Raw genomic sequence first — 52,008 nt, 5'->3', positions numbered from 1 at the left:
CGGTCCCATTCCGAACCCGGAAGCTAAGGCCACCTGCGCCGATGGTACTGCACTCGACAGGGTGTGGGAGAGTAGGACACCGCCGGAACATCCTTCACGATAGGGGACCCATACACTGGGTCCCCTATCGTCGTTTATATGCCAACGGTGCTCGGCAAATGCTTGGCACACACCGCAGAATTCGTGGCCGAGCCACCCATGCGCGCAACTCAGAAAGGGACCACCGTGCCGGAACAGAACGACGGTCGGAAACCTTTCCGCCGTAACGACCCCGAGCGCGGAGGCCGCAGCGACAACCGGGGCGACCGCGGCAGCTCGAGCGACCGCGGCGGTCGGGACCGGGGCGGATACGGCGAGCGTGGAGCCAGTCGGCGCGATGATCGCCCGGACCGGGGAAGTGGCGATCGGAACCGCGGCACGGGCTCCGGCGACCGCGGCGGATGGAACGACCGCGGTAGCTCCCGCGATCGCGGGGATTCCTCGCGAGGCAGTGGGGAACGCGGTGGTTTCCAGCGCGGTGGACGCGACAGTGGGGAACCGCGTGAAGGCGGCCCGGCTCGGCGCGGACCGCGCAACGACAGCGGCGATCGTCCCCAGCGCGGCAACTGGAACCGCAGCGGTGAGGACCGCGGCGGATACCGGGACCGGCGCGACTCGGACAGGCGAGACTCCGATCGACGCGGATCTTCCGAGGGCCGGCCGCAGTGGCGAGATCGGCGCGATGACACACCCCGGCGCGACTCGGGCGATCGGTCCTGGAGCGATCGCGGAGCAGACAGTCGGCGCGGAGGGGACCGCCGCGACAGTGGATCTTCGGGATACCAGGATCGCCGCGGATACAGCCGGTCCGGCGATCGCGACGACCGACGTGGATTCGATGATCGCCGTCGGCGCGACGACAACGCTGGTTCACCGGCGGGTAGTGGGACCCGTGGCGGTGGGTTCCGTGGTGACCGCGACCGGGGCTCGCGCCCCGAATCCGGACAGGGCGGAAACTTCGGCGACCGGCCGGGCGGGTTCCGACGCTCCGACGATGAGGCACGCGGTGGACGGGACGACCGTTCGCGCGGCCGCGACGACCGCAACCGTGATCGCGATGATCGTTACCGCGGCGGGGACGACCGTTATCGCGATCGTGACGATCGCCATCGTGGCGGGGACGACCGCCATCGCAGTGCTGACCAGGGCGGCTTCCGTCGCCGCGACAGCGACAGCGGACGGCCGGGCAAGTCGGGTGATCGTCCCGGTGGATTCCGGCGCTCGGGGGATGAACCCCGTGGCGAACGTGGCGCGAGTGAGGGTGGCTTCCGTCGGCGTGCAAGCGAGGGCGGGCGGCCCGAAGGCGGATACCGTTCGAAGCGCGAGGACTCCGGGAGCCAGGGTCGGCGTGAGGGTGGCTTCGGTCGGCGTGAGAACGAAGGCGGACGGCCAGGGCAGTCCGAAGGCGGATACCGTTCGAAACGCGACGACTCCGGGAATCAGGGTCGGCGTGAGGGTGGCTTCCGGCGGCGCGATAGCGATTCTGGGCCGGACAAAGCCGCGGGTACTCCGGACGAGAGCGACCGCAACCTGGGCGTGAGGCCCGAGGCGGCGGATTCCGGTCAGCTGCGTGAAGGTGTGCCGCGACTTGGTTCAGCGGGTGCTGCGCAAGCTGCAGACGAGCCGCGACCCGAGTCGTCGGGTGCCGCGCAGGCTGCGGGCGAGCCGGGGCCGGACTCGTCGGGTGCTGCGCAGGCTCGTGAAGCTGAGTCGCATCCGAGGTCGGCGGGTACCGCGCACCCTCATGAAGATGAGCTCCGACCCGAAAAGGCCGATTCGACTGAACCGCGCCGAGATCAGCCGCGAGGCGTGTCGGCGGATTCGACGAAGTCCGACGCGGCTGAGCTGATGCGGCCCGACGAAACGGATTCGGCACATGCGGGTGACGCCGCAGAGTCGCGCTTTGACGCCGATGCGGGAACCGCAGTCTCCGCGTCGGGGAATATTGCCGCCACCGACGCGCAGTCGGATCGGCGTGGCGATTCGATTCGCGAGGATCGACCGGCAGACTTGACCAGCGACGGTGGCGACGCCGACCGGGACACGAACCAAGAAACCGACGCCACCGCGGGCGACCGCGACAACGCCGCCGCCAAGCGGTTCCCGGTAGCCGCACAGACCGGAGAGCGGGGCGATGTGACCGATAATGGTGACCGTAACCGGCGCGAAGGGGAACGCGGCTGGAACGACCGCGGACCGAAGCGGCGCGACGAAGGACATCGTGGTGAAGACCGCGGTGGCGATCGGCGACGCGGTGGAGACGGTGGGCGCACGCCCGGTGGGCGGTCGATGGATCGACGCCCACCTCGTCCCGAAGAACCGGACCTGCCCGACGATGTTCAGGCCTCCGACTTGGACCTCACGATCCGGCGCGACCTGCTGAGCCTGGACAAGGGCAATGCCGAAACCGTCGCCAGGCATCTGGTGATGGCCGCGCGCCTGCTCGACGACGACCCGGGCCTGGCGCTTGCCCACGCTCGCGCCGCCCGGCAGCGGGCCGGGCGCATCGCCGTCGTCCGCGAAACCGCCGGCGTGGTGGCATACCACGCCGGTGAATGGGCCGAAGCTCTTTCCGAGTTGCGTACCGCGCGGCGCATGTCCGGTGGTTCCGGCCTGCTCGCGGTGATGGCCGACTGTGAACGCGGCCTCGGCCGCCCCGAACGAGCCATCGAACTTGGGCGCAGCGAGGAAGCCCGGGCGTTGCGCGGCGACGAGGCCACCGAGCTGCGCATCGTGGTGGCGGGCGCCCGCATGGACCTCGGTCAGTACGACCAGGCCGTGGTCACCCTGCAAACCAACGACCTCGATCCGGCCCGCACAGGCTCGGCGGCCGCGCGCTTGTTCTACGCCTATGCCGACGCTCTCGTCGCGGCAGGTCGCACCGATGAGGGCCTGACCTGGTTCCTCAACGCGGCGGCGGCCGACCTCGATGGCGATACCGATGCTGAGGAACGCGCCGCGGAACTCACCGGCGACGCCTGAACCGCTGCCCGGTCGCGCCGCGGCATGATGCCCGCTGAAGGGTGATCTCGACTCGCTGCTCACGCGTTTCGCGGTCACCGTCGACCGACATGACCGGCACCGGTCGTTCCTGCGACGTCGGCCAATGGGAGGATCGGGCGGTGCGAGGGAGTGAAATGACGCGGGTGCGGGACCGGTATGGCGCGCTGCTGCTCGACCTGGACGGGACGCTGTATCGCGGGCAGGTCGTCATCGACGGTGCGCCGCAGGCGTTGGCCGGCGGGTCGCAGCGGCTGGTGTATGTCACCAACAATGCGAGCCGTGGGCCCGGCGTCGTGGCCGAGCACTTGGCCGAACTGGGATTTCAGGCCGGAACTGAGGACGTCGTCACCAGTGCGCAGGCCGCGGCGCGGCTGTTGGCCGAACAGCTGGCACCGCAGGCGCAGGTCCTCGTCGTCGGGACCGATGATCTTGCTGCCGAGGTGACTGCCGTCGGGTTGAGCCCGGTGCGCCGGTTCAACGGTTCGACGCCGGCGGCCGTCGTGCAGGGCCATTCGCCCGAGACCGGCTGGCCGGATCTGGCCGAGGCCGCCTACGCGCTGCGTGCGGATGCGGTGTGGGTCGCCGCCAATACCGATAAGACGCTGCCGAACGAGCGTGGCCTGGCGCCGGGCAACGGCGCGATGGTCGCGGCGTTGCGCGCTGCCTCCGATCGCGAACCCATCGTCGCGGGCAAGCCGTACGCGCCGCTGCTCGAGGATGCCCTGGTGCGTGCGGGCACGCGCAATGCGCTGGTCGTCGGCGACCGGCTCGACACCGATATCGAAGGGGCCCAGCGCGTCGATCTGGATTCGCTGCTGGTGCTCACCGGTGTCAGCACATTGGCCGAGCTGTCGGATCTGCCCGAGGAGCTGCTGCCCACCTACGTGGCGGAGAGCCTGGATGCGCTGAACCAGCCGCCTGTGCCCGCCTCGGGCGGTGTCGGTGATCTCGCCGACAGGTTGCGCGACAATCCAGGTCGTGCCGTGACGGTACGCGCGTCTCGTTCCGAAATCCGATAGCGTTGTCGCCACGATGAGTACTCCCACGCCCCGCCCGCATATCCCAGGCCCTCGACCGGGCGCGCCGCTGCCCGGTCAGCACCTGCCGGGTGCGCAGGGACGTCCGGAACCGGCCGACCCGGCCCGCATCCGCACCGAGATCGATGCGCTGCTCGGCGAACTCACCGTCCGCACCGGCACGGTCGACGCCGATACGGACAGCGGCACCGACATCACCCGGCGGGCGCACATCCTGGAACAGGCACATGAGGTCCTGGTGCAGGCGCTGGCGACGGTGGACAAGATCTGAGGTGGCAAGGCGCGCACGAGTGGACGCCGAGCTGGTACGTCGCGGATTGGCCAGATCGCGAGAGCACGCGGTCGAACTGATCGGCGCGGGCCGCGTCCTGATCAATGGAACCGTCGCCGTGAAGCCGGCGACGGCGATCGAAGCCGGAACACCGCTGCTGGTGCGGGAACAACCCGACGAGGTGTCGTGGGCCTCGCGGGGTGCGCACAAGCTGCTCGGGGCGTTGGAGGCGTTCGAGCCGGGCGGATTGACCGTCGCGGGTAAACGCTGCCTCGATGCGGGTGCGTCGACCGGCGGATTCACCGATGTGCTGCTCTCTCGCGAGGCACGCGAAGTGGTCGCTGCCGATGTCGGCTACGGCCAACTGGTGTGGCGGCTGCAAAACGACGACCGCGTCCGGGTGCTGGACCGCACCAACGTCCGCACTCTGACCGCCGAGGCGATCGGTGGCCCGGTGGAGTTGGTGGTCACCGACCTGTCGTTCATCTCTCTTGCGCTTGTGCTGCCCGCGCTGGCCGCCTGCGCGGCACCCGGCGCGGACCTGCTGCCTATGGTGAAGCCGCAGTTCGAGGTGGGCAAGGAAAGAGTAGGCTCCGGCGGTGTGGTGCGCGATCCGGCGTTGCGTGCCGAAGCGGTGCGCACGGTGGCGGCGGCCGCGGCGGAACTCGGACTGCGCACCTTGGCGGCGGTGGCCAGCCCACTGCCCGGTCCGTCGGGCAACGTCGAGTATTTCTTGTGGCTGCGCAACGACGGACCGTTCGACTACGACGATGCGGCGGTCGCGGCGCTGGTCGAGCGTGCGGTTGAGGAGGGTCCACAGTGAACGCGCTGACGGGCGAGGCCGGCGGGCGGGAAATCGTGCTGGTGTCGCATCCGGGGCGGGCCGAGATCATCGAAACCGCCCATCGGGTGGCGAAGATCCTCGCCGACGCAGGCATCGGTCTGCGGGTGCTCGCCGATGAGGCCTACAGCACCAAGTTCGAGGTGGATTCGGGCGTCACCGATCGCACCGGCGGCTACCCGGTGCGGGTCGTCGAACACAAACCTGACGCTGCGGTCGGCTGTGAAATGGTGCTCGCGCTCGGCGGCGACGGCACCTTCCTGCGTGCCGCCGAACTGGCGCGCACCGCGTCGGTACCGGTGCTGGGAATCAACCTGGGCCGCATCGGTTTCCTCACCGAAGCCGAGGCCGAGCATCTCGACGAGGCGCTGGCGCAGGTGGTGCGCCGCGACTACCGCGTCGAACAGCGGATGACCATCGACGTGTCGGTCGGGGTGGACGACGAGGTGGTCGAAAGCGGTTGGGCGCTCAACGAAGCCAGCATCGAGAACGCCGCTCGCATGGGTGTGCTGGAAGTGGTGCTCGAGGTCGACGGCAGGCCGGTATCGGCATTCGGGTGCGACGGCATTCTCATCGCGACACCCACCGGATCGACCGCCTACGCGTTCTCCGCGGGCGGGCCGGTGGTGTGGCCGGAACTGGAAGCGCTGCTGGTCATCCCCAGTAATGCCCATGCCCTGTTCGCGCGTCCGCTGGTGACGAGCCCGGATTCCCGCATCGCGGTCGAATCCGTTGCGACGGGCCACGATGCGATAGTTTTCCTGGATGGCAGGCGCACCCTCGCCCTGCCGAGGGGTGGTCGAGTGGAAGCGGTCCGCGGCGCCGAACCGGTGCAGTGGGTGCGGTTGGATTCCGCGCCGTTCGCCGACCGGATGGTGCGCAAATTCCAATTGCCCGTGACAGGCTGGCGTGGCCGACGGCGAACGGAGAGCACACGTGCTGACAGAGATCAGGATTGACGGACTCGGGGTCATCTCCACGGCGACCGCGCAATTCCATGAGGGTCTGACGGTCCTGACCGGCGAGACCGGTGCCGGAAAGACGATGGTCGTCACCAGTTTGCATCTGCTGAGCGGAGCCCGCGCCGATGCCGGGCGGGTCCGGTTGGGCGCCTCGCGGGCGGTGGTGGAGGGCCGGTTCACCGTCGATGAGGTGAACGAGGCGGCGCGCGCCGAGGTGGGGGAGGTGCTCGAGGCGGCCGCCGCCGAACGCGACGACGACGGCAGCGTGATCGCGATCCGCACCGTCGGCAGTGACGGACGCTCCCGGGCCCATCTGGGCGGGCGTGGTGTGCCGGCGTCGGTGCTGTCGGATTTCACGGCGCCGCTGCTGACGGTGCACGGCCAGAACGATCAGCTGCGGTTGCAGCGTCCGGATCAGCAGCTGAATGCGCTGGACCAATTCGCCGCCGACACCGTCGGCCCGCTGCTGCGCAAATATCAGCAGCACCGCCGAGCGTGGCTGGATGCCCGCACCGAACTGCTCGAACGCACTGCGCGCAGCCGCGAGCTAGCGTTGGAAGCCGATCGGCTCAAGCATTCGCTGGCCGAGATCGACGGCATCGCCCCGGAACCGGGGGAGGACGAACGGCTCGTCGCTGAGATCCGTCGACTCAGCGATCTGGATTCACTACGCGAAGCCGCGTCGACCGCGCATGATGCGCTCGCAGGCCCGGCCGATACACCCGAGGCGAACTCCGGCGCACTGGATGCGTTGGGTACGGCCAGGTCTCGGCTCGAATCGGCTGAGGATCCGGAGCTGGCGGCGTTGGCGCCGCGGCTGGGTGAGGCGATCGCGGTCGTGGTGGATCTGACCACCGACCTGAGCGGTTATCTGTCGGATCTGCCGTCCGATCCAGGGGCCCTGGATTCGATGCTGACCCGGCAGGCCGAACTCAAAACGCTCACCCGCAAGTACGCCCCCGATATCGACGGTGTCATCGCCTGGGCCGACGAATCGCGGACCCGGCTGGAATCGCTGGACGTCTCCGAGGAGACACTGGCCTCGCTGGCGAAAGAGGTCGAGGTGGCCGCGGACAAGGTGCGGTCCGCGGCGAGCAAGCTCTCCGCGGCGCGGACCAAAGCGGCGGGCAAGCTCGCTGCGGCGGTGAGCGCGGAGCTGGGTGGCCTGGCCATGGGTAAAGCGCGGCTCGAGGTGCAGGTGAGCCAGATGCCCGCGGCTCCGCAGGATTCGGCGCCGCTGACCATCGGCGACACCGAGCTGCATGCCGGGTCCTCGGGCGTGGACGAGGTGGAGTTCCGGTTGTCCGCACATTCGGGTGCGCAATCGCTGCCGTTGGCCAAGAGCGCCTCCGGCGGTGAGCTGTCGCGGGTGATGCTGGCGCTGGAAGTGGTGCTGGCCGGCGGTGAGCACGGCGCGACGATGGTGTTCGACGAGGTCGACGCCGGTGTCGGTGGCCGGGCTGCGGTGGAAATCGGGCGCAGGCTGGCCCGGTTGGCGCGGACTCATCAGGTGATCGTGGTGACCCACTTGCCGCAGGTGGCGGCATTCGCGGATACGCATCTGGTGGTCAACAAATCCGACGATGGCGACGGCGCGGTCAATTCTGGTGTGCGGGCGTTGACCAATGACGAGCGGGTGATCGAGCTGGCGCGCATGCTCGCGGGTCTGGACGATACCGAGACCGGGCGCGCGCACGCGGAGGAGCTGTTGCAGATCGCGCGGTCCGAGCGCGCAGCGGCGCACTGAGCACATCTGCGCAGGCAAGCGGCTGACTGCGTCGCATTGATCCCGTGGTCGCGGTGCGTGGGCGACCGCTGCTCATGCTCGGCGGCTGTGGTGCGCTGCCAAGCGAGCGCTGTGACCGCGGCGCCCAACGCAGCCGCGTGGTCGGCTGTCGACGTGCACCGCCGACCGCTACCCGCGTTGCCGAAGCCGCTCCTGGCGCTTCTACGTTTCGGAAACGAGAAATGGTCGCGCCCGGGCGAATCCGGACGCGACCATTGTCGTCTGCGGTCAGCTCAGCGCACAGCTTTCTTGGCGCCGTTGAGGAACTGCGAGATGAGTACCTTCAGACCCGCCTCCAGCGCTTTGGCCGGAACGGGCAGCGATGGGTCGGATTCCATGGTGTAGGAGACCCGGGTGCTGTTGTTGTCGGCGTCGGCGAAGGTGACGATGCCGACGTGCCGCTTGACCGGCGCACCCTTGACGATCTTGTACTCCATCCGCTCACCCGGCACCAGTTTGGTGATCTCCTCGGTGGGGCCGACCGGTCCGACGCCGATCTGATGTTGCGCGCCGACGCCCTCGCGTTCGGTGGTGCCCGGCTTGACCAACTTGATATTGACGGGCAGGTAGGGGCTCATGCTCTCGCGGTCGGCGAACAGCCGGTACACGACCTCCCGCGGTGCGGCGATGACGGTATCGACGGTGGTGCTGGCCATGACGTCTCCTCTTCGGATATCTGTGACCCGGAGAATACGGGTACAAGGGTGCGGTGCGAAAGGCGCACCCTGCATAAGTGCGGGCGGGTGGTGTCAGTTCCGGTTCGGCAACTGTGCGATCACCTCGGCGACCTCTTCCTCTGGCGGGCGGCCGATTTCGACAACGATGCCATTTTCGTCGGGTTCCAGTGGCTCCAATGTGTCGACTTGGGATCGGAGCAGCGAGGTGGGCATGAAATGTCCCGCGCGATGGCCGATCCGGTCGCGGATCTGGTCGGTGCTGCCGGTGAGGTGGACGAAGATGACGCCCTCGCGGCGCAACACATCGCGGTAGCTGCGTTTGAGTGCCGAACAGGTGACGATGCCAGGTCGCCGGGCCGCCTGACGGGTATCGATCCAGGCGGCGATGCTACGCAGCCACGGCCAGCGGTCCTCGTCGGTGAGCGGGGTGCCCGAGGCCATCTTGGCCACATTGGCTTCGGGATGCTTATCGTCGCCCTCGAGCATGTCCCAGCCGAGTTTCTCCGCGAGCAGACGCGCCACCGTCGACTTGCCCGACCCGGACACGCCCATCACCACGAGCACGGTCGTACTCATACGACCACGCTCAACGCCAGCACCCCGGCCAGACCGCATACCGATATCAGGCATTCCATCACCGTCCACGTTTTGAGGTTTTGCGCCACCGTCAAGCCGAGATACTCCTTCACCATCCAGAATCCCGCATCGTTGACGTGCGAGAGGAACAGCGAGCCGGATCCGATCGCCAGCACCATCAGCGAGACATGGGTGTTGGACAGGTCGGCGGCCACCGGCGCGAGAATTCCGGACGCGGTGACCGTGGCGACGGTAGCCGATCCGGTCGCGACGCGGATCAATACCGCGACCAGCCAGGCCAGGAACAACACGGGAAGGCTGCTGTCCTGGATGGCGTCGGCGATCAGGCCTGCGATGCCGGTGTCGACCAGCACCTGTTTGAATCCGCCACCGGCGCCGACGATCAGCAGGATGCCCGCGATCGGCGGCAACGAGCTGTTCATGGTCTCGGCGATGGCGTCGCGGCTCATCCTTGCGGTGTAGCCGAGCAGCACGATCCCGGCCAGCAAGCCGATGCCGAGCGCGACGACAGGGGTGCCGAGGAAGTCGAGGGTGGACTTCAGGGCGGAGGTCGAGTCGGGCGCGATGACATCGGCGAGGGTCTTACCGAGCATGAGGACAACCGGCAGCAGAATCGTGCCGATGGCGACCAGGAACGGCGGTTTCGGCTTCTTGTCGGCGGATTCGTCGTCCTCGTCGTTCTCGCTGAACAGCTCCGGTACCGGGACGTCGACCCAGCGGGCGGCCAGTATGCCGAACAGCGGGCCCGCGATGATGATACTCGGGATCGCGACAAGCACGCCGAAGGCGAGGGTGAGGCCCAGATTGGCGTCGAGGGCGTCGACGGCCACCAGCGGGCCGGGATGAGGCGGCACCAGACCGTGCATCGCCGACAGGCCCGCCAGCGTGGGGATGGCGATGCGCATCAGCGGAAGCCCGGAGTGGCGGGCCACGATGATGATCACCGGCATCAGCAGTACGACGCCGATCTCGAAGAACATCGGCAGGCCGATCACCGCGCCGACCAGGCCCATCGTCCACGGCATCAGTTTCGGGCCGGACAGATTGAGTAGCGTGTCGACCACCCGGGTGGCGCCGCCGGAGTCTGCCAGCAGTTTGCCGAACATCGCGCCGAAGCCGATCAGGATGCCGACGCTGCCCATGGTGGCGCCGAAACCGACGACGAAACTGGCGACCGTATCGGATGCGCCGGAACCGGCCCCGATGCCGACGCCGATGGCGCCGACGGTCAGTGCGATGAATGGGTGAATCTTCAGCCAGGTGATCGCGGCGACGATGACGACGATTCCCGCGACCGCGGCGATAACCAGGTGCGCGGTGTTCACGCCGGTACCCTACGGTGACGTCGGTGATATACGCGGGACGGACACGCTTTTCGATTGCGGGCAGGTTGCGCGGCGACTCACCGGTAGCGGGAGGCTTGCGTTGGTATCACAGTGACGAATGTGGTAGGTGGCCCGGCGCGCCTCCATCAATGGTTGAGGGTTTGCGGCCATCATCGGCGTCATGAAGATGCTGGCGCTGTTGTCGAAGAACACCGAGACGCTGCCCGGTCGCACCGGAATAGCCCGCGTGGACCGCAACACCCGGCGTCTGCTCAAACGTGTCGGCCCCGGCGACGTCGTGGTGCTCGACGAGATGGATCTGGACCGGCTCACCGCCGACCGGCTCGTCGAGGCCGGTGTTGTCGCGGTGATCAACACCTCGCCGTCGATCTCGGGGCGCTACCCCAACCTCGGCCCGGAAGTGCTGGTGGCCAACGACATCCTGCTGCTGGACACGGTGAGTTCGGATGCGTTCTCCAAGATCAAAGACGGAGCCAAGATCCGCATAGACGAGGGCGTCGTCTATGCCGACAAGCTCACCAAGAAAGAACCTGAGGCCCTCGTCGAGGGCATCGAGCTCACCGAGGCCGCCATCGCCGAGCGGATGATCGAGGCCCGCAACGGGCTCGCCGACCATCTGGAAGCTTTCGCAGGTAACACGATCGAATTCGTTCGCACCGAATCGGCGCTGCTCATCGACGGAATCGGCGTGCCTGATCTGGATCTGGACATGCGTGGACGGCATGTGGTCGTGGTGGGTGACGGGCCAGGGCATGCCGAGGATCTGAAGAAACTCAAGCCGTTCATCAAGGAGTACGCACCGATCATGGTCGGCGTCGGGCGCGGCGCCGACACCCTGACCAGGGGCGGATACCGCCCGGACCTGATCGTCGGCGACCCGGACGAGATCACCACCGCGACATTGAAATCCGGTGCAGAAGTGATCCTGCCTGCCGATACCGACGGGCACGCCAAAGGTTTGGAACGCATCCAGGATCTCGGGATCGGGGCGACGACGTTTCCGTCGTCCGGTGCGCCAACGGATCTGGCGTTGCTGCTGGCCCACCACCATGGTGCCGCGCTGATCGTCACCGCTGGTGCGGCCGCCTCTCTCGACGAATTCTTCGACCGCGGCCGCCGCGACAGTAATCCGGCGACGTTCCTCACTCGGCTCAAGGTCGGTTCGACGCTGATGGATGCCACCGCGGTGTCCACGCTCTACCGCAACCGGGTGTCCGGTACCGCGATCGCGTTGGTGGTGCTGGCCGCGCTCATCGCGGTGATCGTGGTGGTGCTCGCGTCGAGTTCCGGCAGTGAGGTGCTGGATTGGGGCGTCGATACCTGGAACCGCTTCGCGCTGTGGGTGCAGGGCCTATGGGGTGGGGGAGGGGAGTGATCTCGTTTCGCCAGCACGCGATTTCGATCGCGGCGATTTTTCTCGCGCTCGCCCTCGGCGTGGTGCTCGGTTCCCAGACTCTCGCCTCGGATCTGCTGTCCGGTCTGCGTAGCGACAAGGACGATCTGCGCAGCCAAGTAGACACCCTCACCGAGCAGAATCAACGGTTGACCGGCCAGATGAACGGCGCCGACGCCTTCATCGCCGGATCCGCACAGCGAATCCTCGGCGGCACCCTCGCCGACCGTAGCGTCCTCGTGTTCACCACCCCCGACGCCGATCCCGCCGACGTCGACGGCGCCGTGGCCGCCCTGCAGACCGCCGGCGCCGCGATCACCGGCCGGATCGCGTTCACCGACGCATTCGTCGACGCCACCGAGGGCGACCGGATGCGTTCCACACTCACCAACATCATCCCGGCGGGCGCCGAACTGCGAACCGGCGCCGTCGACCAGGGCAGCCTGGCCGGTGATCTGCTCGGCCTGGTGCTACTGGTCGATCCGGCCACCGGGCAGCCGCGAAGCACCCCGCAGGAACTCGGCCTGGCCCTCGAAACGCTGCGCGGCGGAGGTTTCCTCGCCTACGGCGATACGCCTGTGCAGCCGGCCCAGCTGGCCGTCGTCGTCACCGGTGACGGTGCCGAGGCCGATGAGAACAGCCGCGGTGCGAACACCGCCCGCTTCGCCGGAGCCCTGCGGGCCCGTGGGGCGGGGGTCGTGCTCGCAGGGCGAGCCGGCGCCGCCGAAGGTTCCGGCCCACTCGCCGTGGTCCGCAGCGAAGCCCCCCTCGCAGCCTCCGTCACCACCGTCGACAACCTCGACCGCGAACTGGGCCGCATCACCACCGCCCTGGCCCTGTCGGAGCAGCTCGAAGGCCGCACCGGCCGCTACGGCACCGGCCCAACCGCCACCTCCCTAACTCTCGCCGCCATGCCGGGCTGAGTCCCACCCGGTCATGGCTTCGACGAGGGGACATGAGGCAGGCCCTTCCGGCGTGTCGCCTGCGTCATGTTCCCCTCGTGCCCGGGTCGCGCGGACGAGGCGGGCTAGTTGTCACGTGCTCCGGGGATTGAGATAGGGCAGTGGTGGCGACGTGCCGAATCCGGTGTGATGCGACCGGCCGCAACCAGTGTGGCGAACGCGGCCCGTTTGCGGGCGCAGTCGTGCTCGGGGTGGTGTCGCGTGGCTTGGTGGGCGTCGTCGAGTGTCAGTGGTTCAAAGAGCAGCCAGAGCAGCGGCCAGACCGAGTGCGTTGAGGTGGCTTGGCTCGGGAGTGGCCGAGTCGGCGTGCGCGACTCGAAGAACCCGTCCTGACCGGCGTTGGTCTTCGCGCCGAACCAGTGGGATGCGTTCGCAGTCGCGCTGCGGGCCGGTGGCTTCACCCGCAACGCGATCGCGCGGTTCTGGTCGAGCAGAATCCATTGATCCCGCTCTTCCTGTTGATCGCCCCCGGCTGGTTCCCGATCGGCATCTTCCTTGCCGGACTGGCGTTCGTCGCGGCAAGAACCTACGCCCGCTGCGAACCCCTCGTCGACAGCTCAACGGTGCGGATCCGCGCCTACCCCGATTTCGCTGCCGCGGTGTGTGGAGTGCGGCAATAATGAGATTGTCGCACCAGCAGCGATTTCGACATCGCGCCCAGCCTGGATGTCTGCTGGGGAGGGGAGTCGCTTCAACTCCCACGTTTCGACTGGTAGTCAGTACGCTGGCTTGGTGGAATCAATCCTGCGCTTCCGCTCGCAGACGTTTATCAATTTCAGAGACTTCGAGTTCGAAAGTTCGAGTACACACGGATTCAGATGGGTTGATCTCAAGGAGTTCGAGCTCCTGGATGCTGCAGCGAGTCCGCCGGACATACTGAAATCTTTGATCGGGGAAGATGCGTTCCGTGATGATTATTCCGGTGGCGGGATCGATCCAGTTGGGGACCGCCATGGCCCGTATTGGCTGAGCATGGTTCGACCTTCATCGTACGAGCCGGTGGATGTCCAGGGTGCAATTGAGGTATTGAGTAAGTGGTATCTCCAATACGGGAATGTTCCGTCCGCCCTTCGGGAGGATCTCGAGCGAATAGTTGATGGTCCGATCAGGTCGTCCGACTCCTGCTTTCTGCTGAGAGAGCTCGGCGATTCCGCGGTTCATGACTACGGCCGCATCCAGATCGACTTTCATGAGGTTGTGGCAATGCGAGCTGGTCTCAGATCGGTTCGTCTAATCGTCGCCGCCGATGATTGATGGAGTATCGGACTTCCGCTCGGTAACGGGCAATAGTGGCCGATTGCCAATTGATCAGCCGCTCGAATGTCCGTCCCCAGATTTCCGGCTTTCGCCTCCATGGCTCCGCCGAGGCGGCGACCACCGAGGTGCGGGCGTGATGTTGTCCACCGGGCCTGCGCCCACCAGCAGGGATGCTCGCGGCCCGCTGCGGCCGTGGGTGTTGTTGGCCGCGCCGGCCTGTCGGCGTATCGGCAGCATTCGGGCAATGCCGGTGGGTGGTGGTGCGTGAGCTGGGTCGCAGGCGGTTCGACGGTGGATGACCACCCCGTGGCGATCGGGTGGCAAACCGGGCGTGGCGTGCGGATGGGCGGGGGTTTCGTGTTACCGTGAAGACCCGTGGGTCAAACACGGATTCAGTCGCGAACTGCCACCAAACACATCTTCGTCAGTGGTGGTGTCGCCTCCTCACTCGGTAAGGGTCTTACCGCCTCCAGCCTCGGTCAATTGCTGACTGCGCGGGGACTTCGGGTCACGATGCAGAAGCTCGACCCGTACTTGAACGTCGATCCGGGCACCATGAATCCGTTCCAGCACGGAGAGGTGTTCGTGACCGAGGACGGTGCCGAAACCGACCTCGACGTCGGCCACTACGAGCGCTTCCTGGACCGGGACCTGTCCCGGGATGCGAATGTGACGACCGGGCAGGTCTACTCGTCGGTCATCGCCAAGGAGCGTCGCGGTGAGTACCTCGGTGACACGGTGCAGGTCATCCCGCACATCACCGACGAGATCAAGGCCCGCGTCCTGGCCATGCGCGGCCCGGACCTAGAGGGCCATGAGCCTGATGTGGTGATCACCGAGATCGGTGGCACTGTCGGCGATATCGAATCGCAGCCCTTCCTCGAGGCCGCGCGCCAGATCCGGCACGACGTCGGCCGCGACAACGTCTTCTTCCTGCACGTCTCGCTGGTGCCGTACCTGGCGCCGTCGGGCGAGCTCAAGACCAAGCCGACCCAGCATTCGGTGGCGGCGCTGCGCAATATCGGTATCCAGCCCGACGCGCTGATCCTGCGCTGCGACCGTGAGGTGCCGCAATCGCTGAAGAGCAAGATCGCGCTCATGTGCGACGTCGAGGTCGACGCCTGCATCTCCACCCCGGACGCCCCGTCGATCTACGACATCCCCAAGGTCCTGCACCGCGAGGGCCTGGATGCCTACGTGGTGCGCAAGCTGGGGCTGCCGTTCCGTGACGTGGACTGGACGGTGTGGGGCGATCTGCTCGACCGCGTGCATTCCCCCCGCGAGACCGTCGAGGTCGCGCTGGTCGGCAAGTACGTCGACCTGCCCGACGCCTACCTGTCGGTCACCGAGGCGCTGCGCGCGGGCGGGTTCGCGTCCAGGGCGAAGGTGCAGATCCGCTGGGTGCAGTCCGATGACTGCGAGACCCCGGCCGGCGCCCAGGCCGCGCTGCGCGATGTGGACGCGGTGCTGATCCCCGGTGGGTTCGGTATCCGCGGCATCGAGGGCAAGGTCGGCGCCATCCATTACGCCCGCACCAGGGGCCTGCCGCTGCTCGGGATCTGCCTCGGCCTGCAGTGCATGGTGATCGAAGCGGCCCGCTCGGTGGGCCTCACCGACGCCAACTCGGCCGAGTTCGAGCCCGACACCACCCACCCGGTGATCTCCACGATGGCCGACCAGGAGCAGGCGGTGGCCGGTGAAGCCGATCTCGGCGGCACCATGCGCCTGGGCGCCTACCCGGCGGTGCTGACCAAGGGTTCGGTGGTGGCACACGCTTACGGCGCCACCGAGGTGTCGGAGCGGCATCGTCATCGCTTCGAGGTGAACAACGCCTACCGCGACAAGATCGCCAAGAGTGGGCTGGCCTTCAGCGGCACCTCGCCCGACGGGCATCTGGTCGAATTCGTCGAGCTGCCCGCCGACAAGCATCCGTTCTTCGTCGCCACCCAGGCGCATCCGGAGCTCAAGTCCCGCCCGACGCGTCCGCACCCGTTGTTCGCGGCGCTGATCGCGGCGGCGTTGAAATACAAGGCGGCCGAACGGCTTCCGGTCGACATCCCCGGCGAGGAGCTGGCAAACGCGGGTGATCAGGCCTCGTAGATGAGCGACAATCCCACCATGCCGGGCAGTCACGACTTCGAGACCGTGTCCAGCCGGACGGTGTACTCGGGTGCCATCCTCGCGCTGCGGCTGGACGAGGTGGCGATGCCCGGTGGGCGGATCGCCGAACGTGAGGTGGTCGAGCACCATGGTGCCGTCGCCGTCGCCGCCCTGGACGACGACGACAACATCGTGCTGATTCGCCAGTACCGCCACCCACTGGGCACCCGCCTGCTGGAACTGCCTGCCGGACTGCTCGATATCGACGGCGAGGATCCGCTGGACGCGGCCAAACGTGAGCTGGCCGAGGAAACCGGACTGGCGGCGACGGAGTGGTCGGTGCTGGTGGATGTCGCGTTGTCGCCGGGTTTCACCGACGAGGCGCTGCGGGTCTACCTGGCGCGCGGGCTGCACGACACCGACCGGCCCGAGCCCGAGCACGAGGAAGCCGATCTGGAGCTGGTGCGAATGCCGCTGGCCGAGGCGGTGCGGGCCGCGCTCGCAGGCGAGATCGTCAACGCCACCGCCGTCGCCGGTGTCCTCGCGGTATCGGCGGCACGGGCCGAGGGGTTGACGCCGCGCGCGGCCGACGCGCCCTGGGCCGGGCAGCCGAGGGCACTGTTGCGCAGGCAAGCGCGCCGGGCGCGGGACTGACGGGCCGCGACGGTGCGGGAGGTGGACGCCTACCTCGACCATCTGGCAGTCGAGCGGGGCGCCGCACGCAACACCCTCACCGCCTACCGGCGTGACCTCGGCCGGTATCGCGACTTCCTGGCCGGGCGCGGCATCGGCGAACTCGACGCCGTCGCGGAAGGCGACGTCGCCGAGTTCACCATGGCGCTGCGCTCGGGCGGGGCCGGGCATCCGCCGCTGGCTGCCGGTTCGGTGGCGCGAGCGCTGATCGCGGTACGCGGTCTGCACCGGTTCGCGACCGCGGAGGGCATGACGAGCACCGATGTCGCGCATGCGGTGAAACCGCCGGCACCAGGACGTCGACTGCCGAAGGCGCTGCCCTTCGACGACGTGCTGAAGCTGCTGGAGGCCGCGGGCGGTGACTGCGGCACCAGCGGTGACGGCGTGGCACGCAGCCTGCGTGACCGGGCCCTGCTGGAGCTGCTGTATTCGACCGGCGCGCGGATCTCGGAAATGGTCGGACTAGATGTCGACGATCTCGATATGACCGACCGTGCGGTGGTGCTGCGCGGTAAGGGTGGTAAACAGCGGATCGTGCCGATCGGTCGTCCGGCGTTGGCGGCGGTGGACGCCTATCTGGTGCGTGGCCGTCCGGTGCTGGCGGTCCGTGGACGCGGCAACGCCGGCGCGCTGTTCCTGAACGCGCGCGGCGGGCGCCTGTCGCGGCAGAGCGCCTGGCAGGTGTTGCAGAGTGCGGCCGAACGGGCGGGGATCGGTGCCAGCGTCTCACCTCACACGTTGCGGCATTCGTTCGCGACGCATCTGCTCGACGGCGGCGCCGATGTGCGGGTGGTGCAGGAATTGCTCGGCCACGCCTCGGTCACCACCACGCAGATCTACACGTTGGTGACGGTCTCGACGCTGCGTGAGGTGTGGGCGACGGCCCATCCGCGCGCGAAATAAACCGAGACGGCAACCCGCGGAACAAATGGGACCATGGTCCGGTTGCGTCAGGAGCGGGGTTCGTGTGATGCGGACACCGTGCGTTCCTATTCGCATGCCGACACGAGGTGAGTTGCATGGCAAGGCCTTTCATCGTTCATGAAGCCGATGTCGAAGAGGTGGTGCTGCCTGGCGGTGGATCCTTCCGTTTGCTCGAGGACAGCGTGAACTCCGACGGCCTACTCGGTGCCAACCGTCTGGTCTTGGCTGCCGGTGCGGACGGAACCAGGCCGCATCACCACAAGCTGTCCACGGAAATCTTCTATGTCCTCGACGGCACGATGGAGTTCCTCGTCGACGGCGCACACAGCTCGGTCGGCAAGGGCGGTCTGGTGGTCGTGCCGCCCGGAACGGTGCACGCCTTCGGTGCGTCCTCCAGAGCGTCCGCGGAGTTCTTCGCGGTCCTGACTCCCGGCATCGCCCGCTTCGACTACTTCCGTCAGCTCGGCCGGATCGCGCGCGGTGAGGCCGATTGGGACAGCATGGACGGCCTACATGAGCGGTTCGATGTGCACTTCGATGGTGCTCCGGAATGGCGTTGACCCCGAACGGGTAGCGTTTTGTTATCCGTGACGCGGCGTGGCGTTGCGAACACGCCGGTCGGACTCGCGGCACTCGAGTACGAACAAGCGGTAGCGTCTACCGAGAGCTGGACCATCCGAAAGTGAGGTCGTGCACTGATCGGCCTCGCTACGCTCGGCGGGGAACGAGCAGGAACGTCAAAGGAGCAGCGGATCGTGACGACAGCCGGAGCGGCAGAGCCGCCGATGGGTGCTGGGACGGAGCCGCTTACGGACGCGGGCACGGGACTCGACGCCGACACCGGCACCCCCTCGGTGTGGGGCAACGCCGCGGAGGCGGCGTCCGTCCCCGACGATGTCGAGCTCGGACCCACCGGGCGTCCGTTGCGACTGGTTCCCGAACCACCCGAGGCAGCGCCCAATGGCGATGCCCTGATCATCGCCATGTGCAACCAGAAGGGCGGCGTCGGAAAGACCACCTCCACCATCAACCTCGGCGCCGCACTGGCCGAATACGGCCGCAAGGTGCTGCTGGTCGATCTCGACCCACAGGGCGCGCTCTCGGCGGGACTCGGTGTGGCACACCACGACCTCGAGCTCACCGTGCACAACCTGCTGGTCGGTTCCAAGGTCGCCATCGACGACGTCCTGATGGAAACCAGGGTCGAGAACATGGACCTGCTGCCCAGCAATATCGATCTGTCGGCGGCGGAGATCCAGCTGGTCAACGAGGTCGGCCGGGAACATACCCTCGGGCGGACACTGGAATCGGTGCGCTCGCGCTACGACTACATCCTCATCGACTGCCAGCCCTCGCTCGGGCTGCTCACGGTGAACGCGCTGGCCTGCTCGGACGGCGTGATCATCCCGATGGAATGTGAATACTTCTCGCTGCGCGGGCTCGCCCTGCTCAACGACACCGTGGAGAAGGTGCGCGACAGACTCAATCCGCGGCTGAGCCTCTACGGCATCGTCGTCACCATGTTCGACGCGCGGCTACTGCATTCGCGTCAGGTCATGTCGCGAGTGGTCGAGGTGTTCGGTGATCTGGTGTACGACACCGCGATCTCGCGTACCGTCCGGTTCCCCGATGCCAGTGTCGCGGGCGAGCCGATCACCACGTGGGCACCGAAATCCGGTGGTGCCGAGGCGTATCGGGCGATGGCCAAGGAAGTCATCCACCGGTCCGGCCGGTGACCGGAGCGTCCGAGCCAGCACTGTCGACCAGCACCGATACGCCCGGCTCCACCGATTCGAGCACGGGCACCGAACCCGAACGCGCGTCCGGATTCCATTTGCGGCTGAGCAATTTCGAGGGTCCGTTCGATCTGCTGCTGACCCTGATCAGTCAGCGCCGCCTCGACGTCACCGAGGTGGCGCTGCACAAGGTCACCGACGAGTTCATCGCCTACACCAAGGCGCTGACCGCGGATCTGGCCCAGCAGTCGGCGCTGCGCGCGGACAAGATCCTGGATCAGACCACTGAATTCCTGGTGGTGGCCGCGACCCTGCTCGACCTGAAGGCGGCGCGGCTGCTGCCCTCGGGCGAGATGACCGACGCCGAAGACCTGGAACTGCTGGACGCGCGCGATCTGCTGTTCGCCCGGCTGCTGCAGTACCGGGCGTTCAAGCAGGTCGCCGAACTGCTCGGTGAGCTGGAGGCGGCGGCGCTGCGCCGGTATCCCCGGGCCGTCGGACTCGAAGACCGCTTCACCGAGCTGCTGCCCGAAGTGACGCTCGGAGTGGACGCCGCCGGATTCGCCGAGATCGCGGCCGCGGCGTTCCGGCCGCGGCCGGTGCCGACGGTCGGCCTCGACCACCTGCACGCGCACGCCGTCTCGGTCGCCGAACAGGCCGCGATCGTGCTGGAGCGGCTCAAAGAGCGTGGTCCGGGCGGGTGGACCACCTTTGCCGAGTTGGTCGCCGACTGCGGCGCCCCGATCGAGATCGTGGCCCGGTTCCTCGCCTTGCTCGAGCTCTATCGCGGCAAGACCATCGAGTTCGATCAGCCCGATCCACTAGGCCCGCTGGCGGTGAGCTGGATCGGCGAACAGCACGACGACGCGCACCCCGCGGACGCGGTGACCATCGAAGAGGACTACGGATGACCGAGGCAGTGGCAGAGTTCACCCCCGAACCGCTCGGCGACGACGAATTCCGCTCGGCGCTCGAGGCGGTATTGCTCATCGTCGACACTCCCGCCCCGGTAGAACAGCTGGCAGCGGCCCTGGACGACACCACCGAGCGGGTGGAGCGCACCCTGCGGGAAATGTCGGCGGAACTGTCCGCGCGGGGCAGCGGGATCGATCTGCGTTTCGCCGGTGACGGGTGGCGCTTCTATACTCGCAGCGAGTACGCACCGTATGTGGAACGGCTGCTGCTCGATGGCGCCCGGTCGAAACTGACCAGGGCCGCCTTGGAAACGCTGGCGGTGGTGGCATACCGCCAGCCGGTGACCCGGACCAGGGTCAGCGCGGTGCGCGGCGTGAACGTCGACGGCGTGATGCGCACCCTGCTGGCCAGAGGGTTGATCGCCGAAGCAGGCGTCGACCCGGAGACCAACGGGACGCTCTACCGCACGACCGAACTGTTCCTGGAACGAGTCGGGCTGGCGTCACTGAGCGATCTGCCTGCACTGGCGCCCCTGCTACCGGGCGTCGACCTGATCGATGAGATCAACGAGAGCCTGGATACGGACCCCCGCTACACCAGGCTGAGGAAACCCGCCGAGGACGACATAAACCTCGGCACCGAGGATTGACAGGACAACGTGAATACTCCCGCTCGCCGAGATGGCACACCGGACCGTAGGAAACGTAACGACCAGCAGCCCAGAAGCGGGCGCCCGGTCGGCACCCGCGACGCGCGCGCGGCCCAGCGGGGCGTTACCCCGCGCGGCGCCTCGACAGGCGGGGCAGGCCAGCGCGGCACCGGCGGATCGGCCGGATCCCAGCGCGGCGGCTCCCCGGCCGCATCGCAGCGCAGTGGCTCGCCGGCCGCATCCCAGCGCGGCGGTCAGGGTGGCGGCGCCGGTGCCCGCAAGCCCGACCGCACCCAACCGCAGGCGCGCAAGAACAAGTCGGCCAAGCCGCAGCGTCAGACGGCGTCATCGCCGCAGCTGAGCAATGCGAAGCCGGCCAAGCGTCAGCACGTCGAGACGACCGAAACCCACACCAAACTGCCGTGGGGCGAAGGTGAGCGCCTGCAGAAGGTGCTGGCCAAGGCCGGTGTCGCCTCCCGGCGTGCCGCCGAGGACATGATCGCGCAGGGCCGCGTCGAGGTCGACGGCCTCATCGTGCGCGAACAGGGCCTGCGCATCGACCCGCAGCACGCGGTGATCCGGGTGGACGGCACTCGGGTGATGGTGCGCGAGGAGCTGGTGCATCTGGCGCTGAACAAGCCCAAGGGCTGGCAGTCGACCATGTCCGACGATCTGGGCCGCCCCTGCGTCGGCGATATCGTCGCCGAACGCATCGCGGCCGGGCAGCGGTTGTTCCATGTCGGTCGCCTCGACGCCGATACCGAAGGCTTGCTGCTGCTCACCAATGACGGTGATCTGGCGCATCGGCTCATGCACCCCTCGTTCGAGGTGTCCAAGACTTACCTGGCGACCGTCAACGGTGAAGTGCACCGTGCGGTCGGCAAGCAGCTGCGCGACGGTGTCGAACTGGAGGACGGTCCCGCCAAGGTCGACCGCTTCCAGGTGCTCGATATCGGCGAGGGACGTTCTCTGGTGAAGATCGTGTTGCACGAGGGGCGCAAGCACATCGTGCGCCGGTTGCTGGACGCGGTCGGCCATCCGGTGACCCGGCTGGTGCGCACCGATATCGGCCCGGTGGCGCTGGGCGATCAACGGCCGGGCACCTTGCGGGTGCTCGGTCGCGATGAAATCGGCAAACTCTACGAGGCGGTGGCGTTGTGAACGGTGTGGAGAGCGCGATCGAGGTGCTCGAGCAGCTCTCGGGTACGTCGTCGCTGGTCGTGGCGATGGACGGGCCGTCGGGGACCGGCAAGTCCAGCGTGTCGCGTCGGCTCGCCGCACGTCTGGGCGCGCGCTACCTCGACACCGGCGCCATGTACCGCGTGGCGACGCTGCGGGTGCTGCGCGAGGGCGTCGACCTGAGCGATCCGGCCGCCATCACGGCCTCGGTGGAGGATCTGCCGCTGACCATCGGCACCGATCCCAGCCATGAGGTGATCCAGCTCGACGGCGCGGACGTGTCCGATGAGATCCGTGGCGCTGCGGTCACCAAGGCCGTCTCGGCCGTGTCCGCGGTTGCCGAGGTGCGTGCGGCGCTGGTGGCGTTGCAGCGGGAGATCGCGGTGTCGGCGGGACGGATCGTGGTCGAGGGGCGCGATATCGGCACCGTCGTGCTGACCGACGCCGACGCCAAGATCTACCTGACCGCGTCCGCTGAGGCGCGGGCCCAGCGGCGCAATCAGCAGAACATCGCCGAGGGCCGGGGTGACGACTATGCCGCGGTACTGGCCGATGTGCAGCGCCGCGACACCCTCGATTCCACCCGCGCGGTGTCCCCGCTGCGTCCCGCCGAGGACGCGGTGCTGGTCGACACCAGCGAACTGACCATGGACGAGGTCATCGACGAGCTGTATCGCGTGGTCGCGCAGCAGGTTTCGGTGCGCACGACGGGAGAGACCAAATGACCGAGGACGTGCTCGCGGGCGACGGCGTCTGGAGTGACGAATCCGAATGGGAGATCACCGATCTCGAGGGTGATCTGGAGGCGGGCGAGCATATCGCGATGCCGACGCTCGCCGTCGTCGGGCGGCCGAATGTCGGCAAGTCGACGTTGGTGAACCGGATCCTCGGCCGCCGTGAGGCCGTCGTGGAGGACGTTCCCGGTGTCACCCGGGACCGCGTCTCCTACGAGGCGAACTGGTCGGGTCGGCGATTCCTGGTGCAGGACACCGGTGGCTGGGAGCCCGACGCCAAGGGGTTGCAGCAGTCGGTGGCGCGTCAGGCCGAACTGGCGATGAACACCGCCGACGCGATCCTGCTGGTCGTCGACGCCACCGTCGGCGCGACCGCGACCGACGAGGCTGCGGTGAAGGTGCTGCGCCGGTCCAAGACGCCGGTCATCCTGGTCGCCAACAAGGTCGACGATCAGCGGGTCGAGGCCGATGCCGCCACCCTGTGGTCGCTGGGTCTCGGCGAGCCGCGCATGGTGTCGGCCGCACACGGCCGCGGCACCGGTGATCTGCTCGACGACATCCTCGAGGCGCTGCCCGAAACCCCGCGTGAAGGCACCGGCGGAACCGGTCCACGCCGCGTCGCGCTGGTCGGCAAGCCGAACGTCGGCAAGTCGAGCCTGCTGAACAAGCTGTCCGGCGACGAGCGTTCGGTGGTGCACGATGTCGCCGGAACCACAGTCGACCCGGTCGACACCCTGGTCGAACTGGGCGACAAGATCTGGAAGTTCGTCGACACAGCCGGCCTGCGCCGCAAGGTGTCGACCGCGAGCGGCACCGAGTTCTACGCCTCGCTACGCACCAAGGCGGCTCTGGAGGCTTCCGAGGTGGCGATCATGCTGATCGATGCCTCGCAGCCGATCACCGAACAGGATCTGCGGGTGATCAGCCTGGTCGCCGATTCCGGGCGTGCGCTGGTACTGGCGTTCAACAAATGGGATCTGGTCGACGAGGACCGTCGCCTGCAGCTGGAGAAGGAAATCGACCGCGAGTTGGTCCGGGTGCCGTGGGCGCAGCGGGTCAACATCTCCGCGCACACCGGCCGGGCCGTGCAGAAGCTGGTGCCCGCCATGGAGACCGCGCTCGAATCCTGGGACAAGCGGATCTCGACGGGCAAGTTGAACAACTGGCTCAAGGAAGTCGTCGCCGCGACCCCGCCGCCGATGCGCGGTGGCAGGCTGCCCCGCGTGATGTTCGCCACCCAGGCGACCACACGGCCGCCGACGTTCGTCCTGTTCACCACCGGATTCCTGGAGGCGGGCTACCGCCGCTTCCTGGAGCGCAAACTTCGCGAGGAGTTCGGTTTCGACGGTTCACCCGTGCGGATCTCGGTGCGGGTGCGCGAGAAGCGTCCGCGTAAGTAGGGAACGACCCAGTGCACCGCACCGATGAACTGCATCTTCGACGGGCTGTCGAGCTCGCCGACAGTGCGGGGCGGGAAGGAAACCATCCCTTCGGTGCGGTGATCGCCACGGGCACCCGGGTCATCGCCGAGGGCCGCAACGGCGTCGTCACGACCGGCAATGTGCTCACCCATGCCGAGACCGCCGCCATCGAGGTGGCGGTGTCGGCGGGCGAGGCCGCCGCGCTGATCGGGGCAACCATCTACGCCAGTGGTGAGCCGTGCCCTATGTGTGCGGGGGCGATCGTGTGGGCCGGGATCACCCGAGTGGTTTTCGCCGCCGCCGAACCCGATTTCGCGCCCATCATCGGCCGCAGGCCGCGCTTCGGCGAACTGCGCTGCGTGGACGTCGTCCGGGCCGCCGACTCCTCGATCGCGGTCGACGGCCCTGCGCTCGGCGAGGACGGGCTGGCACCATTCCGCGGATACGTCCGCGGGTACGGTGCGGCCTCAGGCGTCGAGATCGCTGACGACCATACCGGCGATCTTGTCCAGGGTCGGCTGATCGTCGCTGGTGACGACGACCTCGGTGCCGAAGGTGGCGCCGAGGGTCATGATCATCAGTGACGAGCCCGCGTCGACGGGCTCACCGCCGGGCAGTGCCAGGGTGACCGGCACACCGGCGGCTCCGACCGCCTCGGCGATGAGTGCGGCGGGGCGGGCGTGCAGCCCGATCGAGGAACCGACGGTGACGGTGATGCTCGGCATTTCTACTCCCTGTTTCGTTGGATACCAGATGCTGTGAGAGATGAGATCGGTCAGGTGATGCTGGACTCGCCTGCCCCGGAGGGCTTGCGTGGTGACGCTTCGCTACCCCCTCCAGCCCTCGACCGGGTCAGGCGGCGACCAGTGCGGCGTCGGTGCGGGCGCGCGGCCTGCCGAAGGATTTGGCGGCGGTGACGCAGACGGCGGCGGTGACGGTGCCAGCGGCGATCGCGATGAGATACCAGGCGATCTGGCCGACCGCGAAGAAGACGAAGATGCCGCCGTGCGGGGCGCTGAGCGTCACGCCGGTCGCCATCACGAGCGCGCCGGTGACAGCACCACCGGCCATCATCGACGGGATCACCCGCAGCGGGTCGGCGGCGGCGAACGGGATGGCGCCCTCGGAGATGAACGAGGCGCCCAGTAACCATGCCGCCTTACCGTTTTCGCGTTCGGCAGTGGTGAACAGGCCCGGCCGCAGGACCGTCGACGCCAATGCCATGGCCAGCGGCGGCACCATCCCCGCGGCCATCACCGCGGCCATGATCTTCAGGGTCGCTGGATCGTCGACCGACAGGCCGGCCGCGGCGAATGAATAGGCGGCCTTGTTGACCGGGCCACCCAGGTCGAAGCACATCATCAGGCCGAGAATGATGCCGAGCGCCACCGCTGAGGTGCCCGAGAGCCCGTTGAGCCAATCGGTGAGGCTTTCGGTCACCACCGCCAGCGGTTTGCCGAGCACCGTCAGCATGAGCACCCCGACGATGAGCGAGGCGAACAGCGGGATCATCACCACCGGCATCAGCCCACGCGCCCACTGCGGCACCGGAATCCGGCTCACCCACAGTGCCGCGAACCCGGCAATCAGACCACCGACGAGACCGCCGAGGAACCCGGCGCCGACGAACACGGCCACCGCGCCCGCGGTGAAACCCGGTGCCAGACCGGGCCGGTCGGCGATGGCGAAGGCGATATAGCCGGCCAGCGCGGGAACCAGGAAGCTGAACGCGAGCGAACCCAGCTGATAGAGCACTGCGCCCAGATAAGTGGCAAGGCCGCCCGGAGGCAGCGACGTCAGCGAATTGTCGAGCACGATCGATCCGGCGTTGTCGGCGATCTCGTAGCCGCCGACCAGGAAACCGAGTGCGATCAGCAGCCCGCCCGCGGCGACGAACGGGATCATGTAACTGACACCGGTGAGCAGGATCTGGCGCAGCCGGGTGCCCCAGCCGAGCGTGGCGGTCGCCGGTTCTTCGGGCGCCGTGGTGGGTTCGGGTGCGGCTGCGGGATCGCGCGCTACGCGGAGCGCGTCGGCGATCATCACGTCCGGCTCGTTGATCGCCCGCTTCACTCCGGATTCGATGACAGGCTTACCCGTGAACCGTTCCCGGCCCTTCACCCCGACATCGGTGGCGAGGATGACGGCATCCGCGGCGGCGATGGCGGCGGCCGACAGCGCGGTGGTGCCGCTCGAGCCCTGAGTTTCCACCAGGACCCGAACGCCGGCTCGTTCACCTGCGGCGACGAGTGCGTCGGCGGCCATGTAGGTGTGGGCGATACCGGTGGGGCAAGCGGTGACGGCGACGATGGAGCGGGCGGGTGTGTGTTGCGGCGTTGTCGGCTGGACGACCGGAATTGATTTGGCGGCACCGGAGTTCGTGGTGTCCGCCGTCGCGGTCGCAGTGCCCGCTGCGATAGCACCCGCGGCGGATGTGCCGACGACGTCGCCGTCGGCAGGTTGGACCGGCTCGGAATCTTCTGCCGATGCCGATGCCGATGCCGACGCCGACGCCGACGCCGACGGTGCGGGTGCTATCGCAGCGGGCACTGCGACGGCCGAGGTGGCCGCTGAAGGTGCGGCGGCCCGAGCAGCTCCCGAGGGTGCCGCGGATGGCGGGGGTGCCGGTGCGAGGACCGAATCAACCAGCGCGACGACCGCATCCGGTGATTCCGCCTCGCGGAGACTGCCGACGAACTCCGGCTTCACCAGCGCCCGCGCCAGACTCGACAGCAGCTTCATGTGCTCGGCGCCCGCTCCCTCCGGCGCCGCGATGAGGAAGACGAGATCGGCGGGGCCATCCGGGGCGCCGAAGTCGACCGCGGGCGCCAGGCGCGCGAAGCCGAGAGAGGCTTCGGTGATGGTGGCGGCCCGGCAGTGCGGGATGGCGAGACCGCCGGGTAGGCCGGTCGCCGACTGCTCCTCCCTGGCCAAGGCCGCCGCAGTGAGCGCCGAGGCATCCTCGGCGCGTTCGGCGTCGGTGAGCCGTTGCGCGAGGGCGGCGATCACGGCGTCCTTCGACGTGCCGAGATCGGCGTCGAGACTGATCGTGTCGGGGGTGATGATCGAATCGGCCATCGCGATGCGTCCTTCAGGAATGGGGGAGGAGGTCGATCGCCGTGACGGATACGGCGTCGGGGTCGGTGTGGTGGGGGCCGGGCAGGCCGGTGCCGGGCAGGGCGGTGGCGGCGCTGCCGTAGGCGACCGCGTGGCGCAACCTGTCGGCGGGTTCGGCGCCGGCCAGATCGGCGAGCAGGTAGCCCGCCAGCGCGGAATCGCCCGCCCCAACAGTGCTGCGTGGGCGGATGGTGGGTGCGCCCGCATGCCAGGCGCCGTCCGGGGTGACGAGTACTGCGCCCGCTGCGCCGAGTGTTGCCAGGACCGCACCGAAGCCGCGGTCGACGAGCCCGGCGGCGGCGCGTGCGGCGGCGAGGGGATCTTCCAGCGTGGCAGCGGCGGAACCGGTCAGTTGAGCGAGTTCGTCGGTATTGGGTTTGATCAATTGCGGTGCTGCTGAGGAGGTTCCGTGGGCGAGCGCCAGCAGTGGAGCTTCGGAGGTGTCCACCGCGACCCGCGTCCCAGACAGCTGCCGGATCAGCTCGACATACCAGTCCGTGGGCACTGCCGGTGGCAGCGATCCCGACAACACCACCCACTCGGCCTCGGCGGCGAGCTCGCCGAGCACGGCCGCGAGCGCATCCAGCGCGGCCGCGGTGAGCGGATGCCCGGGCTCGTTGATCTTGGTCGTGGTGCCGTCGGATTCGGCGACGGTGAGGTTGATTCGAGCCGAACCCGCGGTCGGCACGGTTCGATGTTCGATGCCGGCGTCGGTGAGTGCCCGCAGCAGCGGATCATCGACATTGCCCGGCAGAACTGCGACGGTCCGAACGCCTGCGGCAGCGACCACCCGAGAGACGTTGACGCCCTTGCCGCCGGGATGAGTGGCGACGCTGCGCGCCCGGTGCACGGCACCACGCACCAGCGGTTCGGTCAGGGTGACAGTCCGGTCGATGCTGGGATTCGCGGTCAGCGTGACGATCATGCCGCCACCACCTCGATGCCGCTGTTGCTCAGCTCATTTCGCACCGACGCGGGAATATCGGCGTCGGTCACCAAGACGTCGATCTCGTCGATTCCGGCGAACCGAACGAAATCCTCCCGGCCGACCTTGGACGAATCGGCGACCACCACCACGCGATGCGCGCTGGCGACCATCGCCCGCTTCACCGCCGCCTCGTCCACGTCCGGAGTGGACAGCCCGTGGGCGGGTGTCAGGGCATTGGTGCCGATGAACGCGGTATCGACGCGCAGTCCGGCGAGGACGCGCAACGTGTCGGCACCGACGGCGGCCTGGGTGACCCCACGCACCCGGCCGCCGAGTAGATGCAGCTGCACGCCCGCGTGGCCGCTGAGCCGGGTCGCCACCGGCAGCGAATTCGTGACACCCACCAATTCGCGGTCCGCGGGCAGCAGGGCGGCGACGCGCGCGGTGGTGGTACCCGCATCGAAGAGCACGCTGCCACCGGTCGGTGGCAGGAAGTCCACCGCGGCCTTGGCGATGCGCTCTTTCTCGGCGGTGCGCGAGGTTTCGCGTTCGGAGGTGCCCAGTTCGATCGCGGTGAGTGCGGCGGCCGGGACGGCGCCGCCGTGGACCCGGCGCACCAGGCCCATCCGGTCCAGCACCGCGAGATCGCGGCGCACGGTCTCGCTGGTGACGCCGTACTGCTCCGATAGATCGGTCACCGATACGCGACCGCGCTGCCCGACCAGGGTGGCGATGGCCTGCTGCCGCTCCTCTGCGTACATCCCGATCCTCCTGCAAATGTTGGTTTATGTTGTTTTACGTCTGGGTGTGTTGCTTTGTCAATGGTTTGGAGTAGTCTGGATCACATCCACTCAGGCGTTGATATGAACGACACAGTTCGACTTCGGTGCGAAGGAGACCGCAAATGACCCGATCGCAGCAGGTAAAAGCCGTTGAATCGGTTTTGCGCGGAACTCCGGCCGTGCCGGGAGTGGCCGCTGCACCCGCGATTCGGCCCAACCCGCGAGGCCAGATCGATGCCCGATCGGGCGTCGTTGCCGAGTCCGATCGGGCATCCGAACTCTCCGCGCTGCGGGACGCCGCGGAGATCGTCGCGGGCAGGCTGCGCGCACGCGCCGAAGCGTCGACGGGTGCCGCGGCCGAGGTGCTGGCGGCCAACGCCGCGATGGCCGCCGACCGCGGCTGGGTCGGCGCCGCCGAGAAGCTGATCGCTGCGGGCGCCGCGGCACCTGCGGCCGCTACCGCCGCCACCGAGCAGTTTGCCGAGATGTTCAGCAAGCTCGGCGGTCTGATGGCCGAACGGGTGACAGATCTGCGCGATGTGTGCGACCGCGTGGTGGCCGAGCTGCTCGGGCTGCCCGAACCGGGTGTGCCCACCCCGGAGCGTCCCTCCATCCTGATTGCTCGCGATCTGGCGCCGGCCGACACCGCAGGCCTGGACCCCACACGCATCCTCGGGCTGGCGACCACGCTCGGTGGTGCCACCAGCCACACCGCGATCATCGCCCGTCAGCTCGGAATCCCGTGCGTCGTCGCGGTGTCGGGCCTCGATGATGTGCCTGCGGGTGCCGATCTCCTGGTGGATGGAGCATCGGGCACGGTTACCGTCGATCCGGATCCCGTCGTGGCCGAAGCCGCCGTCGCAGACTCCCGCGCGACCGCGGCCAGGAACGCGAGCTGGATCGGCCCCGGCGCCACCAGCGACGGTCATCGTGTCGGCATCCTCGCCAATGTTCAGGACGGCGCCGGCGCACGGGCTGCCGCCGCGACGCCCGCCGAGGGCATCGGGCTGTTCCGGACCGAACTGTGTTTCCTCGACCGCGATACCGAACCGTCGGCGCAGGAACAGGCCCGCATCTACCGGGAAGTGCTCGACGCCTATCCCGCCGCGAAAGTGGTGGTCCGGACCTTGGACGCGGGTTCGGACAAGCCGTTGCGGTTCGCCGACCATCCCGACGAAGCCAATCCCGCTCTCGGCGTGCGCGGTATCCGGATCGCCGCCCGCGACAGCGGCATCCTGGAACGTCAATTGGACGCCATCGCCACAGCGGCCGAGGGCCGGGAAACTCCGCCCATGGTGATGGCGCCGATGATCGCGACGGTCGGCGAAGCACGGTCGTTCGCGACGCAGGTTCGGGCCAGAGGGCTGATTGCCGGGGTGATGATCGAGGTCCCCGCTGCGGCGCTGCTGGCCGAGGCGCTGCTGGCCGAGGTCGATTTCGTATCGATCGGCACCAATGATCTCGCGCAGTACACGATGGCGGCCGACCGGATGTCACCCGATCTGGCCGCGCTCACCGACCCGTGGCAGCCCGCAGTGCTGACCCTGGTGGCCCGCACCGCGGCAGCGGGCAGGCAGGCAGGGAAGCCGGTCGGTGTCTGTGGTGAGGCGGCGGCCGATCCGCTGCTGGCGTGCGTGCTGGCCGGCCTCGGAGTCACCTCGTTGTCGGCGGCATCTCCCGCCGTCGCTGGAGTCGGCGCCCAGCTGTCGGCGGTCAGCCTGGCCGATTGTGAAGCGGCGGCTGCTTCGGTACTCGCCGCCACCGACCCCGACGACGCGCGAGCGCGAGCGCGTCGAATCCTGCGCTGAGTGGCCGGAACACGCCTGTTCGGACTGACGTTGCGCGCCTACATCGATCGAAGATGACGCACATGCCATGCGGGTCTGCCTACGGGCAGCCCTCGAGCGTGGCGTCCTGCAGGACAGCGAGCACGTCGCCGATCTCATGGCGCACCCGGAAGGCGTCGCGTTGCCGGCAGGCGCCGTTGCCGCGGTCGAGCACCCCGGCGACCGCGTCGCTGACGAAGTCCTCGGCCTCCAGCGCCGCGAGCGCCGGTGCGATGCGGTCGAGCAGCTCGACCAGCAATGTGCTGGTGGGGGCGATCCGGCCGTCGACCGGATCGACGCCGTCGCCGTCCAGTCCCGACCGTGCCGCCTTCCAGTACGCGGTCCGCAGCACCTCTGCCGACACCATCGGCGCGGCGCGCCCCCGGTCGAGTTCGGCGCGCGCCGTCATCACGGTCGCCCGGACGAGGGTCGCCAGCAGGGCCGTCTCTCGCACCGTCGCGGGCACGTCACTGACTCGGATCTCGACGGTGGGGAAGGTGATCGAGGGCCGGATGTCCCAATAGACCATCTTCTTGTCCAGGATGCTGCCGCTGGACAACATCATCTCCACCATCGTGTCGTAGGCATCGGCGTCGGCGAAGTACGGCGGCGGACCGGCACTGGGCCAGCGCCGCCACAGCACGCTGCGCCAACTGGCGTAACCGGTTTCGGCGGCTCGGTAGATCGAGGAATTGGCGGTGAGCGCGAGGAAGACCGGCAACGACGGCCGCAGGAAATTGCTGATCTGCACGGCGGTTTCTCGATCGGGGATGCCCACATGGATATGGCAGCCGCACAGCCCCTGCTCATGGGCGAGCATGCCGAAATTGCGGGCGATGCGCTGATACCGCGGGGTATCGGTGACCGGGAATTGCTCCGGCACCGTCGGCGGTATCGCCACCGCGAGCAGCCGGGTGCCGTGCTCATGGGCGCAGCCGGCGACGCTGCTGCGCAATTCACGCAATTCGGTGAGAAGTTCGGCGGTTTCGGTGTGCACGCCGGTGCAGGTTTCCACTTGGCACCGGGTCAATTCGAGCTGCAGATCTATCCCGATATCTTTCGCGGACTCGGCCACCTCGACATTCTTCGCCGCGGGTGCGCCGGTATCCGGATCCACAAGGAGAAATTCCTCTTCAACGCCGACTGTCGATGAGGCCGCGTCCATTCTCGTTAGGCTACTCGTCGCGGGTGGTCCTGACGCCGACATATCTGCGCTCCGGAATGGCAGCGGACATGAACGTGCCCGCCGCCGCCGACCCCTCGCTGGACACCATTCGCGTCGTCGCGCGGCGATGATCGGTCACCGGCGCTACGCGTGATCGACCAGCGAGTCGTGGCCCGCCCGGCGCGCGCAGTGCGCGCAGCAGAACACCTGCTGGGCGGCTTCCACCCCGTGGCCGAGCACCCGGCACCCGCAATGGGCGCAGGCCGGCGCCAATTCGCTCGCGGCGCATTCGAAACTGTCGAACGTCCACGACTGGCCGTTCTTGCTGACGGTGAATGTCTTGTCGTAGTCGTTGCCGCAGGTATCGCAGATCGCCATTACCCCGCACCTCCTGGGCGGTGTTGATCGGTGACGGCGGGTTCGCCGTCACCGAGGCGCTACCCGCCGTCCTGCGGAACAAACACCGGGATATGGGCCGCCGGTTTCGATTGAGCCCGCCGTGACCGGGTATGCGCCGACTGTCCAGCAGGAACCGATCACACGGAGGTGACTATCGTGCCGGAGTCCAACAGCGGTCCCCGCGAGGGCGTCGAAGGCGTCGTCGAAGGCGTCAAGGGGAAGGTCAAGGAGACGGCCGGAACGGTGCTCGGTAACGATGAGCTGCGCGATGAAGGTCGTGCGCAGCAGAACAAGGCCGATTCTCAACGCGAAGCCGCGAAGAAAGAGGCCGAAGCCGAAAAGCAGCGCCGTGAAGCCGATCTCGATGAAGCACGACAGAAGTCGCATCAGAGCGACGAGGCTCGCTGACCCGAGTCGGTGGTAACGCACAGCGGTTGCCGTGGCATTGTGCCCGGCAACCGCTGTCGTGTGCCGACGTCAGTTGAAGCCGGCCAGGCCCGAGGCGAGATCGCTGAGGTCGAGCGCGTCCAGCGCCTGGTCACGGACCTCGGGGCAGTTCTGGATCGTCACCGTGTCGACGATGGAGCGGTCCCGGATGATGACCACGTTGATGCCTTCGTTCTGCGCGGCCCAGTTGTGCACGGTGCCGTTGAAGGTCACCCGGGCCACGGTCGAGCCCTGGTCCTGCCAGGTGCCGATATCAGCACGCATCATGTCGCAGAGCTGGTCGGCGGCCGCGGGGCTCACCTCGTCGACGGCGGGGGCTTCCTCAGGGGATCGGTCGTCGGCGTCGGGTGTTCGATCGTCGCGATCGGGGTAGTCGCGATCGGTCGGTGCCGTCGTCGGTACCGGCGGCTGCATCGGTGGCGTGGTCGCGGGGTCGTCGCCGGAATCATCGGTGCATGCGCCCAACAGCGCGGCAGCGAGGATGACTCCGACTGCGAGGCGGGCGCGCGAGGATCGGCGACCGGGATGGGAAGTTCTCATGGCGACACTCCTTTCGTGCTGTGCGCGTACCCGCCCTATCGCAGGTGAATCGAGAATCCGGGTGGAGTCGACGCCCCCGGATTACCGCGTGGTCCTGCGGGAAGCCACCCCGGGACAGGATGTGGCCTGCCGGCGAGGGGGAGACCGAGTTCCGCGTCGAACCGCAGGTGCGCACGCCGGTGTTCGTCCGGATCTGGCGGCGGGTCACCGATCGAGTTCGGGTCTGAGCGGGTGACAGGGGCTGGTTCGCGTGCCAGAATGGTTCCAGGTTGAGACCCCAGCCGACCCCGGTTCCGCAGTCGGAACGCCGATGCCAGGTAGCCGTCTCACTCGCTTCGCCTCCTGAGTTCGTCGTTTCGCCCTTTGCTCCGTAGCACGGCTCGTGGCACCGAAACCGAATCGCCAAGCCCCTGTCGCACAGGAGGTTCGATGTCGTTGGTGACCGAACATCACATCGCCGAACAGCTGCACCAGCTGGCGAGACCCCAGCACGGGCGCGATATCCGCCGGTTGAGCCGGCAAGGCAGCGTGCACGGTGGTTGCGCAGTCGCGCGGGTGGAGGGCGAACTGGACGCCGCGCTGTATGACGACTTCTACGATCTGCTGCGCGAATGCTTGCACGCCGATCGTCCGATTGTCGTCCTCGACCTGCGTGCCGCCACTTTCATGAGTATCCGATCCGCCACCCTGCTCGTGGCCGCGAAAGCCGACGCGGCCGCCCGCGGACTGGATCTGCGGCTGGTGTGCGGACGCAAGGACGTCGAACGAGTGCTCGAGGTGGCCGGGGTGCGGCCTCTGTTCCGCCATTACCCGACCATGCGGGAGGCTCTCGGCACCTGACGACGAGCCGAGCTGTCCACTGTGCCGCGAGCCGGCATCGCCGCCGACGCGGTGCGCCGCTGGTATGTCTCGGCCGTGGGGTCGATAATTGTGCGGTGACGGACGATGGATCGTTCTCCGCATACCGAACCGAGGTCGACGGCGCCCTGGCTTTCGACGAGGTGCTCGGCCCCGGTAGCGCACAGAATGTCGGTGGATTCCGCTTCTGGTTCGCCGATGAACGCTGGGAATGGTCCGACGAGGTCGCCAGGATGCACGGATATCAGCCCGGCACGGTCACCCCGACGACCGAGCTGCTGCTCGGGCATAAACACCCCGACGACCGCGACCATGTCGCCGACGTCTTGGCCCACGCCATCGCCGCCGCCGAACCGTTCTCCAGTCGGCACCGCATCATCGACACCGACGGCAACACCCACCACGTGATCGTCGTCGCCGACACCATGGCCGATGCCACCGGTGCGGTCATCGGCACGGCCGGCTACTACATCGATGTCACCGACACCCTGGCCGAGCACCGCCAGGAAACCCTCGACGACGCGCTGCCCGAGCTGCTCACCGCGCGCGCGGTCATCGAACAGGCCAAAGGCGTGCTGATGCTGGTGTACGGCCTCACCTCCGATCAGGCCTTCCGGGTGCTCACCTGGCGGTCACAGGAGACCAACGTCAAGCTCCGATCGCTGGCCGCGCAATTGGTCGCGGAGCTGCCCACCTTGCGCAACGCTGCGCCGCGCATGCGTTCGGAGTTCGATCACCTGCTGCTGACGGTGCATCTACGCGTTCGCGAGTAGCCTGCGCGAGGGCGGCCGACGAGCGTTTCGCGCGGGTCAGGCCGGGTAAGCGAGCACATGACACCTGATCAGCGCGGACAAGGTGGTGGGCATGACCGAGAACATTTCCCGCATATCCGCGGACACCACGACTGTGGGGGTCCGGGTACCCGCGGACCTCGAACAGCTGCTGATGCTGCGCGCGCTGGCCGAAACCGTCTCACTGATCGCCGACTTCGCGCTCGACGAGGTCACCGATATCCGCCTCGCTCTCGACGAGGTGGCAACGTCGCTGATCCTGGACGCGGTTCCCGGCTCCGAACTCACCTGCGACTTCAGCTACGGAGACAACCGCATGAGCGTCGTCGTGACCTCTGTCGCGACCACCGCATCGCTCGGCGAACGGCACAGCTTCGGCTGGCATATCGTGCGTACCCTGACCGAATCCATTTCGACCGAGCAGCGGCCATTCGACGAGGTCGCGGGCGGATACCCGACCCGCGCCCGGTTCACCTGGGTCCGCGGCGGATCCGATGGCAGCTGAGCGGCCGCGGTCGCGTCCGCGACCCGTACGCCGCCATCCGGGCGAGGACAGCTACGACCACATCGAGCCGGTGCTGGAGAAACTCGCCGTCCTCCCCGCAGGCGACCCTCATCGCGCCGCGATGCGCGAGGAGGTGATCGAACGCTGCCTGCCGCTCGCCGAGCACATTGCCCGCAAATTCGCCGGGCGCGGTGAGATGTTCGAGGATCTGCTGCAAGTTGCGCGGGTGGGTCTGTTGCACGCGGTCGACCGCTTCGACGTGGCCCGCGGGACGTCGTTCCTGTCGTTCGCGGTGCCGACCATCATGGGTGAGGTCCGTCGGTACTTCCGCGACAACACCTGGTCGGTGCGGGTGCCGCGGCGGGTCAAAGAGATTCAGCTCAGCGTGGGGCCTGCCACCGACAAGCTGTCACAGCAACTGGGCCGGATGCCCCGCGCCAGAGAGCTGGCGGCCGAACTTCAGGTGGATCTTGTCGAGGTCACCCAGGCGTTGATCGCGGGCAACGCCTACCACAGCTCCTCGATCGACACGGTGGTCGGTGACGACGCCGAGAATGCGCCGCTGCCGGTGACCGAATCGCTGGGAGCCGAGGAACCTTCGTACAGCTACATCGAGGACTATTTGGCCGTGCAGCCGTATATCGCCGAGCTACCCGAACGGGAGCAGCAGGTGCTTCGACTGCGATTCTTCGAGTCCCTCACTCAGCACCAGATCGCCGAGCGGCTCGGCGTCTCGCAGATGCACGTCTCGCGGATCCTGTCCCGCACCCTCGACCAATTGCGGGAACAAGCAATGCGGGACTGAGCGCCGGCTCAGACCGGGGTCGGTGGAATCGGGTCCGGTGACGGGCCCGGGTCCGGCGGCGGTGGAATCGGCGGTGTCGTCGGGTCGCCCGGCTGCGGGGCAGGTGGTAGCGGATCGGGTTCGGGCACCGGATGCGGTGGCGGGGGCTGCGGCACCGGATCGGGTTCGGGTGGGCGATCCGGGTAGGTCAGCTGGTCGGTTCGCATGGCAGGCTCCTTACGACCGGCCGAGTGCCCGGGCCAGCTGCGCCTTGTTCATCTTCGAGCGGCCCTCGATATTGCGCTGACGTGCCTCGTTGTACAGCTGGTCGCGGGTGGGTCCCTTCGACCCGCTGTGCGAACGCTTGCCGCCGCGATGTTGCGGCGAGACGTCATGGGTGGAGGAGCGGCTCGCGGTCTTGGACTGGCCGGACTGGGCGCGATTCTTGTTGACGGTGCGCGCGGCGATTTCCTTCGCCCGCTTGGTATTCGTCCCGCGGTCCTCGGCCGAATCCTTGATGTGCTCGTACTGCCGTTCCTGTTTGCCGGTCCATTCCTTCGGCATGACACACACCTCCTGTCTGCGGGACGGATACCCGCCTCGCGCGTACGCAATCAGTGGTTCAGACGATCGGGTCGGGGTGGAGCGACACCCGGCACGGCGACGCCGACGCAGAACGCCGCGCCAGGACGGGCGCCTGTGGTGGTCTCACGGCTGCGCGACGAGCTCGCGCATCGGTTTGTCGAGTTCGCGCTGGTAGAAGTCGAGGAAGCCATCGGGGTCGGGGCCGGCGTTCTGCATGACGAGATGGTCGTAGCCGGCGTCGACGTAGTTCTGGGCGGTGTCCAGATAGCGCGCGGGATCGGGGCCGCAGGCCATGGCCTCGCGGATGTCGTCGACGCGCACGGTGGTGGTGGCGGCTGCGAAGTTCACCGGATTCGGCAGCTCGCTCATCACTTTCCAGCCGGTCACTGCCCACCGCGTGGTCTCGTGCGCGGCCTCGGCGGCGGAATGCTCATCCGGTGCCCACGCCATGCCGACTTCGGCGTAGCGCGGGCCGGTGCCGCCCGCCGCGCGATAATCGTCGACCAGGTGCGCCTCGGGTCCGGTGGCGAACAGGCCATCGCCAAGCTCGCCCGCGATCCGCGCCGCGTCGGGACCGCCCGCGGCTACCGCGATGGGCGGTGGGCTCTCGGGCAGGTCGAAGACACGGGCGTCGGATATCGAGAGATACCTGCCGTCATAGGACTGGTATCCGCCCCGCCACAGCAACCGGATGATCTCCAGCGCCTCACGCAACATCGCTTGCCGCACCGCGATCGGCGGGAACTCGCGGGCCACGACGTGCTCGTTGAGTCGTTCACCGGAACCGACGCCGAGGGTGAAGCGCCCGTCCGAGATCAGTGCGAGGGTCGCGGCGGCCTGTGCCACGATCGCCGGGTGATACCGCAGGGTCGGGCAGGTGACACCGGTGGCGAGCCCGATCCGTTCGGTGCGGGCGGCGATGGCGCCGAGGGCGGTCCAGGCGAAACAGGAATGGCCCTGGTTGTCCAGCCACGGATGAAAGTGGTCACTCATCTCCACGAAATCGAAGCCCGCGGCCTCCGCGCGGACCGCTTGGCGGATCAACTCGTTCGGCCCGAACGATTCCGCCGCCAGCTTGTAGCCGATCTGCATCGTTGCTTTCCTCCTGGGTCGTGGTGATCGCGTCGAGCGGTCAGTTGGCCGTGCCCGAGCGGGCGACCTCGGTCGGCGCACTCTTGGGTCGCCGCAGGTCGTACACCGTGTACGCCGCTCGGATCACCGGTTGGGCGACATTGCGGACCCGGATGCCGCCGGGGGTCGTGCCGTGTTCGCATCCGGCGTGCGCATGCCCGTGTACGGCCAGATCGGCGCCCGCGTCATCGATCGCCTCGCCGAGTAGGTACGAGCCGAGGAATGGATAGATCTCCGGCGGTTCGCCGTGCAAAGTGTCGGTGACAGGGGAGTAGTGCGTCATGGCCACGGTCACGTCGGCATTGCTTCCGGCCAGCGCTGTGCGCAGGGAATCGGCGAGTGCGACCGTGCGTCCGGCGAATTCGCGCATCACCCGCTCACCGAACACGCTGGCGCATTTGCCGGCGAAGCCGCCGCCGAAGCCGATCGTGCCCGCGACAGCGAGCGTCGACCCGTCGACTTCGACCGTCGTGGCGCCACCCTCCAGCACGGTGATTCCGCTGGCGCACAGCAGGTCCGTGATCTCGTCTTGCGCGTCGCTGTGATAGTCGTGATTGCCGAGTACGGCGATCACCGGTACCGGTAGATCCGCGAATTCCTCGGCTACCACGCGGGCCTCGTCCACGGTGCCGTGTTTGGTCAGATCCCCGGCCAGCAGCAGCACGTCGGCGCGGGTGGGCAGCTCGTTCAGCGCCGGGCGCAGCAATCCGCGCGAATCGGTGCCCAGATGGATATCTCCTACCGCCGCGATCCGCATGCCGGGCAACTCCTTCCGCTCGATGTCATCGCAGTTCCTCACTCGGGCCCGGCTGCGCGGACGAGCCGACGCGGACCTCGTTGTGGATGCGCGCGTCCGGCACGAGTTCCCGCACCGTGTTCTCCAGCTGCTGTTTGCGTTCGGCGCTGGTCACCTCGCCGTCGAGGACGACGACCCCGCCGCGGATATGGACCTGCACACCGAGTTCGGCGGTGCGTGGATCCTCGGCCAGCGCGCGGTGCAGCCGGGCGGCCAGATACTGCGGCGGGATGGATTCGGGTTCGTCGGCGGTGCCCGACATCAGTTCCCCCTTCCGGTGTCGGCGATTCCGAGGTCGTCGATCAGCCCGAGAAATGCCTTCGCGTAGGGCGAGTGCTCGGTCTGCGCGCGCACCGACGGCCAGTCCACCTGCTCGCGCAGATCACGCGCGATGCCGAGCAGCGGGCTGAGATCCAGTCGGTGGGCGCCGAAGACGAGCAGCTTGTCCACCATCAGATCGGTGCCGTCGACGACGGGCGCTCTGGTCGAGCCCACTGCCATCATCTGCGCCCGCGCCAGCAGTTCGTCGGTGACCGCACGGTCGTTGGGTCGATGGATGACATCGACGAGGGTGTCGCCGTCGTAGGCCTTGGTCAGCCAATCTTCGGCGGCATCGGCCACCCGCAGGCCCGCACGCGCCAGCACACTGCGCACCCTGCCGATGTCGGCAGGGCGGACGAACAGGTCGACGTCGTGGTCGGAGGCAGGCCCGCCGCGTGCATACACCGCGCAGCCACCTGCGACCGCGAACGGAATCCCGTCCTCGGTCAGGGCGTTGGCCGCGCGGGTGAGTGCGTGCAGCAACTGGTCGATTGTCGGTGCCATGCGGCTACCCGAGCGATATGAGCAGCGCCATCGCCACCACGATGAACAACCCGACAATGATCGCGGTCACGACGATCGCCGCGATACCGGTCATCGGGAAACGGTGGCGAGTGTCGGGCTCGGGCGCCGACAGCCCGGAGGTCTGCGCGGTATCCGGCGGTGTCGCGCCGGGCGGGACTCCGCCGCCGGGCTCGAGGTCGGGTGTGCGGGACGGGTCGGGATCCATGGATGTCATGACAGGCCTACTCACCGTCGTTGTGCGGCGTCAACGGTTCGTTCGGACGTTTTCCGGTCGCCTTGCGGTAGATGATGACCGCCGCGACCAGCACTGGGATTGCGAGGATCACGAGTAGCTCCATGCTGGGCGCGTACCCGGTTCGAGGTAGGTCAATCGGCGCGGATCAGCTGCATGGACATCGGCGGATGTGGTGACTCGCACCGATCCGGTAGTTGAGCGGCTACCGCGCGGGAGCCGGCTTTCCGCTGGTCGGCGAGGTGGGTGCTAGTTATACCCTGGATGGGTACCATCCGGGTATGGGCTCCGAGCATGGATCGCATCAGGACCATCACAGCGCACGTGGGGTCGAACCGGGTCCGGCTGATCAGACCAGCCACGGTGGGCACGCGGCGCGCGGTGAGCACGCAACGCAGGATGAGCATGCAGCTCACGACGAGCACACGGCCCGCGATGGGCACAGCGGACATGGTGGGCACGATGCACACGGTGGGCACGGTGGCCATGGTGATCACGTCGCACAATTCCGGCGCTTGTTCTGGATCATGCTCGTGCTGGCGGTTCCGGTGGTCGCTGCCAACGCCATGTTCGCGGATCTGATCGGCTACGAGCTGCCGCACAGCGGGCCGGTCACCTGGGTATCGCCGCTGCTGGGGACGGTCATGTACCTGTGGGGCGGGCGGCCGTTCCTGACCGGGGCGGTGAGTGAGATCCGGGCGCGGCAGCCGGGAATGATGCTGCTGATCGCGCTGGCCATCACGGTGGCCTTCCTCGCGTCCTGGGGTGCGGTGCTGGGGGTCCTGTCGCATGAGCTGGACTTCTGGTGGGAGCTGGCGCTGCTCATCGTGATCATGCTGCTCGGGCACTGGATCGAGATGCGGTCGCTGGGGCAGGCGTCGAGCGCGCTGGAATCGCTGGCGGCGCTACTGCCCGACGAAGCCGAGCGGGTCGACGGTGAAACGATCACCACCGTCGCGGTCACCGACCTTGCCGAAGGCGATCTGGTGGTCGTGCGCCCTGGTGGACGGGTCCCCGCCGACGGGGTGGTCGAATCCGGTGCGGCCGACGTCGACGAATCCATGATCACCGGCGAATCCGTCGCCGTGCGGCGTGCACCGGGCGATCGGGTGGTCGCGGGCACCGTCACCACCGACTCAGCGCTGCGGGTGCGCATCACGGCGGTCGGCGAGGACACCGCGCTGGCCGGAATCCAACGGCTGGTCAGCGAGGCGCAGAACTCGACTTCGCGGGCGCAGGTGCTCGCCGACCGCGCCGCGGGCTGGCTGTTCTGGTTCGCCGCGGGTGCCGCCGCCATCACCGCGACGGTCTGGCTGGCGCTCGGTGAACCGGACGCCGCCGTCACCCGGACCATCACCGTCCTCGTCATCGCCTGCCCGCACGCGCTCGGCCTCGCCATCCCGTTGGTCGTGTCCATCGCGACCGAACGCGCGGCCAAGGCCGGTGTGCTGATCACCGACCGCCGCTCGCTGGAAGCCATGCGCACCGTCGACGCCGTGCTGTTCGACAAGACGGGCACCCTGACCAAGGGCGAACCTGCGGTGGTGAACGCCGCGGGCACGGCCGGATACGACGCAGGCCAGGTCATCGCTCTGGCAGCGGCCGTCGAGGGCGATAGCGAACACCCGCTCGGCCGCGCCATCGTCACCGCCGCCGAGCAGCGCGCCACGGCCGTTTCGGCGGCGACGGATTTCGCGGCCCGCAACGGTGTCGGCGTCACTGCCCGCGTCGATGGCGCGATCGTGAGCGTCGGGGGTCCCGGCATGCTGGACGAACACGGACTGCCCGAACTACCCGAATCGGCTGCGTGGGCAGCGCAGGGCGCCACGGTGCTGCACGTGATCCGGGACGGCGCGGTGGTCGGCGCCCTCGCCCTCGCCGACGAGATCCGTCCGGAATCCCAGCAGGCCGTCGACGCGCTGCACGAGCGCGGCGTGCACGTCGCCATGATCACCGGTGACGCTGCGCCGGTCGCGAATTCGGTGGCCCGCCAACTGGGTATCGACGAAGTCTTCGCCGGTGTGCTCCCGCAGGACAAGGGTGCCAAGGTCCAGTCGTTGCAGTCGGCGGGGCGCACCGTCGCCATGGTCGGCGACGGGGTCAACGACGCGCCGGCCCTGGCCCAAGCCGACGTCGGCCTGGCCATCGGCGCGGGCACCGATGTGGCCATCGCCTCGGCCGGAGTGGTTCTGGCCAGTGACGACCCGCGCTCGGTGCTCTCGGTGATGGCCCTGTCGCGCGCCACCTACCGCAAGATGATCCAAAACCTCAGCTGGGCAGCCGGATACAACCTGATCTCGGTGCCGCTGGCCGCCGGTGTGCTCGCGCCATGGGGATTCACGCTTCCGATGGAAGTGGGTGCGTTGCTGATGTCGGCGTCCACGGTCGTCGTCGCGATCAACGCCCAACTGTTGCGTCGCCTGGATCTGCGCCCGGCAGCCGTGCTCGGCAGGGCGAATGCGCGCACGGATTCCTCAGTGGAGCAACAGCTTCCGGTAGCGCCGTGAGGCCGGCGGAATGCCGGCGCCGGACATATGCCCCGGCGCCGGCACCACACCTCAGCTCTCGGTGTCGTACCCCAGCTGCACGTCGTGGGCGACCTCCCCGCCGGACACCAGCACCTGACCGGTGACCGCCGGATATCCTCGCGCCACGATCGTGTACCGGCCGACGGGCAGGTCCGGCACGATATAGCGACCGCTCTCGTCGGTGCGTGCGGTGGCGGTCAGTTCGCCGGTCTCGTCGAGCACGGTGATCTGGGCGTCGGAGATGGTCCGCCCATCCTCGGTCACGGCCGTACCGACCAGCACCGCCATCGGCGTCAGCTCGACGTCGTGGCGCAGCACGCCGGTGTCGGGCACCGACAGGGTGATCGCATCGGGCCGCATATGGTCGGCCACCGCCACCAGGGTGTACGAGCCCGCGACGACGCCCTCGCACACGTAGGTGCCGTCCTCGCCGGTCACGGCTGCCGCGACGACTTCGCCGCGTTGATCGGTCAGCGTCACCGTCGCCCCGGCCAGCGGATCACCGCTACCCGCCGAACGCACCACCCCGGACAGCCGTCCGGAACCGAGCAGCGTGAGATCCAGACGTTGCGGCTGCGACCCGACTGTCACATTGACGGCCGTGGGCTGATGTCCGCTCGCCGATGCGATCAGCACATAACTGCCCGCGTCGGCGGTCCCGAACGCGAATTCGCCGTGCGCGTCGCCGGTGGCCCGCGCTGCTTGGCGGCCCCGCGGATCGATCAGCGTCAGTGCCGCGTCGGGGACCGGATGCCCGTCGTCACGGTGCACCCGTCCGGTGATCGAGGCATCGTCGCCGTATCCGCTCCCGGAGCCGATCGCGGCCGTCACGGTGCTGTCGAGCCCGGCGTGGCCGTTGGCCTTGGCATGACGCGCCGCCGCGGCGGCAAGCACCGGTTCCGGCTCCGACAGCGCCTGCGCCGCGCCCTCCCACACCTGGTCCTCGTCCCATGAGGATGCGGCGTCTTCCTCGACGACGGCCACGTGTTCGGCGGGCTCGGGCTCCGGCTGAGTGGCGGGCACCGGCGCATCCTGGAGCGGGATCTCCTTCATGAACATCAACACCACACAGGCCAGCAGCGCCACTGCGGCGGCGGCATAGAACACGCCCTGCATGGAGTCGGTGAAACCGGTGAGAATCGGTTCCCGTACTTCCGGCGGCAGCGCCGCGATCCCGCTGGTATTGCTCTGCAGATTGCCGAGGGCAGCAGAATCGAATCCCGGCGGCAGCTGCCCGCCGAACGCCTCGGTGATCTTGCGCGGCAGCAGGTTGAACAGGATGGTCAAGAAGATCGCGACACCGAGGGTGCCGCCCATCTGCCGAAAGAACGTCGCCGACGCGGTGGACACGCCCATATCCGAGCGCGGACCCGCATTCTGCGCGGCGATGATCAGTGTCTGCATGCAGCAGCCGAGCCCCAGCCCGATGACACCGCCGTAGACCAGCGGCTGCCACAGCACGCTGTCGTAGTGGACCTGTGCGTACAGCACGGCGCCAACCGCGATGATGAACGTGCCCGCCACCGGCAGGATCTTGTATCGCCCGGTGCGTTTGGTGATCTGCCCCGCCACCCCGGAGCCGATCATGATGCCGAGTACCAGTGGCAACATCAGCAGACCGGCCTTGGTCGGCGAGTATCCGCGCACCACCTGGAAGTACTGCGGCACCATGGTGATCGCGCCGAACATCGCCACACCGACGATGAAGCCGCCCGCGATGGTGACGCTGAACGTCGAGTTCTTGAACAGCCGCAGCGGGATCAGCGCCGCGTCCTTCATCAGGAACTCGATCAGCACGAACAGCAGCAGCCCCGCCACGCCGATGCCGTAGCAGGCCAGCGCCTTGGTCGAATCCCAGCCCCAATGCCTGCCCTGTTCGGCCACGATCAGCAGCGGTACCACACAGACGGCCAGGGCCAGCGCGCCCAACCAGTCGATGCGGTGGTTCTGCCGTTGATGCGGAACGTTGAGCACTTTCGCGACCACGATCATCGCGAGCACACCGACCGGTACGTTCACCAGGAACACCCAGCGCCAGCCCTCGATACCACCGAGAATGTCGTAATCGGAGAAGAAACCGCCGAGCACCGGGCCCAGCACCGTCGCGCCACCGAAGACGATCATGAAATAGCCCTGGTAGCGGACGCGTTCGCGGGCCGGAACGATATCGCCGATGATCGTGAACGCCAGCGACATCAGACCGCCCGCGCCCAGCCCCTGGAACGCGCGAAACGCCGCGAGCTGATACATCGAGGTGGCGAACGTGCAGGCCACCGAACCGATGACGAACAGCCCGATCGCGATGAGATAGAACGGTTTGCGACCGTAGATGTCGGCGAGCTTGCCGTAGAGCGGTGTGGTGATGGTCGCGGTGATCAGATAGGCGGTGGTCGCCCATGCCTGTTCGTCGAAGCCGTGCAGGCTGTTGGCGATCTTGACGATCGCGACGCTCACGATGTTCTGGTCCAGTGCGGCCAGGAACATGCCGAGCAGCAGGCCGGAGAGAATCGTCAGCACCTGCCGATGTGACAGGGTGGTGCTCTCTTCGGTCTCCGGGGGCCCCGCGTCCGCCCGGGAGGTCGATGTGGTCATGTGAGCCCTGATTCTGATCTGGTAGCCGTGGCTGGGGCGCGCACCGCGGCGCTGCCGTCGACCGGATGGGCGGCGCGTGAACAGGCTGTGCGCCCCAGCAGAATTGTTTAGCAACAGCAACTAGTTGCGTTGGCAAACTATACAGTCAACCGGTGTGTCGGCCGTCACCGGGTTCGGCCGCCGTGGTGCGCGCCGCCTGTGGGGAATCGATGGTTTCGCCGACAACGGTGCATCGACTATGAATGTGATGTGCCACTGCCACGTGTGATCGTCTGCCCGCCATCCGATCTGTGCCGCCGGGAGTCGATGTGACCATCGAGCACCCCATCGAGGACGAGGTCTCACAGCTGGCGCGGCGGGTCGAGAAGGCCCGCGGCCGACTGGCGTATCAGTTCGATCCGGCGCTCACCGACGCGCTCTCGGAAGACGAGCTGTACGCCGAACGTGAACTCGCCGAGCGCATTCGCGTCCAGGACCGGGCACAACGCTGGAAGCAGGCCCAGGCGGCGGCCTCCGCGTCCGATCGTGCCAGGCAGACCACCGAGGAAATCGAGAAGGCCGACATTCGAGATCTATTGCTCGCCCGCAAGGCAATCGCCAACCAGCAGCGCGAATCCAGCCCGCACGCCAAACTGGCCTCGCTCTACCGGCACCGCGCGTGGTCGCTGCGGGCGCTGGCCGGTGTGGTCGGCGCGGGAATGCTGTGGTCGGCGGTCAACGTGCAGCAGAACATCGCCCCCGGCGGTCCGGGCGACCCGCTGTTCTGGTTCAGCTATCTGATCGAGGCGATGATCAGCGTCTGCCTCATCATCATCATGATCGGCACCAACAAGGTGTCCGAATGGGGTGTGGTCGACAACCGGCAGAAGGTCGCCGCCGCCGAAATGGCCCTGCTGGCACTGACGGTCAGCCTCAATACCTACCCGTATGTGCGCGACGCGGCCTGGTACGACGCGGCCGTGCACGCGGTCGCGCCGGTGATGATCGGTGTCGCGCTACTCATCCACGACGCGGTCAGCGCCCGGTACGGCCTTGCCATCGCGCGCGCGACCGAGCAGGTCAAGGAACTGCCCGATCCGGCTGAGCAGATCCGCAACCGGATGCCGAGCATCTCGAGTTTCCGGCTCAGCTCACCGGATTACGCGCTCCAGCAGCCGGTCACCGCGGAGCCGGATGTCGTGGTGCGGGAAGCGGTTTCGGAGCCGGAGTTCGTGGCAGAGCCGGTCGAGGACGAGGTGTTCGAGTTCGAAGCCGAGACCGAGGTGCTCGAGCAGCAGCCCGAGCCCGCCGCACCGCGTGCCGCGTTCCGTGCCTCGGGCAAGCCGTCCACGCCGAAGGTTCCGATTTCGTTCGACGACGATGTGTTCTTCGGTTCTGGTGATGTGACGTCTGTTGTCGAGCGTCCTGTGGCCTCGCCGACCGTGCGCGCCGGGTCCAACGGCAGCGTGTCGGACAGCGCAGGCACCAACGGCACGCGCACCGCGGCCACCGAGTCGGTGAAGGTGAATGGCTCGTCCGCCAACAGCGGCACGGGTGCGGCGACTGCGGCGAACTCCTCGAACGGTGCCGCGAAACCCGCTCAGCAGCCGGTCGTCAAGTCGTCGGAGACCGCTGCCACGACCGTGGCGGCCAAGGCGTCGGTCTCTGACCCTCAGACCTCGACGGCGTCGGCCGCCGCTCGCCCTGTCGCGTCGAAGACTGCCGACCGCGAGGCGCAGACCGTGAGTATCGATCGGCCCGAGCCTGCCCCGGCGTTCAGCGCTGCAGCCCCGGCGGACACCGTTAAAATGGGCTCGACTCGCGGCCGCAAGGCCAAGGGCAAGGCGACCGCCGACGGCGAGCCCGCCCTGCACGAGGTCGTCCACGCCACCAGCATCTACGACACCGGCCAGTTCCGTATCGCCGAAGAACTCGAAAAGGAACTCGCCGAGATGCAGGCTGCCCGCCGCCGCGCCCGAACCAGCAAGCAGCGCTGACCATTTCCCGCCGGCCCTGCGTCGGGCCGTTGTCCGGGTGTCATGGCTGCGATGCTGAACCTGCGGTTTCGTTCGTGGGCTGGTGCCCGTTTCGCGCATAGAAGCTGCGACCACCCACGCCGCCCGATACCGACCACACCTCGGTGATGAAACCGCTGGTCACTCGGAGGATGTCGTTGCCGCTCACGTCGATCACGGCGCTATGCGGGCCGGTGAATTGCGCGCCGTACGGGCAGGCGATCAGTCCGGTGCCCGCGGCGTCCAGCTCGACCACGGCGGTGCCTTGCGGGGTGAAGCGCAGGTCGGGTCGCTGCTTCCGGAAACGGGCGATCTGGGCGGCGAAAGCCGGGCGGCCGTGGATATCGTCGTAGTCGCTCGCGCCGGGTTGAGCGTAGCGGAGGGTGAATTCCCGCGCCATGATCTCGTCGACCAGGTCGAGCTCGCCGTTCCACATGGACGTCCACTTGTCGAAGAGTTCGATACCGGCTGCACGCATCGTTCGGTCCAATCATCTCATTGATACGGTCGCAATGGCATGAACGTATAGTCTCATTGAGATGCTGTCAATCGGCGGTGGTAGGAGAGCGAATGGCGGGACTCGGCGCGCAGGACCACATCGTGCTCGGGTTGATCGCCCGGCACGGTCCGCTCACCCCGTACGACCTGAAGGCCAAGATCGAGGAGAGCATCGACTATTTCTGGCCCATCCCGCACGCCCAGCTGTATCGGATTCCGGTGCGGCTGGCCGAGCAGGGGCTGCTGCGCGAAGAGGCGGAGGAAGTTGGCCGCAGGCGGCGGGTATTCCATCTGACCGACGCGGGCCGGGAGTGTTTGCAGGAGTGGCTCGCTGATCCGGGCAGCCCGCCGGCGGAGACGAGAGACCCGGCGCAGCTCAAACTCTTCTTCGTCGATCTCGGCGACCCGGGCGACGTCGTGGCTTTGGCGCGTAACCAAGCTGCCGAACATCGGCGCTGGCTCGACCGCTATCGCGAGCTATATGACGGCATCGACAGGAGCGGCGGCGATGTTCGTGCCGTGTCGCGGGCTCGAATCCTGCAATTGGGGATCGGGCACGAGCAGGCTTACGTGGACTTCTGGGAGGAGCTGGCGGCCGATCCCGAGGGATCGATTGATGCTCGGAAAGAGAAGTAGGGCAGGAGAATTCGTGCGAACAGGGCGCTCGGGTAGTCCGAGCGCCCTGTTCGATCCGGTGACCGGCGGCAGACGACAGCCGCTCGGATCGGTCAGTGGTTCACCTGCCCGGTGCGCAGGGTGAAGGCCGCGGTGCGGACGGTGTCACCGTGCTTGAAGTCGAGGAACAGCCGGTAGGTTCCCGGTCCCGGGACGGCGGTGTGGAACGAGATGTCCGGGCCGGGGGCGGTGATGCCGTCGCCCGGTTCGCCGTTCGGGTGGACGTGGACGTAGGCGAGGTCGCCGCCGCGGATGATCACGAGGTGGCCGAATGCCGCCAGATACGGCTGCAGATCGGTGACCGGTGCGCCATCCTTGCGGACAGTCAGGGTGAGCAAGCTCCCCGCGCCCGTGCTGAGTTCGCCGGCCAACTCGACCTCGTAGCCGTCGACCTGGAACGTCCGGGCCGGCTCCGGCGCAGGCCGCGGCGCGTAGTCGCCCGCCACTGCCAGGTCTGCGCCGAGGGTGATGGTCTTGCCGAGGTCGCTCGGCGCGATGTCGGTGAACACGCGGTAGCCGCCCGCCTCCGGCAGATTCAGCCGCACCGACCAGGTGCCGTCCGCCGCCCGCTCCGGGTGGACATGCCAGAACCCGGTCAGCTCACGCGGAACCACGATCAGGTGCAGTTCCTTGTCGTGGATGGGGGTGTATTCGGTGACCGCCAAGCCGTCCGGGCCGACGATCTGGAACCGGAAATCGACTTCGCCCGGCGCAATGATCGTGTCGGCGAGTTCGAGGGTGTAGCCGTCCTGGGTGATCAGGAGGCCACCGGGGAATTCGGAACCGCCGTGGGCTGAGTGGTCGCCGTGTCCGGCGTGGGCGGCGTGATCCGCATGGTTGCCGTGGGCCGAATGGTCGGCAGCCGTCGAAGCGCCGTGGCTTGCGTGATCGGCGTGCGCCGAACCGCCGTGCCCGCCATGGGATGCGTGATCGGCAGTCGAACCGCCGTGTCCACCGTGGTTGGCGTGGGCGGAGTGATCGACCGATGTCGAGGATCCGGCGGCCGCGTCGTGGCCGGCGTGCGCGCTGTGCGCCGAGCCGCCGTGAGCGCCTGCGTCGACCGCGTGGGTGTGAACGCCCTGGCCGGAAGAGGTGGAGTGGTTGGTGTGGAGGTTGGCGCTCATCGTCGTGGTCCTTGTCGCTCGTCGCCTGTGTTGGCTGCTGTTCTTCTGATAAGAAACCTATACCCCCTAGGGGTATCTAGCAATGTGAGAGCGAGTGATCCCGATCACAGTGGGCGGCGGCGGTGAGAAATTTCCGGACGCGATGTCGATTCGCGCCTGCGCTGCTCCGACGTTCCGGGTGAGGATGGACCAGACCGGTCCGTCGCTGAACCAGACCGAGGAGCCTAACCATGAAGTACGTGATCCTGATTCACTCGAACCCCCAGCCGTGGGGTCATCCGACCGGCGACTTCCTGGCCGAAGTCCAGGCCCTGCCCGCCGAGCAACAAGAGCGGATCAACGCCGATTTCGAGCGGCTGCTCACCGAGATGCGAGACAACGGCGAACTGGTGGGTGGTGAAGCGCTCGGTGCGCCGGAGTCCTCCCGGCTCTACCGCTGGGACGATGGCAAACCACTGTCCACCGACGGGCCGTATTCGGAGTCGAAGGAACATCTGGCCGGCTTCTTCTTGATCGATGTCGAGAGCCGGGAACGTGCCGAGGAGATCGCGACGCAATTCGCCGGCCCGGGGGAAACGGTCGAACTGCGCCCCACCATGTGGCCCGCCGGCGACGACCAGTGAATGCGGCGGCGGTGGGGCAGGTGTGGCGCCGGGAGGCGTCGCACGTCCTCACCGCCCTGCTCCGGCGCCACGGCGACCTCGGCGATTGTGAGGACGCCGCGCAGGAAGCCGCCGAGGCCGCGGCGGTGCAGTGGGCGCGCGACGGTGTTCCGGACAATCCCCGCGGCTGGCTGATCCGCGTGGCGTCGCGGCGGCTGATCGACCGGCAGCGCGCCGACCGGGCCCGCGTCGAGCGGGAGGAGACGGTCGCGCACGCCCGCCCCGCCGATGATGCCCTCGTCCCCGCGGCGGACGCGGACCCACCCGCCGCGGGAGACGACACCTTGCGCCTGTTCCTGCTCTGCTGCCATCCCAGCCTGAGCCGCCCTTCTCAGGTCGCGCTCACTCTGCACGCTGTCGCGGGCCTGTCCACGGCTCAGATCGCGGCCGCCTACCTGGTGCCCGAACCTACGATGGCGCAACGACTCACCCGCGCTCGAACCGGATTACGTACAGCGGGGGCGACTTTCGAACTCCCTGCGGCCGCCGAACTTCCGGCCCGGGTCGCCGCGGTACTCGACGTCTGCCATCTCATGTTCACCGAGGGCCACACCCGGACCGGCGGCACGGCACTACTCGATCCGGGCCTGGCAGGCGAAGCCATTCGGCTGACCCGGCAACTGCACCGTCTCGTCCCCGACCACGACGAGGTCGCCGGCGCGCTCGCCCTCATGCTGCTCACCCAAGCCCGCGCCGCCACCCGCAGTGATCACGGCGATCTCGTTCCGCTGGCCGAACAGGACCGCACCCGTTGGGATGGCGAGCTGATCGCCGAAGGCGTCCACATCCTCGAAACGGTGCTACCCCGCGGTCATGTCGGGCGCTATCAACTCCAGGCCGCCATCGCCGCCGTCCACGCCGAGGCGCCGACCTGGGGACGCACCGACTGGCCCCAGATCTGCGTCCTCTACGCGATGCTGGACAGAGTCGCCCCAGGCCCGGCCGTGACCCTCAACCGAGCCGTAGCCCTCGCCATGGCCTTCGGCCCGGAACAGGGCTTGGCGCTGGTCGGTCCATTGCTCGACGACCCGACCATGCGCCGCCACCACCGCACCCACGCTGTCCGCGCCCACCTACTGGAGATGGCCGGTGACCGCACCGAAGCAGTGGCGAGCTACGCCGTGGCCGCCCGGCTGACGACCAGCCTGCCCGAACAGCGCTACCTCAACGCCAGGATGCGGCGTCTGTCCGAGGCCTCGGGCTGAATCGGGCGGCGCCCGGGCCCGCCGCGCAGAGTCGTGAACGAATACAGCCAAAGCGCTATAGCGTTTCCGTATCAGCGGTACTCTCGTCCATCGTCCTGTTCGGATTGCTCTATTGCACCAGGTCCGGACCCTGCCGCATCGGCCGGTTGGGGCCGCGGCGTTCGAAGCGTTCTCGCTGGTCGGCGCCATAGGGGTGCCGTCGGCGCCTACTCGTCGAAAGGTGTGCGCGATGACCATCATGTCCTCGGCGGTGCGCTGTCTCGGATTGGTCGTATTGCTGCTCGGCCTGACCGCGCCGGCTGCTGCTGCGCCGGCGGCTACGGAGCTGGGTCACGTGGGCCGGTGGCTCATCGATGGACAAGGCCGGGTCGTCACCTTGCACGGGGTGAACATGGTCTACAAGTTCCCGCCGTATGCCGCAGAGTAGCTATCCCAGCGGCTACCAGGTCGCGGTTCAGGGCGCCGAGGTCATGTCC

56 protein-coding genes and 1 rRNA gene (1 of these 57 only partly in view) are annotated in these 52,008 nt (G+C 68.0%); 37 read left to right on the top strand and 20 right to left on the bottom strand.

The genetic code is table 11. The annotated features are described in order from the left end of the window. From rrf to recN, 8 genes are all read left to right on the top strand, one after another. Positions 1-88: ribosomal RNA gene (gene rrf / locus ACFXNW_RS24400) — 5S ribosomal RNA — on the top strand; the annotation flags it as partial. 288 nt (positions 89-376) lie between these two features. Beyond that, the gene (locus ACFXNW_RS24395) at positions 377-1,579 is read left to right on the top strand and encodes a hypothetical protein (protein ID WP_379420089.1); all 1,203 of its coding nucleotides are present in this window, start codon (positions 377-379) and stop codon (positions 1,577-1,579) included. Positions 1,580-2,049: 470 nt separating this feature from the next. Further along, positions 2,050-3,021: a tetratricopeptide repeat protein gene (locus ACFXNW_RS24390; protein ID WP_379420088.1), complete on the top strand. Its 972-nt coding sequence runs from the start codon at positions 2,050-2,052 to the stop codon at positions 3,019-3,021. 155 nt (positions 3,022-3,176) lie between these two features. Next, positions 3,177-4,061 (top strand): HAD-IIA family hydrolase, encoded by an 885-nt coding sequence (locus ACFXNW_RS24385; RefSeq protein ID WP_379420087.1) that lies wholly within the window; start codon positions 3,177-3,179, stop codon positions 4,059-4,061. 13 nt (positions 4,062-4,074) lie between these two features. Next, positions 4,075-4,350 carry a hypothetical protein gene (locus ACFXNW_RS24380; RefSeq protein WP_379420086.1) on the top strand — a complete coding sequence of 92 codons (276 nt, stop codon included), beginning with the start codon at positions 4,075-4,077 and terminating at the stop codon, positions 4,348-4,350. A gap of 1 nt (position 4,351) precedes the next feature. Then, positions 4,352-5,173, top strand: coding sequence for a TlyA family RNA methyltransferase (locus ACFXNW_RS24375; protein WP_379420085.1), 822 nt, complete (start codon positions 4,352-4,354; stop codon positions 5,171-5,173). Continuing rightward, positions 5,170-6,150, top strand: coding sequence for an NAD kinase (locus tag ACFXNW_RS24370; protein WP_379420083.1), 981 nt, complete (start codon positions 5,170-5,172; stop codon positions 6,148-6,150). The genes ACFXNW_RS24375 and ACFXNW_RS24370 overlap by 4 nt, the downstream gene beginning before the upstream one ends. Then, entirely contained in the window at positions 6,128-7,900 is a 1,773-nt protein-coding gene (gene recN, locus ACFXNW_RS24365; RefSeq protein WP_379420082.1) for a DNA repair protein RecN, read from the top strand. The genes ACFXNW_RS24370 and recN overlap by 23 nt, the downstream gene beginning before the upstream one ends. A gap of 272 nt (positions 7,901-8,172) precedes the next feature. Here the strand turns inward: recN and ACFXNW_RS24360 are convergent, their stop codons facing one another. The 3 genes from ACFXNW_RS24360 to ACFXNW_RS24350 form a co-directional block, all read right to left on the bottom strand. Further along, the gene (locus ACFXNW_RS24360) at positions 8,173-8,595 is read right to left on the bottom strand and encodes an SRPBCC family protein (protein WP_379420081.1); all 423 of its coding nucleotides are present in this window, start codon (positions 8,593-8,595) and stop codon (positions 8,173-8,175) included. Positions 8,596-8,688: 93 nt separating this feature from the next. Next, positions 8,689-9,192 (bottom strand): gluconokinase, encoded by a 504-nt coding sequence (locus tag ACFXNW_RS24355; protein WP_379420080.1) that lies wholly within the window; start codon positions 9,190-9,192, stop codon positions 8,689-8,691. Continuing rightward, positions 9,189-10,538: a GntP family permease gene (locus ACFXNW_RS24350; protein WP_379420079.1), complete on the bottom strand. Its 1,350-nt coding sequence runs from the start codon at positions 10,536-10,538 to the stop codon at positions 9,189-9,191. The genes ACFXNW_RS24355 and ACFXNW_RS24350 overlap by 4 nt, the downstream gene beginning before the upstream one ends. 181 nt (positions 10,539-10,719) lie before the next feature. On the opposite strand from ACFXNW_RS24350, the gene steA reads away from it, so the two are divergent. The 16 genes from steA (at position 10,720) to ACFXNW_RS24270 (ending at position 25,106) form a co-directional block, all read left to right on the top strand. Beyond that, positions 10,720-11,934 (top strand): putative cytokinetic ring protein SteA, encoded by a 1,215-nt coding sequence (steA, locus tag ACFXNW_RS24345; protein WP_379420078.1) that lies wholly within the window; start codon positions 10,720-10,722, stop codon positions 11,932-11,934. Then, complete coding sequence (locus tag ACFXNW_RS24340; RefSeq protein ID WP_379420077.1) at positions 11,931-12,875, top strand: copper transporter; 945 nt, start codon at positions 11,931-11,933, stop codon at positions 12,873-12,875. The genes steA and ACFXNW_RS24340 overlap by 4 nt, the downstream gene beginning before the upstream one ends. Before the next feature lie 168 nt (positions 12,876-13,043). Further along, positions 13,044-13,247 carry a DUF397 domain-containing protein gene (locus tag ACFXNW_RS24335; protein WP_379420119.1) on the top strand — a complete coding sequence of 68 codons (204 nt, stop codon included), beginning with the start codon at positions 13,044-13,046 and terminating at the stop codon, positions 13,245-13,247. A 107-nt stretch (positions 13,248-13,354) separates the two neighbouring features. Further along, on the top strand, positions 13,355-13,534 hold the full coding sequence (locus tag ACFXNW_RS24330) for a hypothetical protein (protein ID WP_379420075.1): 180 nt from the start codon (positions 13,355-13,357) through the stop codon (positions 13,532-13,534). A 112-nt stretch (positions 13,535-13,646) separates the two neighbouring features. Further along, the gene (locus ACFXNW_RS24325) at positions 13,647-14,168 is read left to right on the top strand and encodes a hypothetical protein (protein WP_379420074.1); all 522 of its coding nucleotides are present in this window, start codon (positions 13,647-13,649) and stop codon (positions 14,166-14,168) included. 378 nt (positions 14,169-14,546) lie between these two features. After that, on the top strand, positions 14,547-16,271 hold the full coding sequence (locus ACFXNW_RS24320; RefSeq protein ID WP_379420073.1) for a CTP synthase: 1,725 nt from the start codon (positions 14,547-14,549) through the stop codon (positions 16,269-16,271). Continuing rightward, positions 16,272-16,925: an NUDIX domain-containing protein gene (locus ACFXNW_RS24315; RefSeq protein WP_379420072.1), complete on the top strand. Its 654-nt coding sequence runs from the start codon at positions 16,272-16,274 to the stop codon at positions 16,923-16,925. 12 nt (positions 16,926-16,937) lie between these two features. After that, positions 16,938-17,867 carry a site-specific tyrosine recombinase XerD gene (xerD, locus tag ACFXNW_RS24310; protein ID WP_379420071.1) on the top strand — a complete coding sequence of 310 codons (930 nt, stop codon included), beginning with the start codon at positions 16,938-16,940 and terminating at the stop codon, positions 17,865-17,867. A 116-nt stretch (positions 17,868-17,983) separates the two neighbouring features. After that, positions 17,984-18,448 carry a cupin domain-containing protein gene (locus ACFXNW_RS24305; protein ID WP_379420070.1) on the top strand — a complete coding sequence of 155 codons (465 nt, stop codon included), beginning with the start codon at positions 17,984-17,986 and terminating at the stop codon, positions 18,446-18,448. A 225-nt stretch (positions 18,449-18,673) separates the two neighbouring features. Then, positions 18,674-19,624, top strand: coding sequence for a ParA family protein (locus ACFXNW_RS24300; protein ID WP_379420117.1), 951 nt, complete (start codon positions 18,674-18,676; stop codon positions 19,622-19,624). Positions 19,625-19,644: 20 nt separating this feature from the next. Beyond that, positions 19,645-20,535: a segregation and condensation protein A gene (locus ACFXNW_RS24295; protein WP_379420115.1), complete on the top strand. Its 891-nt coding sequence runs from the start codon at positions 19,645-19,647 to the stop codon at positions 20,533-20,535. Continuing rightward, positions 20,532-21,188 (top strand): SMC-Scp complex subunit ScpB, encoded by a 657-nt coding sequence (gene scpB, locus ACFXNW_RS24290; protein WP_379420068.1) that lies wholly within the window; start codon positions 20,532-20,534, stop codon positions 21,186-21,188. The genes ACFXNW_RS24295 and scpB overlap by 4 nt, the downstream gene beginning before the upstream one ends. 9 nt (positions 21,189-21,197) lie before the next feature. Further along, positions 21,198-22,349 carry a pseudouridine synthase gene (locus ACFXNW_RS24285; protein ID WP_379420067.1) on the top strand — a complete coding sequence of 384 codons (1,152 nt, stop codon included), beginning with the start codon at positions 21,198-21,200 and terminating at the stop codon, positions 22,347-22,349. A gap of 65 nt (positions 22,350-22,414) precedes the next feature. Next, positions 22,415-23,092 (top strand): (d)CMP kinase, encoded by a 678-nt coding sequence (gene cmk / locus ACFXNW_RS24280; RefSeq protein WP_379420113.1) that lies wholly within the window; start codon positions 22,415-22,417, stop codon positions 23,090-23,092. Continuing rightward, on the top strand, positions 23,089-24,501 hold the full coding sequence (gene der, locus ACFXNW_RS24275) for a ribosome biogenesis GTPase Der (protein WP_379420066.1): 1,413 nt from the start codon (positions 23,089-23,091) through the stop codon (positions 24,499-24,501). Before cmk ends, der begins: the two co-directional genes overlap by 4 nt. 11 nt (positions 24,502-24,512) lie before the next feature. Continuing rightward, positions 24,513-25,106, top strand: a complete 594-nt coding sequence (locus tag ACFXNW_RS24270; protein WP_379420065.1) for a nucleoside deaminase — start codon at positions 24,513-24,515, stop codon at positions 25,104-25,106. On the opposite strand, the gene ACFXNW_RS24265 is transcribed toward ACFXNW_RS24270, so the two are convergent. The 4 genes from ACFXNW_RS24265 to ACFXNW_RS24250 form a co-directional block, all read right to left on the bottom strand. Further along, positions 24,990-25,247 carry an HPr family phosphocarrier protein gene (locus ACFXNW_RS24265; RefSeq protein WP_379420064.1) on the bottom strand — a complete coding sequence of 86 codons (258 nt, stop codon included), beginning with the start codon at positions 25,245-25,247 and terminating at the stop codon, positions 24,990-24,992. The two genes, ACFXNW_RS24270 and ACFXNW_RS24265, sit on opposite strands and share 117 nt — an antisense overlap. A gap of 127 nt (positions 25,248-25,374) precedes the next feature. Then, complete coding sequence (locus ACFXNW_RS24260) at positions 25,375-27,600, bottom strand: fructose-specific PTS transporter subunit EIIC (protein ID WP_379420063.1); 2,226 nt, start codon at positions 27,598-27,600, stop codon at positions 25,375-25,377. A gap of 13 nt (positions 27,601-27,613) precedes the next feature. After that, positions 27,614-28,564, bottom strand: a complete 951-nt coding sequence (gene pfkB, locus ACFXNW_RS24255; RefSeq protein ID WP_379420061.1) for a 1-phosphofructokinase — start codon at positions 28,562-28,564, stop codon at positions 27,614-27,616. Beyond that, positions 28,561-29,328: a DeoR/GlpR family DNA-binding transcription regulator gene (locus ACFXNW_RS24250; RefSeq protein WP_379420060.1), complete on the bottom strand. Its 768-nt coding sequence runs from the start codon at positions 29,326-29,328 to the stop codon at positions 28,561-28,563. The genes pfkB and ACFXNW_RS24250 overlap by 4 nt, the downstream gene beginning before the upstream one ends. A 143-nt stretch (positions 29,329-29,471) precedes the next feature. Here ACFXNW_RS24250 and ACFXNW_RS24245 point away from each other — a divergent pair, with 143 nt between their 5' ends. Beyond that, the gene (locus ACFXNW_RS24245) at positions 29,472-31,157 is read left to right on the top strand and encodes a putative PEP-binding protein (RefSeq protein WP_379420059.1); all 1,686 of its coding nucleotides are present in this window, start codon (positions 29,472-29,474) and stop codon (positions 31,155-31,157) included. A 79-nt stretch (positions 31,158-31,236) separates the two neighbouring features. Here the strand turns inward: ACFXNW_RS24245 and ACFXNW_RS24240 are convergent, their stop codons facing one another. Then, positions 31,237-32,340, bottom strand: coding sequence for a glutamate--cysteine ligase (locus tag ACFXNW_RS24240; RefSeq protein ID WP_379420058.1), 1,104 nt, complete (start codon positions 32,338-32,340; stop codon positions 31,237-31,239). Between the two features lie 144 nt (positions 32,341-32,484). Continuing rightward, positions 32,485-32,718, bottom strand: a complete 234-nt coding sequence (locus ACFXNW_RS24235) for a hypothetical protein (RefSeq protein WP_379420057.1) — start codon at positions 32,716-32,718, stop codon at positions 32,485-32,487. 177 nt (positions 32,719-32,895) lie between these two features. On the opposite strand from ACFXNW_RS24235, the gene ACFXNW_RS24230 reads away from it, so the two are divergent. Beyond that, complete coding sequence (locus ACFXNW_RS24230; protein ID WP_163825882.1) at positions 32,896-33,147, top strand: CsbD family protein; 252 nt, start codon at positions 32,896-32,898, stop codon at positions 33,145-33,147. A 69-nt stretch (positions 33,148-33,216) separates the two neighbouring features. On the opposite strand, the gene ACFXNW_RS24225 is transcribed toward ACFXNW_RS24230, so the two are convergent. Further along, a complete protein-coding gene (locus tag ACFXNW_RS24225) occupies positions 33,217-33,726 on the bottom strand; it encodes a hypothetical protein (protein ID WP_379420055.1) in 510 nt (169 codons plus the stop codon). A gap of 429 nt (positions 33,727-34,155) precedes the next feature. On the opposite strand from ACFXNW_RS24225, the gene ACFXNW_RS24220 reads away from it, so the two are divergent. From ACFXNW_RS24220 to ACFXNW_RS24205, 4 genes are all read left to right on the top strand, one after another. After that, positions 34,156-34,566 (top strand): STAS domain-containing protein, encoded by a 411-nt coding sequence (locus tag ACFXNW_RS24220; RefSeq protein ID WP_379420054.1) that lies wholly within the window; start codon positions 34,156-34,158, stop codon positions 34,564-34,566. A gap of 146 nt (positions 34,567-34,712) precedes the next feature. Continuing rightward, positions 34,713-35,357 (top strand): PAS and ANTAR domain-containing protein, encoded by a 645-nt coding sequence (locus ACFXNW_RS24215; protein ID WP_379420112.1) that lies wholly within the window; start codon positions 34,713-34,715, stop codon positions 35,355-35,357. 91 nt (positions 35,358-35,448) lie between these two features. Next, positions 35,449-35,880 carry an ATP-binding protein gene (locus ACFXNW_RS24210; RefSeq protein WP_379420052.1) on the top strand — a complete coding sequence of 144 codons (432 nt, stop codon included), beginning with the start codon at positions 35,449-35,451 and terminating at the stop codon, positions 35,878-35,880. After that, positions 35,870-36,685, top strand: a complete 816-nt coding sequence (locus tag ACFXNW_RS24205; RefSeq protein ID WP_379420051.1) for an RNA polymerase sigma factor SigF — start codon at positions 35,870-35,872, stop codon at positions 36,683-36,685. Before ACFXNW_RS24210 ends, ACFXNW_RS24205 begins: the two co-directional genes overlap by 11 nt. An 8-nt stretch (positions 36,686-36,693) precedes the next feature. Here ACFXNW_RS24205 and ACFXNW_RS24200 read toward each other — a convergent pair whose 3' ends face one another. From ACFXNW_RS24200 to ACFXNW_RS24170, 7 genes are all read right to left on the bottom strand, one after another. Continuing rightward, positions 36,694-36,891 carry a hypothetical protein gene (locus ACFXNW_RS24200; protein WP_379420050.1) on the bottom strand — a complete coding sequence of 66 codons (198 nt, stop codon included), beginning with the start codon at positions 36,889-36,891 and terminating at the stop codon, positions 36,694-36,696. A gap of 10 nt (positions 36,892-36,901) precedes the next feature. After that, entirely contained in the window at positions 36,902-37,228 is a 327-nt protein-coding gene (locus ACFXNW_RS24195; RefSeq protein ID WP_379420049.1) for a plasmid stabilization protein, read from the bottom strand. A gap of 144 nt (positions 37,229-37,372) precedes the next feature. Continuing rightward, positions 37,373-38,341, bottom strand: a complete 969-nt coding sequence (locus ACFXNW_RS24190) for a TIGR03557 family F420-dependent LLM class oxidoreductase (RefSeq protein WP_379420048.1) — start codon at positions 38,339-38,341, stop codon at positions 37,373-37,375. Positions 38,342-38,381: 40 nt separating this feature from the next. Continuing rightward, complete coding sequence (locus ACFXNW_RS24185) at positions 38,382-39,137, bottom strand: metallophosphoesterase (protein ID WP_379420047.1); 756 nt, start codon at positions 39,135-39,137, stop codon at positions 38,382-38,384. Between the two features lie 25 nt (positions 39,138-39,162). Next, entirely contained in the window at positions 39,163-39,438 is a 276-nt protein-coding gene (locus tag ACFXNW_RS24180; RefSeq protein ID WP_379420045.1) for a BON domain-containing protein, read from the bottom strand. After that, positions 39,438-40,001, bottom strand: coding sequence for a nucleotidyltransferase family protein (locus ACFXNW_RS24175; protein WP_379420044.1), 564 nt, complete (start codon positions 39,999-40,001; stop codon positions 39,438-39,440). Before ACFXNW_RS24175 ends, ACFXNW_RS24180 begins: the two co-directional genes overlap by 1 nt. Positions 40,002-40,005: 4 nt before the next feature. Then, positions 40,006-40,236: a DUF6480 family protein gene (locus ACFXNW_RS24170; protein ID WP_379420043.1), complete on the bottom strand. Its 231-nt coding sequence runs from the start codon at positions 40,234-40,236 to the stop codon at positions 40,006-40,008. Between the two features lie 299 nt (positions 40,237-40,535). On the opposite strand from ACFXNW_RS24170, the gene ACFXNW_RS24165 reads away from it, so the two are divergent. After that, on the top strand, positions 40,536-42,761 hold the full coding sequence (locus ACFXNW_RS24165) for a copper-translocating P-type ATPase (protein WP_379420042.1): 2,226 nt from the start codon (positions 40,536-40,538) through the stop codon (positions 42,759-42,761). Between the two features lie 51 nt (positions 42,762-42,812). On the opposite strand, the gene ACFXNW_RS24160 is transcribed toward ACFXNW_RS24165, so the two are convergent. Continuing rightward, complete coding sequence (locus ACFXNW_RS24160) at positions 42,813-45,374, bottom strand: MFS transporter (RefSeq protein WP_379420041.1); 2,562 nt, start codon at positions 45,372-45,374, stop codon at positions 42,813-42,815. Between the two features lie 308 nt (positions 45,375-45,682). Here ACFXNW_RS24160 and ACFXNW_RS24155 point away from each other — a divergent pair, with 308 nt between their 5' ends. Next, positions 45,683-47,350: a hypothetical protein gene (locus ACFXNW_RS24155; RefSeq protein ID WP_379420040.1), complete on the top strand. Its 1,668-nt coding sequence runs from the start codon at positions 45,683-45,685 to the stop codon at positions 47,348-47,350. A gap of 40 nt (positions 47,351-47,390) precedes the next feature. Here ACFXNW_RS24155 and ACFXNW_RS24150 read toward each other — a convergent pair whose 3' ends face one another. Next, positions 47,391-47,846 carry a nuclear transport factor 2 family protein gene (locus tag ACFXNW_RS24150; RefSeq protein WP_379420039.1) on the bottom strand — a complete coding sequence of 152 codons (456 nt, stop codon included), beginning with the start codon at positions 47,844-47,846 and terminating at the stop codon, positions 47,391-47,393. Between the two features lie 92 nt (positions 47,847-47,938). On the opposite strand from ACFXNW_RS24150, the gene ACFXNW_RS24145 reads away from it, so the two are divergent. Beyond that, positions 47,939-48,502: a PadR family transcriptional regulator gene (locus ACFXNW_RS24145; RefSeq protein ID WP_379420038.1), complete on the top strand. Its 564-nt coding sequence runs from the start codon at positions 47,939-47,941 to the stop codon at positions 48,500-48,502. Between the two features lie 92 nt (positions 48,503-48,594). On the opposite strand, the gene ACFXNW_RS24140 is transcribed toward ACFXNW_RS24145, so the two are convergent. Further along, entirely contained in the window at positions 48,595-49,665 is a 1,071-nt protein-coding gene (locus tag ACFXNW_RS24140) for a hypothetical protein (protein ID WP_379420037.1), read from the bottom strand. A gap of 230 nt (positions 49,666-49,895) precedes the next feature. On the opposite strand from ACFXNW_RS24140, the gene ACFXNW_RS24135 reads away from it, so the two are divergent. The 4 genes from ACFXNW_RS24135 to ACFXNW_RS24120 form a co-directional block, all read left to right on the top strand. Next, on the top strand, positions 49,896-50,288 hold the full coding sequence (locus tag ACFXNW_RS24135; RefSeq protein ID WP_379420036.1) for a YciI family protein: 393 nt from the start codon (positions 49,896-49,898) through the stop codon (positions 50,286-50,288). Positions 50,289-50,299: 11 nt separating this feature from the next. Next, a complete protein-coding gene (locus ACFXNW_RS24130) occupies positions 50,300-51,532 on the top strand; it encodes an RNA polymerase sigma factor (RefSeq protein ID WP_379420035.1) in 1,233 nt (410 codons plus the stop codon). 229 nt (positions 51,533-51,761) lie between these two features. Then, on the top strand, positions 51,762-51,959 hold the full coding sequence (locus ACFXNW_RS24125) for a hypothetical protein (RefSeq protein ID WP_379420034.1): 198 nt from the start codon (positions 51,762-51,764) through the stop codon (positions 51,957-51,959). Continuing rightward, on the top strand, positions 51,946-52,008 hold the start of the coding sequence (locus ACFXNW_RS24120) for a hypothetical protein (protein ID WP_379420033.1). It continues 78 nt past the right edge of the window; 63 of the gene's 141 nt are visible here — the first part of the coding sequence; the start codon lies at positions 51,946-51,948; the stop codon falls past the right edge of the window. Before ACFXNW_RS24125 ends, ACFXNW_RS24120 begins: the two co-directional genes overlap by 14 nt.

Source organism: Nocardia sp. NPDC059180 (assembly GCF_042754945.1).
In the GTDB taxonomy this organism is placed as follows: domain Bacteria; phylum Actinomycetota; class Actinomycetes; order Mycobacteriales; family Mycobacteriaceae; genus Nocardia.
This window is presented reverse-complemented; position numbering and strand designations above follow the sequence as displayed.

Excerpts from the sequence above, each read along its gene's own strand:
- ACFXNW_RS24305 (WP_379420070.1), top strand. The coding sequence starts at position 17,984 with ATGGCAAGGCCTTTCATCGTTCATGAAGCCGATGTCGAAGAGGTGGTG.
- der (WP_379420066.1), top strand. The coding sequence starts at position 23,089 with ATGACCGAGGACGTGCTCGCGGGCGACGGCGTCTGGAGTGACGAATCC.
- ACFXNW_RS24200 (WP_379420050.1), bottom strand. The coding sequence starts at position 36,891 with ATGCGAACCGACCAGCTGACCTACCCGGATCGCCCACCCGAACCCGAT.
- ACFXNW_RS24225 (WP_379420055.1), bottom strand. The coding sequence starts at position 33,726 with ATGAGAACTTCCCATCCCGGTCGCCGATCCTCGCGCGCCCGCCTCGCA.
- ACFXNW_RS24195 (WP_379420049.1), bottom strand. The coding sequence starts at position 37,228 with ATGCCGAAGGAATGGACCGGCAAACAGGAACGGCAGTACGAGCACATC.
- ACFXNW_RS24265 (WP_379420064.1), bottom strand. The coding sequence starts at position 25,247 with ATGCCGAGCATCACCGTCACCGTCGGTTCCTCGATCGGGCTGCACGCC.
- ACFXNW_RS24135 (WP_379420036.1), top strand. The coding sequence starts at position 49,896 with ATGAAGTACGTGATCCTGATTCACTCGAACCCCCAGCCGTGGGGTCAT.
- ACFXNW_RS24150 (WP_379420039.1), bottom strand. The coding sequence starts at position 47,846 with ATGCGTGCAGCCGGTATCGAACTCTTCGACAAGTGGACGTCCATGTGG.
- ACFXNW_RS24145 (WP_379420038.1), top strand. The coding sequence starts at position 47,939 with ATGGCGGGACTCGGCGCGCAGGACCACATCGTGCTCGGGTTGATCGCC.
- ACFXNW_RS24395 (WP_379420089.1), top strand. The coding sequence starts at position 377 with ATGATCGCCCGGACCGGGGAAGTGGCGATCGGAACCGCGGCACGGGCT.
- steA (WP_379420078.1), top strand. The coding sequence starts at position 10,720 with ATGAAGATGCTGGCGCTGTTGTCGAAGAACACCGAGACGCTGCCCGGT.
- ACFXNW_RS24240 (WP_379420058.1), bottom strand. The coding sequence starts at position 32,340 with ATGGACGCGGCCTCATCGACAGTCGGCGTTGAAGAGGAATTTCTCCTT.
- ACFXNW_RS24170 (WP_379420043.1), bottom strand. The coding sequence starts at position 40,236 with ATGACATCCATGGATCCCGACCCGTCCCGCACACCCGACCTCGAGCCC.
- ACFXNW_RS24315 (WP_379420072.1), top strand. The coding sequence starts at position 16,272 with ATGAGCGACAATCCCACCATGCCGGGCAGTCACGACTTCGAGACCGTG.
- ACFXNW_RS24190 (WP_379420048.1), bottom strand. The coding sequence starts at position 38,341 with ATGCAGATCGGCTACAAGCTGGCGGCGGAATCGTTCGGGCCGAACGAG.
- pfkB (WP_379420061.1), bottom strand. The coding sequence starts at position 28,564 with ATGATCGTCACGCTGACCGCGAATCCCAGCATCGACCGGACTGTCACC.
- ACFXNW_RS24385 (WP_379420087.1), top strand. The coding sequence starts at position 3,177 with ATGACGCGGGTGCGGGACCGGTATGGCGCGCTGCTGCTCGACCTGGAC.
- ACFXNW_RS24355 (WP_379420080.1), bottom strand. The coding sequence starts at position 9,192 with ATGAGTACGACCGTGCTCGTGGTGATGGGCGTGTCCGGGTCGGGCAAG.
- ACFXNW_RS24360 (WP_379420081.1), bottom strand. The coding sequence starts at position 8,595 with ATGGCCAGCACCACCGTCGATACCGTCATCGCCGCACCGCGGGAGGTC.
- ACFXNW_RS24185 (WP_379420047.1), bottom strand. The coding sequence starts at position 39,137 with ATGCGGATCGCGGCGGTAGGAGATATCCATCTGGGCACCGATTCGCGC.
- ACFXNW_RS24160 (WP_379420041.1), bottom strand. The coding sequence starts at position 45,374 with ATGACCACATCGACCTCCCGGGCGGACGCGGGGCCCCCGGAGACCGAA.
- ACFXNW_RS24300 (WP_379420117.1), top strand. The coding sequence starts at position 18,674 with ATGGGTGCTGGGACGGAGCCGCTTACGGACGCGGGCACGGGACTCGAC.
- cmk (WP_379420113.1), top strand. The coding sequence starts at position 22,415 with ATGGACGGGCCGTCGGGGACCGGCAAGTCCAGCGTGTCGCGTCGGCTC.
- ACFXNW_RS24165 (WP_379420042.1), top strand. The coding sequence starts at position 40,536 with ATGGGCTCCGAGCATGGATCGCATCAGGACCATCACAGCGCACGTGGG.
- ACFXNW_RS24235 (WP_379420057.1), bottom strand. The coding sequence starts at position 32,718 with ATGGCGATCTGCGATACCTGCGGCAACGACTACGACAAGACATTCACC.
- scpB (WP_379420068.1), top strand. The coding sequence starts at position 20,532 with ATGACCGAGGCAGTGGCAGAGTTCACCCCCGAACCGCTCGGCGACGAC.
- ACFXNW_RS24125 (WP_379420034.1), top strand. The coding sequence starts at position 51,762 with ATGACCATCATGTCCTCGGCGGTGCGCTGTCTCGGATTGGTCGTATTG.
- ACFXNW_RS24175 (WP_379420044.1), bottom strand. The coding sequence starts at position 40,001 with ATGGCACCGACAATCGACCAGTTGCTGCACGCACTCACCCGCGCGGCC.
- ACFXNW_RS24180 (WP_379420045.1), bottom strand. The coding sequence starts at position 39,438 with ATGTCGGGCACCGCCGACGAACCCGAATCCATCCCGCCGCAGTATCTG.
- ACFXNW_RS24245 (WP_379420059.1), top strand. The coding sequence starts at position 29,472 with ATGACCCGATCGCAGCAGGTAAAAGCCGTTGAATCGGTTTTGCGCGGA.
- ACFXNW_RS24205 (WP_379420051.1), top strand. The coding sequence starts at position 35,870 with ATGGCAGCTGAGCGGCCGCGGTCGCGTCCGCGACCCGTACGCCGCCAT.
- ACFXNW_RS24380 (WP_379420086.1), top strand. The coding sequence starts at position 4,075 with ATGAGTACTCCCACGCCCCGCCCGCATATCCCAGGCCCTCGACCGGGC.
- ACFXNW_RS24220 (WP_379420054.1), top strand. The coding sequence starts at position 34,156 with ATGTCGTTGGTGACCGAACATCACATCGCCGAACAGCTGCACCAGCTG.
- ACFXNW_RS24250 (WP_379420060.1), bottom strand. The coding sequence starts at position 29,328 with ATGTACGCAGAGGAGCGGCAGCAGGCCATCGCCACCCTGGTCGGGCAG.
- ACFXNW_RS24140 (WP_379420037.1), bottom strand. The coding sequence starts at position 49,665 with ATGAGCGCCAACCTCCACACCAACCACTCCACCTCTTCCGGCCAGGGC.
- ACFXNW_RS24210 (WP_379420052.1), top strand. The coding sequence starts at position 35,449 with ATGACCGAGAACATTTCCCGCATATCCGCGGACACCACGACTGTGGGG.
- ACFXNW_RS24260 (WP_379420063.1), bottom strand. The coding sequence starts at position 27,600 with ATGGCCGATTCGATCATCACCCCCGACACGATCAGTCTCGACGCCGAT.
- ACFXNW_RS24335 (WP_379420119.1), top strand. The coding sequence starts at position 13,044 with ATGCGACCGGCCGCAACCAGTGTGGCGAACGCGGCCCGTTTGCGGGCG.